This window comes from Methyloceanibacter superfactus (assembly GCF_001723305.1).
Classification (GTDB): Bacteria; Pseudomonadota; Alphaproteobacteria; order Rhizobiales; family Methyloligellaceae; genus Methyloceanibacter; species Methyloceanibacter superfactus.
Genome location: NZ_LPWF01000029.1, coordinates 1 through 57,036, shown reverse-complemented (window position 1 = coordinate 57,036; position 57,036 = coordinate 1). Strand labels below are relative to the sequence as shown.

Genomic DNA, 57,036 nt, shown 5'->3' with positions numbered 1-57,036 from the left:
ACCGCGCCCGAGGCTATGTCTCTCGCCATGGCTGAAAAGCGGCCCTATTACATCACCACCGCCATCTCTTATCCGAACGATGCGCCCCATATCGGCCATGCCTACGAGGCGGTCGCCACGGACGCGCTCGCCCGGTTCCGGCGGTTGCAGGGTCTGGATGTCTATTTCCTGACCGGCACCGACGAGCATGGCATCAAGATGCTCCAGACGGCGCGGGCCCAAGGGATTACCGCGGCGGAGCTCGCCGACCGCAACACGCCCAAATTCCGCGACATGGTGCGCGTGCTCAACTGCTCCAACGACGACTTCATCACCACGCGCGAGCCGCGGCACACGCGCTCGACGCAAGAGTTGTGGCGGCGCATGCAAGAGGCCGGCGACATCTATCTCGGCAAATATGCCGGCTGGTATTCGGTGCGCGACGAGGCCTATTACGACGAGAGCGAGCTGAAGGACGCCGCCGACGGAACCAAGCTGTCGCCGCAAGGCACGCCGGTCGAATGGGTCGAGGAGGAGAGCTATTTCTTCCGCCTATCGGCCTTCCAGGACCGGCTGCTCGCCCATTACGAGGCGCACCCGGAATTCATCGGCCCCGAGACCCGGGCGAACGAGGTGAAGAGCTTCGTGCGCGGCGGCTTGCAGGATCTGTCCGTGTCGCGCACCACATTCGATTGGGGCGTGCCGGTGCCGGGCGATCCCAAGCACATCATGTATGTGTGGGTAGATGCGCTGACCAACTACATCACCGGCGTGGGCTTTCCCGACGAGGAGGCCGAGAGCTTCAAGAAATACTGGCCGGCCGACGCCCATATCATCGGCAAGGACATCATCCGCTTTCACACCGTCTATTGGCCGGCCTTCCTGATGTCGGCGGGCGTGGCCCTGCCGCGCCAAGTGTTCGGCCACGGCTTCCTCTATAATCGCGGGGAGAAGATGTCGAAGTCGATCGGCAACGTGGTCGATCCTTTCGCGCTCGCCGACGCCTATGGCGTCGATCAGATCCGCTATTTCCTGCTGCGTGAGGTGCCGTTCGGCCAGGACGGCAATTACAGCCGCGAGGCCATCGTCAACCGCATCAACGCGGACCTCGCCAACGATCTCGGCAATCTCGCCCAGCGCTCCTTGTCGATGATTGCCAAGAATTGCGGCGGCCAGATTCCTACGCCGGGCGCGCTCGCCGATGCCGACGAGAGGATCCTGGCCGCGGCGGACGGTGTGCTGCCGCCCGTGGAGGAGGCTATCGATGCCTTCGCCATCCACCGGGCGCTGGAAGCCGTGTGGGCGTTGATCGCCGACACCAACCGCTATTTCGCCGGCGAGGAGCCTTGGGCGCACAAGAAGACGAACCCTGAGCGCATGGGCACCATTCTTTACGTCACGGCGGAAGTGACCCGCCAGATCGCCATTCTGGTGCAGGCGGTGATGCCGGAGAGCGGCGCCAAGCTGCTCGACTTGCTCGGCGTTGCCTCGGACTCGCGCGACTTCTCCCATCTTGGACCGAAAGGGCGGCTCACGCCCGGTACGGCGCTGCCGGCGCCGAGTGCAGTCTTTCCCCGTCACCTAGAGTCGGACAATGAGGTCGCGGCGTCGTAGTCAGCGGCAGAGTTGCTTGATCCGCTCTTCGTCGACGCCTTCGACCAGGACGCCGCCGACGAGCGTGCGTGGGACGGCCGCGTCCCCGAACTGCCTGATCATGGACGCGCGGACTTTCGGCGTGGTCGCATCCAGAGTGATATACCGAATATGGTTGCGCCAAAGAATGGCCCTGACCTCCTGGCAATAGGGGCACCAGGATGCGTTGTAGAGGACGACGCTCTTGTTGCACCCGGCATCGGCGGGCGCGGCGGCAAGACAGAGCAGCGCGGCCGCAATCGCGGCCATGAAGGTGAAGCGAGTCATTGGCCTACCGTTTGGTCACCACGTTCATCCGACTGGTGGCGGATATTGTCTCCCCGGCCTATATGCTGCACATACAGGGCTTGAGAGATCATGTGCCACCCCGCAGCATAGCAGCATGAACAAACTGGGTATTCCAACTTTCCGTGATGATCGTAGACAGCCATTGCCATCTTGATTTTCCCGAGCTGAACGCCGAGCTCGATGCCGTGCTGGCGCGGGCGCGCGAAGCCGGCGTCGGACTGATGGTGACCATCTCGACGCGGGTCGCGCGCTTCCACGAGCTGAAGGCCATCGTCGAGGCCCATGACAACGTCTATTGCTCGATCGGCACGCATCCCCATAACGCGGCGGAGGAGCCGGACATCACGGTCGATGAGTTGGTCGAGATCTCACGTCACCCAAAGGTCGTGGCCATCGGCGAGGCGGGTCTCGATTATCACTACGATCACAGCCCGCGCGACATCCAGAAGAAGAGCTTTCGCACCCATATCGCCGCCGCGAGGGAGACGGGCCTGCCGCTCGTCATCCATGCGCGCGAGGCGGACGCCGATGTGGCCCGGATCCTCGAGGAGGAGACGGCGGAGGGGGCCTTTCCGTTCGTGCTGCATTGCTTCACCAGCGGCGCGGACCTCGCCCATCGCGGTCTGGCGCTCGGCGGCTATGTCTCCTTCTCCGGCGTGGTCACCTTCAAGAAGGCGAATGAGCTGCGCGATATCGCGCTGGCGCTGCCTTACGACCGGCTGCTGGTGGAGACGGACGCGCCTTATCTGGCGCCGGAGCCCTATCGCGGCCAGACCAACGAGCCGTCTTTCGTGGTCCGCACCGCGGCGCGGCTGGCGGAGCTGCGCGGCGTCAACGAGACCGAGATGGGGCGCCTCACCACGGAGAATTTCTTCCGCTTATTCAAGAAGGTCCCGCGGCCGGCGGCGGAAGCGCCTTCAAGCGCCGCATGAGCCTGAAAGTCACCATCCTCGGCTGCGGAACCTCCGGCGGCGTGCCCCGTATCGGCAATGAGTGGGGCGCGTGCGACCCGGGCAATCCAAAGAACCGGCGGCGGCGTTGCGCACTTCTCGTCGAGCAGGAGGGCCCCGACGGCATCACGCGGGTGCTGGTGGACACGCCGCCCGACCTGCGTGAGCAGCTCATCGATGCCAACGTCGGCCTGCTCGATGGCGTGCTCTACACCCATGACCATGCCGATCATGCGCACGGCATCGATGACCTGCGCATGGTCGCCTATAACGGCAAGCGGCGCGTCGACGTCTATTTCGACGAGACGACCAGCCGCTATCTCCGCATGCGCTTCGACTATTGCTTCACGACCCCGCCGGGCAGCGAATATCCGGCGGTGCTGAGCGGCCATGAGATCCATCCGGGGCAGATGATCCCCATCGAGGGGCCGGGCGGGGTGATCAAGGTCCTGCCGTTTCGCCAGAGCCATGGAAGTGGGGAGACGCTCGGCTTCCGTTTTGGCGATCTCGCCTATTCGCCCGATGTGAGCGATCTGCCGGAGGAATCGCTACCGTATCTCGAGGCCCTCGATGTGTGGATCGTGGATGCGCTGCGCTACACCGTGCATCCGAGTCATTTCTCGGTGGAGCAGGCGCTTTCATGGATCGAGCGGCTCAAGCCGAAACATGCCGTGCTCACCCATATGCATGTGGATCTCGATTACGCGGCGCTGTCGGAGCAGTTGCCGCAAGGCGTCGAGCCCGCCTATGACGGCATGGTGCTGACGCAGCCCTGCCGTCCCTAGGCCTTGACGATCTGTCCCGTCTGCTTGGTGCTGGGAAGCGCCAGCCGGACGATCACCTCCGCCACCTCCTCGGATGTCTGCAATGTTGCCTGATCCTCGCCGGGATAGGCCTCGGCGCGCATGCCGGTGGCCGTGGCGCTGGGATCGACGATATTCACCTTGATGGGGCTGTCGGCGGTCTCGTGGGCGTAAGTCTTGGCGAGGGTCTCCAGCGCCGCCTTGGAGACCGAGTAGGGTGCCCAATAGGCGCGGCCGGAATAGGCCACGTTGGACGAGGTGACGAAGATCGCGCGGCCTGCCTCGGACCGGCGGAGCAAGGGATCGAGGGTGCGGATCAGGCGCCAATTGGCGGTGACGTTGATGGCCATTACGCGGTCCCAGGTCTCCGACGAGATATGCGTCAGCGGGCGCAAGCCGCCGAGGATGGCGGCGTTGCCAACCAGCACGTCGAGCCGGCCAAAGCGTTCATAGAGGGCAGGCCCGAGTGGATCGATCTTCTTGCCGTCGGCGAGGTCGAGCGGGATGAGGGAGGCCGTGCCGCCCGCCGCCTTGATCTCGTCGTCGACGGGCTCGAGGGACTTCTTCTTGCGCGCGAGCAGCAGCACATGGGCGCCCTCGCGAGCGAAATGAAGCGCGGTGGCGCGGCCGATGCCGCGCGAGGCCCCGGTGATCAGCGCGATGCGGTCTTTCAGGCGTTGGGCGCTCAACCGACCTCGGCGAGGAAGGAAAGCTGCTTCTGCTGGGGCGGGCCTTCGCGGTCGCGCAGGCGGGTCGGATATTCGCCGGTGAAGCAGTGGTCGGTGAATTGGGGATGGTCGTCGTCGCGGCTCTCATAGCCCATCGCCTTGTAGATGCCGTCGACGGAGATGAAGGCGAGGGAATCGGCGCCGATGAAGGCGCGCATTTCTTCGAGCGTGCGATGGGCGGCGAGCAGCTTGTCCTGGTCTGGCGTGTCGATGCCGTAGAAATCGGGATGGGTGATCGGCGGGCTCGAGATGCGCATATGCACCTCCTTGGCGCCGGCCTCGCGCATCATCTGCACGATCTTCACCGAGGTGGTGCCGCGCACGACGCTGTCGTCGATGAGCACGATGCTCTTGCCCTTGACCTGCAGCTCGTTGGCGCTGTGCTTCAGCTTCACGCCGAGCTGGCGAATGCGCTGCTCGGGCTCGATGAAGGTCCGGCCCACATAGTGGTTTCGAATGATGCCGAACTCGAAGGGCAGGCCGGATTCTTGTGCGTAGCCGATGGCCGCGGGCACGCCGCTATCGGGAATGGGAACGACCATGTCGCCATTGGCGGGCGCCTCGCGCGCCAATTGCCGGCCCATTTCCTTGCGCACGTCGTAGACGGAGCGGCCGCCGATGATGGAGTCGGGGCGAGCGAAGTAGATATATTCGAAGATGCAGAGCCGCGCGGGGTACTTGGGCACGAAGCGATGGCTCTCGAGACCGTCGCGGGTGGCGACCACTACCTCGCCGTTCTCCACCTCGCGCACGAATTCCGCGCCGATGATGTCGAGCGCACAGGTCTCCGACGCCAGCACCCAGGCCTCACCCAGCCGGCCGAGGACCAGCGGACGGATGCCATACGGATCGCGGGCCGACGAGTTTCTTGTTGGTGCCCACCAGGGCATAGCCGCTTCGACCTGAAGCAGCGCCTCGATGTATTTCTCGACGAAAAGGCGTTTCTCGCTGCGCGCCACGAGGTGAAGGATCACTTCGGTGTCGGTGGTGGACTGACAGATGGCGCCCTTCTTGATGAGGGATTCGCGCAAGGTGAGCGCGTTGGTGAGATTGCCGTTGTGGCAGAGGGAGAAACCGCCGGATTCGAGATCGACGAACAGGGGCTGAACGTTGCGCATCACCGCGTCGCCGCAGGTGGAATAGCGGACATGGCCCACGGCCATGTCGCCTCCGAGGCGGTCGATCACCGGGCGGGAGGTGAAATGGTCGCCAACGAGCCCGAGGCGGCGCTCCGTGTGAAAATGCTCGCCGTCGAAGCTGACGATCCCGGCGGCCTCCTGGCCACGGTGCTGAAGCGCGTGCAGGCCGAGCGCGGTCAGGGCGGCGGCGTCGGGATGGTTGAAGATCCCGAAGACGCCACACTCCTCGTGCAGCCGGTCTTCCTCGAGCCAGGTCAAGTCGGGTTCGTGTGCCTCAGCTTCGTCAGTCACGGGCATGGGCCTCCTCTCAATAAATAGGCGCCCTGGCAAGGGCTTCAATGCCACGCAACTCGTCCGGGACTCTTTAACGTTACGCGCGCGCTTACAACGGCTGGTCCGGCTGGGCCGGCGCGCTTTCCCCAGGGGCTTCCCCTTCGGGCTCGTTTTCGTCCTTCCCGGGGAGGTACTGCTCGGGATTCATCGGCAACAGGGACTCGATGGCCACCTGCGTCCGCTGAAGAAGGGGGTAGGAGCGCGCGTTGCGGACCCATTCCGGCTGGTCGCGGGCAAGCGCGGTGAACAGGATGAAGACGATGGCGACGAGAAGGAAATCCCCGCGCCAGGCCAAAAACGAAGCCAAGGGTCCGGTCGAGGGCGCGACCCGGCTATCCAGCACCTTGTCGGAGATGCGGAAGGTGATCAGGCTCACGATGATGAGGGTAACGATGAAGACGCCGGCGGCGAAGACGATCTGAGCGACGCTCGGATTATCGATGTAGGGCGCCAGGACATCGGAATAACGGGGGGTGAAATACAGCGCCGCGACAGCGGCCATGGCCCAGGAGAAGATCGAGAGGACTTCGCGGGTGAATCCGCGAACCATCGCCAAGAAGCCCGAGATGAGCATGATGACGATCAAAATGATGTCGAGCCAGGAAATTGGCATGTCGCGTCGTTCCCTCGGGGCAGGTCGTTAAACACTATCACGATTCCCCGGGATGAAGCACAAATGGCCCCGGCGGGCAATGATCGAAGCGGTTTGCCCGCGCAATGTCGCAGGAATGCCTCTAGTTGGGCGGCAATGCGAACCAGGCGACCAGCTCGTCCAGCTGGGCGACGGGGTTGAGGGCGATGCCCTCCGTCATGCCGTCTCCGGCGACGGTGGTGGGCACGATGGCGCGGGCAAAGCCGAGCTTGGCCGCCTCTTTCAGCCTCTGGTCGGTATGACCGACGGCGCGCACGGCCCCGGTCAGGCTCACCTCGCCGAAATAGACCGTGTCCTCGGGTGCCGGGCGTCCGGCGAAGGACGAGAGCAGGGCCGCGGCGGCGGCGAGGTCGGCGGCGGGCTCGGTCAGGCGCAAAGCCCCCGGCGACGTGAGATAAACGTCGTGGCTGCCGAGCCGCACCCCGCAACGCGCCTCGAGAACGGCGAGCAGCATCGACAAGCGGCTAGGGTCCCAACCGACCACGGCGCGGCGCGGCGTGCCGAGCGAGGACGGCGCCACCAGCGCCTGGATCTCCACGAGGATCGGCCGCGTGCCCTCCATGCCGGCGAGCACGGCGGTTCCTGGCGAGCCGCGGTCGGCGTCGTTGAGGAACAGGGCGGAGGGATTCTCCACCTCCTTCAGCCCCTCCAGACGCATCTCGAACACGCCGATCTCGTCGGTGGGCCCGAAGCGGTTCTTCACCGCGCGCAAGATGCGGAATTGATGGCCGCTCAGGCTCTCGAAATAGAGGACCGTATCGACCATGTGCTCGATGACCTTGGGACCGGCGATCTGGCCGTCCTTGGTGACGTGACCGACGAGCACCACCGTCGAACCGCTCGTCTTGGCGTAGCTGATGAGCGCCGAGGCGCAGCCGCGCAATTGCGAGATGGTGCCGGGCGCCGTGTCGATGCCCTCCGACCACAAGGTCTGCACCGAGTCGATGATCACCAAGGCCGGGGCCGGGGCGCTGCCGAGCGTGGCGATGATGCTGGCGATATTGGTCTCGGTGCCGAGCGCGACGGGGGCCCCGCTGAGGCCGAGACGCGCCGCGCGCATGCGTACCTGGGCAGTGGCCTCCTCGCCCGAGAGATAGACGACACGGGCGCCGTCCTGGGCGAGCTCGGCGGCGGCCTGGAGAAGGAGTGTCGACTTGCCGATGCCGGGGTCGCGCCGACCAGCACGGCGGAGCCGGGCACCAGCCCGCCCCCTAGCACGCGATCGAGCGCGATTGCCGGTCCGATGCCGTGGCGCGTCCACGGTCTCCGCGGCCAGGGTCTCGAAGGCGGCCAAGCGTCCCTTGCCGCCTTTGATGGACACGAGTGCGGGCGAGGCGGTGGCGGTGGCCGCCTCCTCGATCATCGAGTTCCATTCGCCGCAGGTGGGGCATTTGCCGGACCAGCGCGCGGTCGACGCGCCGCAGGACTGGCACACATACGCTTTGGAAATTTTGGCCATGGGGCGTTGCGTTCCTATCCGCCGATATAGCGCCGCACGGGCGCGCCGGCCGAGATTGGTGAGGATCTCGTAGTCGATGGTGCCGGCGTGCATGGCGACGGTGTGCGCGCTGACATTGGGTCCGATGAGTTCCACCCATGCGCCGCGCCGGGCGTGGCTTTCGGGCAAGCCGGTCACGTCCACGGTGATGAGGTCCATGGAGACGCGGCCGAGGATGGGGGCGGCGTGGGGGCCGAGATAGACGACGAGACCCTCCTCGCCGTCACTGGTGGAGAGGGTGCGGAAGATGCCGTCCGCATATCCGACGGAGACCACGGCGACCCGCGAGGGGCGTTGGAGCGTGCGCGTGGCGCCATAGCCCACGGTCTCGCCCGAGGGCACGTCGCGCACCTGGAGGATGCGGCCCTTGAGATGCACCACGCCCTGAAACGGGTTGTCGCCACGCCGCCGCGGGTGCCCGCCATAGAGCGCGATGCCGGGGCGGACCATGTCATAGGCATAGTCCGAACCAAGCAGCACGCCGGCGGAGGCGGCGAGGCTCGTCAGTGCTTTGGGCAGGCGGGCTCGCAAGCTATCGGAAGCGATGGCGTTGCGCGGCGTTCTTGCCGTGGGCGGGATCGTCGGCGCAGGCGAGGTGGCTCATCACCAGGGATAGGGATAGGGCCGACCACAGATCGGCCGCGCCGGCGACGGCGTCGACCTCCGCCTCCGACAGGCCGAGACGGTTCATGCCGCTATCGATGTGGATGGCGCAAGGAAGCGTCTCGCCGATGCCGGCGCAGTAGGCGGCCCATTCCCGGATCTCGTCGGCGCTGTTCAGCACGGGGATGACCCGTGCGGCGCGGAAGGCATCCGCCGTGTCGGGCATGAGCCCGGCGAACACATAGATGGCGGCCTCGGGGAGCAGCGCGCGCAAATCCTCGGCCTCGCCAAGGGTGGCCACGAAGAATGTCTTGCAGCCGGCCTGCCACAGGGCCGGGGCGGCTTGCGCCATGCCAAGCCCATAGGCGTCGGCCTTGACCACGGCAGCGCATTCGGCGGGCGCGGCCAGCTTGCGCAGATGCCGATAGTTGGCGGCGAGCGCACCGAGATCGATGGTGAGGACGGCGGTCTCTTCGGTGTCCGCGTGGTGCTCGTGCTGCGTGACGTCGCGCGGGCTTTCGCCCGTCACTCCATCCGCTCCGGCAGGCGTTGCGACGCCGCGAGATTGGAGAACCGGGTGAACTCCGGCGTGAACTGCAGCGTCACCGTGCCGGTCGGGCCGTGGCGCTGCTTGCCGATGATCACGTCGGCCTTGCCGGTGACCGCCTCCATGTCCATTTGCCACTGTCTGTGCTCTTCGGTGTTCTCGCGGGGCTGGCTACGCTCGAGATAATATTCCTCGCGAAACACGAACATTACCACATCGGCATCCTGCTCGATGGAGCCCGATTCACGCAAATCCGCCAGTTGCGGCCGCTTGTCCTCCCGGTTCTCGACTTGGCGGGAGAGCTGGGAGAGGGCCAGGATGGGCACTTGCAGCTCCTTGGCAAGGGCCTTGAGGCCGGTGGTGATCTCCGTGACCTCCTGGACGCGGCCCTCCTGGGCGCGCCGGGAGGAGCCCGACAGAAGCTGGAGATAGTCGACGATCACGAAGCCTAAGCCCCGCTGACGCTTCAGGCGCCGGGCCCGGGCGGCGAGCTGGGCGACGCTGATGCCGCCGGTCTGGTCGATGAACAACGGCAGGTTCTGGAGCTCCTGGGAGACCTCGACGATGCGGTCGAACTCGTCGGAATCGATGCGACCGCGGCGGATGCGCTCCGAGGGAATGTAGGACTGCTCGGCGATGATGCGGGTGGCGAGCTGCTCCGCCGACATTTCGAGCGAGAAGAAGCCCACCACGGCGCCGTCGAGCGGCTTGTCGCTATCGGGATCGGACTTATAGGCCTTGGCCACGTGATAAGCGATGTTCGTGGCGAGCGCCGTCTTCCCCATGGAGGGGCGGCCGGCGATGATGATGAGGTCGGAGGCCTGCAAGCCGCCCATGCGCTGGTCAAGATCGGAGAAGCCGGTGGCGAGCCCCGAGAGACCGCCGTCCCGGCGATAGGCATTAGCCGCCATGTCGATGGCGTCGGTGAGCGCCGAGGAAAACGGCTCGAAGCCGGTGCCGTATTTCCCGGTCTCCGCCAGCTCGTAAAGCTGCTGCTCGGCGCCTTCGATCTGGGTCGCGGGCGGCGCGTCGATGGGCGAATCGTAAGCCGTGTTGACCATCGCTTCGCCGATGTCGATGAGCTGGCGGCGCACGGCGAGGTCGTAGACGGTGCGGCCGTAGTCCTCGGCGTTGATGATGGTCGTGGCGTTGGCGGCCAGGCGCCCGAGATATTGCGGGACGGAAAGCTCGCCCACGGGCTCGTCGTTCTGGAAATAGGTCTTGAGCGTGATCGGCGTGGCGCGTTTGCCGCCCATGATCAGCTTGGCGGCTGTCTCGAAGATGCGCCCGTGGAGCGGATCGAAGAAATGCTGTGGCTTGAGGAAGCTCGAGACTCGGTCCACGGCCTCGTTGTTGACGAGGATGGCGCCGAGCAGGGCTTGCTCAGCTTCCAGGTTATGCGGAGCCTCGCGGAAGACGGGGGTTTCCGGGACGGGCCTCGGGAGAATCGCTGCATTGCTCATACCCCACAGTACCGAAAAGAGTCCGGCCTGGTAGATGTCAGGTCTGTGAACATCGGGGAGATCGTGGTCAAACCCACAAGGTAAGTCGTGTGGCGCGCCTAGCGGCCGGCGCGGCGCTTACGCCGGGCGGTGTGCTGGCTATCCCGGGCACGCAGCTCACGCTCATTATCGTGCAAGTAATCGCGGGTGAGGGGCACCGCCTCCTGGTTCTTCGTCAATTGAAGCTGGAAGACCATGAGGTTCTGATAGCGGAAACCCGCCTCAGCGCTTGCGAGATACATCTCCCACATCCGGCAGAAGCGTTCGCCGGATCGCTCCGCCGCGCTATGCCAGGCGCTGCGGAAGCGCTGGCGCCAGTGACGCAGCGTCATGGCGTAATGAAGCCTCAGCACCTCCACGTCGGTCGTGAGCAGGCCCTGGCGTTCGATGGCCGGCAGGACCTCGCTCAAGGCCGGGATATAGCCGCCTGGGAAAATATACTTGGCGATGAAGGGATTGGTCTCCGCCGGTCCGTCGAAGCGTCCGATGGAGTGAACGAGCGCCACGCCGTCATCGGCAAGGAGGCGGTGAATCCGCTGGAAGAAGTTGCGGTAATGCGCCGTGCCGACATGCTCGAACATGCCGACCGAGACGATGCGGTCGAACCGGCCGTCGAGCTCGCGGTAGTCGCACAGCTCGAAATTCACGGCCTTGGACAGCCCTTCGGCGCGGGCGCGGGCGCGGGCGATTTTGAGTTGCTCCTCGCTCAAGGTGATGCCGGTGACATCGACATGGGCCGTCTTGGCGAGATAGAGCGCGAGCCCGCCCCAGCCGCAGCCGATGTCCAGCACGCGCGTGCCGTCGCGGAGATCGAGCTTCGCCGCCAGATGCCGCTTCTTGGCCTCTTGGGCCGCTTCGAGCGACATGCCTTCATGCTCGAAATAGGCGCAGGAATATTGGTGATCGTCATCGAGGAAGAGATCGTAGAGCGCCCCGTCGATGTCGTAGTGATGGGCCACGTTGCGCTTGGCGCGGCCGATGGGATTGATGTGCTTCAGGCGCCTGGTGACGAAGGACAGGTGGTCGATGGCCGCCAGCCAACGCGGCCAACGTTCCCGGGCGATATTTGTCAGCAGGATTTCGAGAAGGTCGTAGATCGTGCCCTGCTCGAGAACGAGACGGCCGTCCATGTAGCTCTGCCGAAAGCCAGCGGCGGATTGAGGGCAAGCCGCCATTCGGTCCGCTTGTCAGCGATCCGGGCCGCCACTGGAGGGCCACTGTGATCGCCAAAGCCATGGGCGCACCCATCCGCATCGACCAGTCTCAGATGACCGGTCGTTACGGTCCGCTCGAGAAGATGCCGGAGCGGGCGAAACATAGTGTCACGCGCGCCGAGTCATGGCCTGCGGCTCCATCGATCGTTGAGCCTATAGACATAATAGGAAGCGCAAGGCGGCGAGACAACATCCCGTCCTGCCTTGCGTTTCCAAATGCTTATCCTAGGAGGCGGCGTCTTCGCCGGCGTCCGTCTCCGCGGCGGCCTCGCCGTCCTCTTCGACCTCTCCCTCCTCGGGGGTCGGCCCCTCCTCGAACAGCTTCTCAGCGGCGATCCGGGCTTCTTCGGCGTCCTCTTCCTCCTCGGTCAGGGTCTTGGTGACATCCTCACCGCGGGCTTGGCGCGTGGCCTCCTCGGCGGACCGGGCGACATTGACGACAACGACCGGCTCCACCTCACCGTGGAGCGAGATACGCACCTCGTGCAGGCCGAGAGCCTTGATCGGACGGTCGAGAAGCACCTGCCGGCGCTCGACGGAGAAGCCGCCCTCGGTCACGGCGGCGGCGATGTCCCGGGTCGAGACCGAACCGTAAAGCTGGCCGTTGTCGCCCGCCTGGCGGATGACGACGAAGCTCTCGCCATCGAGCTTGCCGGCGACGCCTTCGGCCTCGCTCTTGAGCTCGAGGTCGCGTGCCTCCAACTGGGCCCGCTCGCTCTCGAAGCGCTTGCGGTTGGCCTCCGTCGCGCGGAGGGCCTTGCCTTGCGGCAGCAGATAGTTGCGGGCGAAGCCGTCCTTGACGTTGACGAGGTCGCCCATTTGACCGAGCCGTCCAATGCGCTCGAGCAGAATGACTTGCATGATCAATACTCCTTCGTTGTCAGTCGGGTTTGTTGTCGTTTGGAGGCTGGCCGCCTTGGACGCTACGCGCGCGCAAGCCGAACAACGGCTCGCCCAGTCCGAGAATGGCGACGAGAACGGCGACCCAGCCCAGAAGCAGAATTCCGAGATAGACCACCGTGAGCAGAAGAATGCGGAAGGGGCTGCCGCGGCTGTAGACATGAATGACCGCCAGACCCTGCAGCACATAGGCAAACAGCATCGCGCCGGCGAGGCCGGTGGCGAGAAGACCGAGGATGCCGGGGATGAAGGACGCCAGGATGGCGACGGCGAAGACCGCGACGAACACGTTGGGCAGTTCGAGGTCTTGGAGGTTCGGCCAGGGACGCAAGCTGCGTCCGGACGCGGCGACAATGACGCCGCCGAGCCACAGGTTGAACAGCACGATGGTGAGCCAGACGATGGCGAAGGCCGCCGGCAGCGCCTTGGCGAGGACCACCGAGAGCCCTTCGACCGTCTCCTTGGTGAAGATGGTGCCGTCGCGGTCGAGCTCCTTGAGCGCGCTGTGGTCGAGGATCTCGCGGATCGACTGCTGGTAGCTCTCCTGGTCGTAGCCGAGGAGAAGCACGAGGAGGCCCGCGAGAAGCCCCGCGATCAGCGCGGCCCAGCCCACGAGCCGGCCAGGGGGGTACCATTCCATGGCGCCCGCGGGCGCGTCGGGGCCTGCCGGCCTGGACAGAAGCAGCAGATGCACGAGCACGGCGATGGGCGCGGCGATGGTCAGTACGAAGGCCGCCGCCGTGCCTGCGCCGAGGCTCGCGGCAATGACGACGGTTCCAGTCAGCCCTGCGAGCAGGACGGGGGAACGGCCCCAGCCGAGACCGGCGAGGCAGAGCGGAAGTGGCGAAAGATAGAAGAGGATGCCGGCGAGCGCGGCCGCGGTGGCGGCGGACGCGAAGAGCGCCGCTGCAACCAGGCCTGCGCCTGCGCCAATGATCAGATGTGTCGGCATCGGTTTCGCTGTCCCGGCTCTCTCGTCAGAGCGGTTAGGGGAGGGCCGGAGCCCACCCCAACTTTCTGTCACACGTCTATCCGCGAGCCGTCAGGCTCGGATCGTCCCTACTGGATGAGATAGGGCAGCAGGCCGAGGAAGCGCGCGCGCTTAATGGCGCGTGCGAGCTCGCGCTGCTTCTTGGCCGACACCGCGGTGATGCGGCTCGGCACCATCTTACCGCGCTCGGAAACATAGCGCAGAAGCAGCTTCACATCCTTGTAGTCGATCTTCGGAGCTTTATCTCCGGAGAACGGGCAGGTCTTGCGCCGGCGGTAGAATGGGCGGCGGGCCTGGCTTTGGGTCATGCTCATTATGATGTCTCCTCGCCGCTGGTCTCGTTGTCGGACGACTCGCCGCGCGACTCGCGGGGGCTATGGTCACGGTCGCGCCTGCCGCCACGGCGGCCGTCGCGATCGCCCCGGTCGCCGCGATCACCACGATCGCCGCGATCACCGCGGTCGTCACGGTCCGAGCGGCGCATCATCGCCGACGGCCCGGCCTCATGCTCTTTGACCTTGACGGTCATGAAACGGATGATGTCGGTCGACAGACCCATCTGGCGCTCCATCTCGGCGACGGCCTCGTGAGGCGCGTCGATGTCCATGAGCGTGTAGTGGGCTTTGCGGTTCTTCTTGATGCGATAGGTGAGGGACTTGAGCCCCCAATATTCGGTCTTGCCGACCTTACCGCCCTTCTCCTCAAGGAGTGTGCGGAAGGTCTGCAGCAGACCTTCGACCTGCTGCTGCGAAATGTCTTGGCGCGCCAAGAACACGTGCTCGTAGAGAGGCATGAAGTGCCTTTCCTTCTTCTTTGCTCCGGCGCGAAGCCTCACATGGGCGCTTTAGAAGGAAAGGCCCAAGAGAAAGCCCTTGAGAGCGGAGACACGGGAGGGCGGCGTTTCAAGCCTTACCGCTGGAATAGCGGTCCTCCGTTCAGCCTCCGACCGGAGCGATTGCTGGTGGGCGCTTTATAGAGTTTCGCGCTGGCTTTGCAAGGACTTCGCGCGGCCCTAGGGAGCCTGTTGCGAGCCAGGGTTCATGCTGCATTCCACCTCGGTCTTGTCCTTCAGAGAGAAGGCCTTGCAGTTGTCCTTCGCATAGACCTCGACGATGCCGACCGAGGCGAGCGGCGCATCCTGATAGGCGACATCGATGGTGACCGGCGTCTCGATCTGGGTGGTCAGGTCCTGCGGCGGGCGCCCCCTGACATCGAAGGCGAAGATCAGATCGTTCGGATCGCCGAGACGTGGGGTCAATTTTAGCTCGGTAAATCCGGGTGTTGGAGCCATCGCATCAACCGAAATACTCAGACTTGGCGGCGTCAGATCGGTGATCGCGGCCTTGAGAGAATCGACCTTTTGCAGAAGCGCCAGGGCCGGATCGACGGGTGCGGTGTCCTTCCATGGCCAGGACCGGGTCTCCGCCGCCAGAAGGGGCAAAGTCGTGAAAACGCTGGTGCAGGCGATCAAGGCGCCGATAGCGATCGGGCTTTTCATACGTATCTCCGCTTGAGGTTGTGGTGGGCTCGAAATCTAAACGCCGTTCCAGGGCTTAGAGTTGCGCCCGCATGTTATCCTGCCGCCGCGTGGGCCCGCGCGCCGGCCCGGCTTGACAGGCAAGATTGAAACAGTGTCTTTGGCCTCCTTCTGTCAACGCCGAAAACCTTCCACATGACCATTGCTTTCATCTTTCCGGGCCAAGGAAGCCAAGCCGTCGGCATGGGGGCCGAGCTGGCCAAGGCATTTCCTGCCGCCCAAGCCGTGTTTTCCGAGGTGAACGAGGCGCTTGGGCAGGACCTCTCCCAGCTGATGTGGGACGGCCCCGAGGCGGAGCTGACGCTGACGGAGAATGCCCAGCCCGCGCTGATGGCGGTGTCGCTGGCGGCCATGCGGGTCTTGAGAGAGACCAAGGGCGTACCGCTTGAAGGCCGCGTCGCCTATGTCGCAGGCCATTCGCTGGGCGAGTATTCGGCTCTTGCCGCCGCCGGGGCCTTGAGCTTGGCCGACACGGCCCGGCTCCTGAAGATCCGCGGGCGCGCCATGCAAGCGGCCGTGCCCGTGGGCGAGGGTGCCATGGCGGCACTGCTCGGCGTCGACCTCGCTCAGGCTCAGGAGCTCGCCAAAGCGGCGAGCGAGGGCGAGGTGTGCGAGGCGGCCAACGACAACGCGCCGGGCCAGGTGGTGATCTCCGGTGCCCGGACCGCGATCGAGCGCGCCGTGACGCTGGCGCCGAAATACGGTGCGCGGCGCGCGGTGCTCTTGCCGGTGAGCGCGCCGTTCCATTGCGCCTGCAGCCGGCCGCCGACGCCATGCGCGAGGCGCTGGCCGGCGTCGAGATCAAGGCGCGCCGTGCCGCTCATCGCCAATGTGCTGGCCGAGCCGATCTCCGATCCCGAGGCGATCAGAGCCCGCCTCGTCGAGCAGGTGACCGGCATGGTGAGATGGCGCGAGACCATGACCTATCTTGCCGGCAACGGCGTGAATACGGTCTACGAGGTCGGCGCCGGACGGGTGCTGACCGGAATTGCCAGGCGCTTCGACGGCATCGAGGCACGCAGTGTCGGAACGCCCGAAGAGCTCGAGGCCGCTGCGGCGGCGCTACAGAGCTAGCGCCTCAGGAAAGGAGAGCTTCACATGTTCGACCTTAAAGGGAAGGGCGCCCTCGTCACCGGCGCGACCGGTGGGCATCGGCGGCGCGATGGACCAAGGCGCTGCATGGGCAAGGCGCGACGGTGGCGATCTCCGGCACACGAGCGGAGAAGCTCGAGGCGCTCGCCACAGAGCTCGGCGACCGCGTCTTCGTGCTGCCTTGCGATCTGCGCGACCGCCCCGCGGTGGCGCAGCTTCCGGAGGCGGCGGAGAAGGTGCTCGGTCAAGTCGACATCCTCGTCAACAATGCCGGCATCACCCACGACAATCTCTTCATGCGCATGAAAGACGAGGAGTGGGACGACGTCATCAACGTCAACCTGACATCGGTATTCGTGCTCACCCGCGGCATCTTGCGCGGCATGATGCGGCGGCGCGCCGGGCGCATCGTCAACATCGCCTCCATCTCCGGCGTGCTCGGCAACCCGGGACAGGCCAACTATGCCGCATCCAAGGCCGGCCTCGTGGGCATGACCAAATCTCTCGCCCGGGAAGTGGCGAGCCGGGGGGTTACGGCCAACTGCATTGCGCCTGGGTTCATCTCGACCCCGATGACCGATGCCTTGACGCCGAAGCAAGTGGAGGCTATTGCCGCCGCCATTCCGACGCAGACCTTCGGCAAGCCCGAGGATATCGCTGCGGCGGTGGTTTTTTTCGCCAGCGACGAGGCGGCCTATGTCACGGGCGAGACGATGCACGTGAACGGCGGCATGGTGATGGTTTAAGTGCTTGTTGCACAAGGGGTTGGAGCAACACTTTCAGCAAAGCTGGCAGGTTGTTTTCCTAGGTGAGGGCGTCTGGCAAAGTCTCATATAGTATGCTACCCAAACGGCCGCTCAGTGGGGGCTTGACAAAGGCCAATCCCACCGCGATCAACCCTCCTAACTTACCGCTCGGGGGTGTGTTAGGCCAGGAGCCGCAGCTCGGGGGTACACACGAGGCCTAAGGACTTAAAAGTAAGGGACGGTGACGAGGACATGAGCGATATCTCGGAGCGCGTAAAGAAGATCGTGGTGGAGCATCTTGGTGTGGAGGCCGACAAGGTCACCGAGAATGCGAGCTTCATCGACGACCTTGGAGCTGACAGCCTCGACACTGTCGAGTTGGTGATGGCGTTCGAGGAGGAGTTCGGCTGCGAAATCCCCGACGATGCGGCAGAGACCATTCTCACCGTCGGCGATGCGGTCAAATTCCTGGAGAAGAATACAGCCGCTTGACGCGACTTCGCGCGGGCGCATCACGCCGTCCGCACGTCGTGACAAACGAAGCCCCTAACGGCTCGACAACTGATTCTCGTAAGGGTCACGGGAAGGCGCGATGCGACGTGTCGTCATCACAGGCTTGGGTCTTGTCTCGCCGCTCGGTTGCGGCCACGAGACCGTATGGCAGCGCCTGACCGCGGGCGAGAACGCGGCACGGCGCGTCGAGACTTCGACGTCTCAGATCTCTCCTGCCAGATCGCCTGCCAGGTTCCACGCGGGGACGGCAGCGGACGGCACGTTCAATCCCAACGATTGGATGGAGCATAAGGAGCAGCGGAAGGTCGACGACTTCATCATCTATGCCATGGGCGCCGCCACGCAGGCGTTGACCGATGCGGGATGGAAGCCGACGGCCTATGAGGACCAGATCCGCACGGGCGTGTTGATCGGCTCCGGCATCGGCGGCCTCCAAGGCATCGAGAAGACGTCTCTGCTGTTTGCCGAAAAGGGGCCGCGGCGTGTGAGTCCGTTTTTCATTCCCGGCCGTCTCATCAATCTCGCATCCGGCTATGTCTCCATCGAGCATGGGCTGAAAGGCCCAAATCACGCGGTGGTCACGGCCTGCTCCACGGGGGCGCATGCCATCGGCGATGCGTCGCGGCTCGTGGCCTTCGGCGATGCGGACGTGATGCTCGCTGGCGGCTCGGAATCGCCGGTCTGCCGATTGGCCATTGCCGGCTTTGCCGCATGCCGGGCGCTGTCCACAAATTTCAACGACGAGCCGCAGCGCGCGTCGCGGCCTTACGACCGGGACCGGGACGGCTTCGTCATGGGCGAGGGCGCGGGCGTGGTCGTGGTCGAGGAGCTCGAGCACGCCAAGGCCAGAGGCGCCAAGATCTATGCCGAGATCATCGGCTACGGTCTGTCGGGCGATGCCTTCCACATCACCGCACCGGCCGAGGACGGCGATGGCGCGTTCCGCTGCATGACCGCCGCGGTGAAGCGCGCCGGGATCGATCCGGCCGATATCGACTACATCAACGCGCACGGCACCTCGACGCCCATGGGCGACGAGATCGAGCTTGCGGCCGTGGAGCGGCTGTTCGGCAATGCCGCCGGCAAGGTCTCCATGTCCTCGACCAAGTCGGCGACGGGACATCTGCTTGGCGCGGCCGGCGCGATCGAAGCGATCTTCTCGGCGCTGGCGATTCGCGACAACTTGGCGCCGCCGACGCTCAATCTGGACAATCCGTCCGTGGCGACGGCCATCGATCTGGTGCCGCATCAGGCGCGCCGCCGGACCATCGATACGGTGCTGTCCAACTCATTCGGGTTCGGCGGCACCAACGCATCGCTGATCATGCGCCGATACGCCGCTTGATCGTGCGCCGTTTGGCTTGCCAAGCGAACCTCCCTTTGGCCATATTTCGACGCAAAGTGAATAACCGCTATTCGCACTGCGCGCGCGTATGAGCCATGACATCGGGGTTGACGTTTGACCAGGGACATTCCCCCCAAGGCAGGTAACCCCGGCGGCCCCATGGGCGGCCATGGCGCAGGCCGTCCGTTGGCGGGACGCCCGGCACCAGGGCATCCGGCTCCAGGCAATCAAGCTCCAGGTCATCAAGCCCCAGGTCATCAAGCTCCGGGCCACCCAGGCCATCCAGGTCCGCAAGTTGCCGGCCGCCCGGTTGGGGGCCACCCGGGCGCGGGCCGTCACGCCCCGAACGTGCTCCCACGAAGCCCGACCGAAGCCCTACAGCCGCAACGTCCGCCCGAGCCGCCGGAGCGGGAACTGCCGGAAGACGATTCCCATCCCTTCCTCGGCATGCTGGACGGTCTTCTCAACTTCGTTTTCATCATGGCCTGCATGGCCGCGGCGGTGTTCTATTTCGTGCGCGTGGAATTCGACCGGCCGGGGCCGCTACCGGTGTCCACGGTTCTGGTGGTGCCCAAGGGCGAGGGCGCGACGGCGATCGCCGAGCGGCTCGAGCGCGACGGCATCATCGCCGACCGGCGCATCTTCATGACCAGCATCCTCTATTTCATGTATTTGAAAGGGGAAGGCACCCTGAAGGCCGGCGAGTATCAGTTCGACAAGCACGCGACCATGCGCCAGGTGCTCGACACGCTGGTCGAAGGCAAGTCCATTCAGTACCGCGTGACCCTGCCGGAAGGCTGGACCAGTGCGCAAATCGTGAAACGTCTGGCCGCCCATCCCGAACTCAACGGCGAGGCGCCGGAGGTTCCCGCCGAGGGGTCGTTGTTGCCGGACACATACAGCTTCGGCAGCAAGGATACGCGCAAGGAGATCGTGCAGCGGATGCAGCACGCCCAGTCGAAGTTCGTTGCCAAGATGTGGGAGGAGCGCGACCCCGACATCATGGTAAGTACGCCGGAAGAAGCCGTCATTCTCGCGTCGATCGTGGAGAAGGAGACGGGCAAGGCCGAGGAGCGGCCCCATATCGCCAGCGTGTTCCATAACCGTCTCAGGAAGCGCATGCGGCTGCAGTCGGACCCGACCATCATCTACGGCCTGTTCGGCGGGATCCGCGACCATCCCATCACCCAGTCGGATCTCGAGCGGGAGAACCCGTACAACACCTATAAGATCGATGGCCTGCCGCCGACGCCCATCGCCAATCCGGGCCGCGCCGCCATCGAGGCCGTGCTGAAGCCGGCCAAGACCAAGGATCTCTATTTCGTGGCCGACGGCACCGGCGGGCATGTGTTTTCCGCGACCCTTGCCGAGCACAACAGGAATGTCGCCAAGTGGCGCAAGATCGAGCGCGAGATCAGGCGCGCGGCAGGCCGCCGAGGCCGCAGCCGCGGCTGAAGCCGCCGAGCTCAACGAGCTTGGGGGCCTCATTCCGGAGGGCGAGGTCGCCGCCGTCGTGCCTGCGGGTCCGGTGCCGCTGCCGAAGCGCAATCCCCAGCGCTAGGGCCCGGCGGGCCTGGTCCATACCCTGTTCATCTCAATCTTGGCTTTGGTCGGCTTAGGGCCTGATTTGGCTCGCGACTCGGCTATAAAGCCGCCCAGCAGGCTTCCAACGCAAGGCACAAGCCAATGACCCTCAAAAGCATGACCGGCTTCGCCCGCAGCGACGGGGTGCATGGCGATACGGCTTGGTTCTGGGAGGTGAAGAGCGTCAACGGGCGATCGCTCGATCTTCGCTTCAGGCTGCCGTCGGGTCTCGAGCGCCTCGAGGCCAGCGTGCGCGGCCTGTGCCAGGAGAAGCTGGCGCGTGGCAATTGCACCATCAATCTCACGGTCAAGCGCGAGAGCGGCCAGACGGAGATCAGGCTGAACGAGCCGGCGCTTGCGCAAGCCCACGCCGTGGCGGAGCGGGCGAAGAGTCTAACCAAGCTCAAGCCCGCGCGCCTCGACACGCTGCTCGCCATGCGCGGGGTGGTGGAGACGGTCGAGCCCGAGGAGACCGAGGAGCAACAGGCGGCGCTCGGCCATGCGCTGCTAGCGGGCCTCGCCGCGGCGCTCGATGGCTTGATCGTGGCGCGCGCGGGGGAGGGTGAACGTCTTCAGCGCGTCATCGAGCAGCAGCTCACCGACATCGATGGGCTCGTGGCGCGCGCCGTGGCGGTCGTGGCGCGCCAACCGGAGGCGCTGAGCGTGCGGTTGCGCGAGCAGATCGCGCGTCTCGGCGAGGCCGGCGCCACGCTCGAGCCCGAGCGCCTTCATCAAGAAGCCTTGCTGCTCGCGGCCAAGGCGGACATCCAAGAAGAGCTCGACCGCTTGCGGGCTCACGTGGCGGCCGCCAACGAACTCATCGCCAGCGGCCAGCCGGCTGGGCGCAAGCTCGAGTTCTTGGCGCAGGAATTCAATCGCGAGGCCAACACCATTTGCTCCAAGGCCGCCGATATCGAGATCAGCCGGATCGGGCTCGAGCTCAAGACGGTCATCGATCAATTGCGCGAGCAGGTTCAGAACATCGAATGAGGCCGGTCATGGATACGATCGCCCGCCGAGGCTGATGCTGGTGCTGTCGTCGCCGTCCGGCGCGGGCAAGACGACCATCGCCCGGCGCATTCTCGATGAGGACGAGGGCATCGCGCCGTCGATCTCCCACACCACGCGCGCCAAGCGAAAGGGTGAGACCAACGGCAAGGACTATCATTTCGTCGGCAAGGACACGTTCAGCCAGATGCGCGACGCGGGCGACTTCCTGGAATGGGCGGTGGTGTTCGACAATTATTACGGCACGACGCGGGCGCCGGTCGAGCAGGCCCTGGCGCAAGGCCGCGACGTGTTGTTCGATGTGGATTGGCAAGGCGCGGCGGCTTTGCGCGATGCCGCTGGCGAGGACGTGGTGTCGGTGTTCGTGTTGCCGCCGTCGGCCGGCGCGCTCGAAGACCGATTGAAAACAAGAGCGCAAGATTCCGAGGACGTGGTCGCTCGCCGCATGCGGGGCGCGAGCAACGAGATCCAGCACTGGGTCGAATATGATTATGTCCTGGTGAATTTCGACGTGGACAAGTCGGTCGAGGCGGTGCGCGCCATTCTCGCCGCCGAGCGCTTGCGCCGGGCGCGGTTCACCGGGCTGAAAGGCTTCGTGCAAAGCCTGTTGGCACAGCTCTAGCCGCGCTTCCGCGCACCCTCGAGCGCATTGGCGATACGGCAGAAATCGCCGACCTGCAATTCCTCGGCGCGTGCCTTCGGGTCGAGGCCAAGCCCTTCGAGCAGGGGTTCGGCGTCCGGCGTGATCTGACGCAGGCTGGCGCGCAGCATCTTGCGCCTTTGACCGAAGGCGGCGGCCGTCACCCTTTCCAGCTGCTTCGGATCGCACGGGGGCTCCGGCGCTTGCCGCGGCACGAGCTCGACCACCGCGGAATCGACTTTCGGCCGTGGCGTGAACGCCTCGGCCGGCACGTTGAACAGGATGCGGGGCATGGTCCGCCACTGGGACAGGACGGCAAGGCGGCCATAGTCCTTGTTGCCCGGGATGGCGACGATCCGCTCGGCGACCTCGCGCTGAAACATGAGAACGAGGCGGTCGAACCACGGCGGCCAGGGCTCGGTCTTGAGCCAACCGATGAAGAGCGGGCGTGCCGCGCTGTAGGGCAAGTTGGCGACGATGCGCGCGGGCGAGGGCAACGCGAGCGACCCGTAGTCGATCGTCCGGGCGTCGGCGGCGACGATGTCGAGACGGCCGGGATAGAGCGCTGCGATGTCGTGCAAGGCGGCGAGGCAGCGCTCGTCGCGCTCGATGACGACGACCCGGCTTGCGCCTTCGAGAAACAGTGCACGGGTGAGACCGCCGGGGCCGGGGCCGACCTCGACGACGGTGACGCCTTCCAAGGGACCGGCGGCCCGGGCGATGCGGCGGGTCAGATTGAAATCGAGCAGGAAGTTCTGACCGAGACTCTTCTTGGGCGTGAGGCCGCAGGCACGGATCACGTCGCGCAGGGGCGGCAGGCCGTCGTCGGTGGCCATCGCCTAGTCCTCGGCCGAGCGGCTCATGGCATCGGCCAGGCGGAGCGCCTCGACGAGGCTCTTGGGATTCGCCTTGCCGGTCCCGGCGATGCCGAAAGCGGTGCCGTGATCCGGCGAGGTGCGCACGAAGGGCAGCCCGAGGGTGACATTGACGCCCTCCTCGAAGGCGAGCGTCTTGAACGGTACGAGCGCTTGGTCGTGATACATGCACAGCGCCGTGTCGTAGGTCTCGCGCGCGGCCGTATGAAACATGGTGTCGGCCGGGTAGGGACCTTTGACGTCGATCCCTTCGGCCTTTGCGGCTTCAATGGCCGGCGCGATGATCTCGATCTCCTCGCGGCCCAGGCTGCCGTCTTCCCCGGCATGGGGGTTGAGGCCGCTCACGGCGAGACGCGGCTGGAGGAAGCCGAAATAGCGGCGAAGATCCTGGTCCGTCGTCCTGATGGTCGCCAGAAGAAGGTCCGCGGTGAGTTGGGCCGGGACCTCTTTAAGCGGAATATGGATCGTCACCGGCACCGCCTTGAAGGGGCCCGCCACCAGCATCATCACCGGAGCGGCGCCGGTCCCTCGGCGGCGAGAGCCGCCAGATATTCCGTGTGGCCGGGAAAGGTGAAGCCGGCCTGATAAAGCAGGGACTTGGCGATTGGGTTGGTGACGACGGCGCGCGCGCTCGCCCCGGCGCACCAGGTCCACGGCCATCTCGATGGACTGCTTCACCGCCGGCGCGGCAGCCACGTCGGGACGTCCGGCGACGACCGGACCGGGGACGGCGACCGGCAGCACCGGCAAGGCCTCGGCGAAGACATCGAGCGCCTCGCGCGGCGTGGCGACAGTGGCGATGGGAACGGAGAGCCCAAGCGCCTCGGCGCGGGCGGCAAGGACGCCCTCGTCGCCGAGGAGCACGAAAGGCGGAATAGGCTCAACGCTTCGCGCGGCAAAGGCGAGAAGCGTGATGTCGGGCCCGATCCCGGCGGGGTCGCCAAGGGTGAGGGCAAGGGGTGTATCGGCGGCCATGGGCCACAGGGCCTAGCATGAAGGGGGCTGGCGCGAAACGATGGCGTCAGCGGTATTCGATGAAGGCGTCCTGGCGGAGATCGCGCAACAGCCGCTCGGCGCGGATCATCATCTCGTCGTTCAGCAGCTTGCGCTGCGTGGCCTCGCGCACCTTGGTGTCGCCCTTGGTAGAGACCTTGCCGCACACCGCGTAAAGCTCGACGCCGGAGGGCGAGATGGATGGCGGCGTCATTTGTCCGACCTTGGCGTTCATGACGAGCAGCCGGGCCGGCTGGGTCAGGGTCGAGGTCTGCTGATCTTGGAGGGTCTTGACGGTCGCGCCGGCGGTCGCCTTGGCCAGCTCGGTGACATTGGCGCAATTGCTGAACCGGGCGCGCAGCGCTTCCGCCGCCGCGATCTTCGCGGCAATGGTTCTTTGATCGGCGTTGCTCGCCATCGAGAACTTGACCTGGCGGAGCTGCAGGGTGGTCTGGGATTCCCCGCCACCACCGGCTTCGTCGGAATCCGACAGCGCCCGATCCACGTCGACATCGCCGATCTGGATCTCGCGGCGGAATTTTTTCCGCACCACGTCCTGCCACACGAGTTGCGCGCGGATGCGATCCTTCAGCGTCCTGATGTTGACGCCGGCGCGTCCCAGCGCCGTGGTCAACCCGGCGACATCGAGATTGTTCTTCTGCGCCATGTTCTCGAGGATCTTGGTGACCTCATCCTCGTCGGGCGTGGAGCCCAGCTTCTGCCCCTCGAGAATCTGGAGACGCTCGTCGATGAGCATGTCCGTCGCCTTCTTCTTCAGCTCCGGACCGGGCTTCTCCTGGGTGGTGATGGAGAGGAAGCGCTGGCGCTGCTCGATATCGTAGTCGGAGATCGGGTTGTCGTTGACCAGAACCTTGATTGAGGTCTCCTGCGTGAGGGCGAGACCCGAGCCGAGCACGACGAGAAGCAGCGCGGCGAGCGCTCCAAAGCCGCGCACCAAGCGGAAGACTGTCCTAGTCATTGCTGTCCGACCCGTCGGCCCCGAACCCGCCAAAGGCGCTGGTCGACATGGTATAGGCGCCGAGATATTTCAGGGCGAAGTTCACGAGGAAGCGCTCATCCGGCTCGATGTCCTGATCGCGGATGAAGGACCGCTGATAGGTCACGTCCATCATGAAGCAGTCGTCCTGATAGCGCAGGCCCAGACCGTCGGTGATCGTTTGATCTTCCTGGATGTCGTAGCGCATGTTCGCGAGCAGGGACCAATCCTCGGTGATGGCGAGCGCGCCGGCCGCCAAGATCTCTTCGCTGTCGGCCTCGGGGACGATGCCGGCGGGCGCGGCGGTGGGAAGATTGCCGGGAACGTCGGCGTAGTTCACGCGCGCCTGCAGCGGTCCGTAGCGCATCCACGAGCCGAGATCCGTGCGCTGGACGGTGAGGTCGTCCTGATCGAAGCGCTGTTGCGCCGAGAATGAAATATTCCGCGTGGCCTGGAAGTACACGCCGGTGACGTAGTCCGACGCGTCGGTGGCGAGGCCGCTCGTCTGGTAGAACGCCGTGTCGAACTCGTTCTGTCCGCCGATCTGATAGCTCTGGCCGGCGACGGCGCGCAGATACGCGCCCGATGCGAACTGCGCCGTGTAGCCGAAGCCGTAGTTGGCGCGTGTGCCGGTCTCGATACGGTCATAGCCCGAGAACTTGTCGATATCGAACAGCAGCGTGTCGTCGAAAACGAGGCTCAACGCGTCTTCGTTGGGAATGTCCTGCTGATCGCCGAGCGTGTCAGGCCGGGCGATGATCTGACCGATGGGCTCCACGGTATGCGTCACGGAGCCGGTCGTGGTGATGAACGGATAGCGATAGTCGAGGCCGGCCACGGCGTTGCCGCGCCAGATGGCGCCGTCCTCGGGGTCCTCGCTCATGATGTCATCGCTGCCGGTCAAATCGAGTTCCGCCGGCTGGTCGATGCCGTAGACATCGCCGCGCAGACGGCCGAACGGCGTAAACACCTGACCGATCGGATCGATCAGCTTCCGCCGCCAATTGGCTTCCACGATGAGGCGATTGGAGTCCGTGCCGTCCTCGCTGGAGAACACCATGGCGTTGGAGTTGAAGCTCAGCTCGCCGCCGATGACCGGCGTCCCGACGATGTAGTCATAGTCGATGATCGGGTAGACGGTCGCCTCGGAGAAATCCTCGTCTTGGAACAGCAGGCTCTGCGTGTTGTAGAAGCGCGTCGAGATGTAATTCCGGTCATGCAGTCCCTCCAGGTAGACCTGGGAGACGCGGTCGGTCTTCAGGCGCGAGTCCAGATTATAGAACCGGCGGAAGGTCTCGTCGGTTTCGGCGAGAATGTCCCAGCCCCAGGAGTAATAGGGGTCGAGGGCGAACTTGCCTTGGGTCTTGATGCTGCCGCGGAAGTCCTGGTCGGCCGGGCTGAGCGGATCGTCGGGATTGTCGAACACGCCGGCCATCTCGATGCGATAGCCGCCGGATGCGGTGCGCTGCCGCCAGTCGCCGAGTAGCAACGTTCCCGCCTTCTCGGTCCACATGGGCGCGAAGGTGAAGTCGTAGTGATCGGACAGGGCGAAATAGTAGGGGACCTGAACCGTGCTGCCGAGCTCGTCGGAGTGGCTGTAGCTCGGCATGAGGAACCCTGACTTCCGCTTCACCGTCGGATCGGCGGTCTGGAAGTAGGGCACCCACAGCACCGGCACGCCGAAGAAGTCAAAGGCCGCATCCTTGTAGGTGATGGTGGCCTGGTCGCGCTTGTGCGTGATCTTGCCGGCGCGGATACGCCAGGTCGGCGGCTTGGTCGGGTCTTCCTCGCAGAGCTTACAAGGCGTGAACCAACCCTTGCGGAACACGGTGACGTTGCCGGCCTCGCGGGATGCAGACTGAGCGACGATGCGTGTTTCGTCCTTGGTGACGAGCTTCAGGGCGTCGACAAAGCCGTCGCGGAAGTCGTCGGTCAGGGTGAGCTGGTCGGCGGTGATGACGGCGCCGTCGGGGTCCTTCATGCGGACATTGCCCTCGGCGGCCAGCGTATTCGAATTGCGGTTATAGACCACGCTGTCGGCAAGCAGGGTGTAGTTGCCGTAATAGATCTCGACATTGCCCTTGGCGCGGATCGTGGCGTTGTCGTTCTCGTAGATCATCTCATCGGCCTGCAGCAGCATGGGCTCGGCGGAGCCCATTTGCGGCGGCTCGATGATCTGCTCAAGGCCCGTCTGTGCTTGGGCGAAGGCCTCGTGTGTGGGCGCCAAAAGCACGGCGAAGGCGGCGAGAACACCCGCCAGCACGACGCCGCGGTTGCGCGCAAACGCACGCCCATAAGACGCGGCGAAGCCGGGCAGCGCCCGGCACATCGAAAGCAGGATTGTTGCTGCCCGCGCCATCATCCGTCCTCTTTGTACAAGAGCACGGTGAGTGCGAGCGATGCCGCGACGATCACCGGAATCCAGGCCGCAGCCGCAGCGGACGTCAGGCCCGCCATGGCGAAGTTTCGCGAGATCTCCGAGAACACGAAAAAGCCGAAGCCGGCAGCGAGTCCGAAGATTGCGTTGATCTGAACGTTGCCGAACCGGAAGCCCTTGAGGGAACAGGTCGCGGCGATGAGAACCATGGTGACGAGCAGGAACGGCCGCGACAGCAGCAGATGATACTGCACGCGGTACTGGGTCGCGGGCAGGCCCGCGCGCTCGGCGATCTGGATGAAGTTCGGCAGATCCCAGAACGAGATCGAGAACACGGTGCCGAGCGTGTCGCGCACCTGGGTCGGGGTCAGATAGGTGCTGAGCATGTAGCGCGTGTAGAACGCGGGCTCTTGCCCGACGGCGCTCACCCAGGCGTCCTGAAGCTCCCAGCGTCCATCCTTGAGCACGGCGCGCTTGGCCTCGACCCGCTCGGTCAGGGAGTGCTTGGCGTCGTACTGGAACACGGTGACGCCGTTTAGCTCGAGACCTTGGTTCAGCACCTCGAGCGCATGCACTACCGACGGTCCGTCGGCCCCGTCCTCGCGCAGCCAAGCGCCGGCCTTCTTACTGGTCTTGAGCAGGGATTCGTCCTTGCCGAAAGCGGATGCGTACAAGCGCTCCGCCTCGCCACGCGCCACCGCGGCGATCGGATTGTAGGCGACCACGAAGATCACCCCGAGCACGAAGGCGACGATCATCGCCGGCAGCGTGAACTGCCACACCGATACGCCGGCCGCGCGCAACACGACGAGTTCCGACGAGCGGCTCAACATGAGGAAGATCGCGATCGTGCCGATGAGCACCGCGAAGGGCAGGGTGAGCTCCGAGAACGAGGGCAGCCGCAAGATCGTCATCCACGCGAGAAGGAAACCTGGAACCTCGCCGGAGAAATTACCCGCCCGGCGCAGCATCTCGATGAAATCGACGAAGAAGATCAGCACGCAGCAGATCGCGAACATCGCCACCATAGCGGCGAGGAATCGCGCTGAAAAATACCGCGCAAGAGTTCCCCCTGCACTGATGCCACGCATCTGCGCTCTCACTCCGTCTGCATCCCTCTAGCGGTCCAAAACTTTATGTTTTTTGGCTGAAACTTGAGCTCGAAGTTCAGCTTGGCCCGCAGTTCTGGCGACATTCTAACGTGCGCCGTCCATGCCGCAACGAGAATCGCCCCCACCGGAATAGCATACACCAGCAGCACGGCCCACGCACTCAAGGCGACCAGATTACCGGCCGCAAGCCCTGCCATTCTAAGGCCTAGCGCGATGCCGAAGGCGGCCAGAATCTGGCCCCAGCGGTTCTCTCTGGTGGTGCGCGCGTGAGCCATCAAGGCAATGGCGACAAACACGAAAACGATGGGGTAGAGCGGGGTGGTGAGGCGTTCGTGTAGTTCCGAGCGCAGTTGGCCATAATTCTGGTTGGCCCTCTTGTCTTCCGGGGCGGGGAACAGAAGTTCTCCAATAGAACGCTCCCGCGCTCTCAATTCTTTACTTCCGCTATCCTTTGAGCCAAACTCCGATAGGTCGAGCATGTTCTGATCGAAGGCCACGATTTGTACGGCTTTGTTCTTATCTTCCGTGTTGAAGCGGTGGACGTAGCCGTCGAACATGACGAGATAGGAGCCCTGGTCGTTGCTGAGGATGCGCCCCCGCTCGGCCAGAAAACTCATCACCTGCTTGGGGTCGCGCTCGTCATGGACGAGAAGTCCGAGCAACTCGCCGGACGGGCTGCGGTCGCGGATATGGAAGGTCAGACCCGTCTCGGCGCTGGAAAAACGGCCTGGCTGAAGGACTTGCGAGATCAGGTCGGCGCGGACCTCGGTGATCAGGCCGCGCAGGGCGCGCATGCAGGCCGGGTTCAGGACCACGTTGGCGAAGAGAATCGCGCCGCTGACGATGGACGCCAGCACCACCAGGGAGATGCCGATGCGCCAAACGGGCGCGCCTGCGGCGGTCATGACGATCAGCTCGCTGTCGCCGTTCATGCGGTCGAGGGTGTAGAGCACCGCCATGAGCACGGCATTGGGGGCGATCAGGGCGACGAGGCTCGGCAGGCTGAGGGCGGTCATCTGCATGAACAGCCACAGTCCCTGGCCTTGCGAGGTGATAAGATCCAGCTCTTTCAAGGCTGTAGCAAGCCAGACGACGGAGGTCAGGGTGAGCAGAATGACGAGGAAGGCGTTCGAAACCTGCCGAAACATGTAGCGGTTGAAGAGCGACATGACCGTTTCGACGTCCCCCGTGTGGCCCTTTTGCCGTTCCCCCCGCGAGCGCTCCCCGGAGGGGCCTCAAACGGCTGGTACCAAACATCATTCCCACCAGTCCAAGATGGCGGAATTTCGGCCATTTGGAATGGCTTGCCTTTCCCTCACGCAAGACTTACGTAGGTCGATCATATTCCCTGCCGCTGTTGCAAAACTGCACCAGGAGGCGCGCGGGCGGCTCCTTGTCCGGCGTGCTTTGGTCGGCCTTTCGAGGCCGGATGGCGCGCCTCATCGATGGAGCTTGCCGTGACCGATCAGACCGCTTTGTCCTTTGCCAGCAAGAGCGCAGCCGGCGACGGTGTCGCCGTGGTTTTCGCCGAGGAGGGACCCAAGCTCACGCCTCAGGCCCTGGCGCTCGACAAGACCACCAAGGGCCTGCTGACGAAGGTCGCGCGCATCTCCGACTTCAAAGGCAAGAAGGGGTCCTCGGTCGACGTGCTCGCGCCGCAAGGTCTCAAATTCTCGCGCGTTTGCGTGGTCGGTCTCGGCAAGCCGGCATCGTTCGGTCATGAGGATTGGCTCAATCTCGGCGGCACCGTGCGCGGGCTTCTGTCGGGCCGGGAAGGGGCCGCCGCCCATGTCTATCTCGAGACCGCGAAGGGCGATGTCTCGACGGCGGATCTCGCGGCCTTTGCGCTCGGGGCGCAACTGCGGGGCTACAAGTTCGACAAGTACAAATCCAAATCGGCGAAGAAGAACGGTAATGGCAACGGTAACGGCGACAGTGCCAAGTCGCTGAAGAAGATGGTTTTGCATTGCGCCGACCCGCGCGCGGCGGGACAGGTCTTCGCGCCGGACCGCGCCATCGTCGACGGCGCAACCCTGGCGCGCGACCTGGTGAACGAGCCGGCCAACGTGCTCGGCCCGGGCGAGTTCGCGACGCGGGCCAAGGCGCTCACCAAGGCCGGCGTGCAGGTCGAGGTGCTGAGCGAGGCGGCGATGAAGAAGCTCGGCATGGGCTCGCTGCTCGCCGTCGGCCAGGGCAGCGACAAGCCCAGCCACATCGTGGTGATGCAGTGGAAGGGCGCCGGGCCGAAGGGCGGGGCGCCCATCGCCATCGTCGGCAAGGGCGTGACCTTCGACACCGGCGGCATTTCCCTGAAGCCCGCCGGCGGCATGGAAGAGATGAAGGGCGACATGGCGGGTGCCGCGTGCGTCGTCGGACTCATGCAGGCGCTTGCCGAACGCAAGGCCAAGGTCAACGCCGTTGGCGTCATCGGCACGTCGAGAACATGCCGGGCGGCGGCGCCACACGTCCCGGCGACGTCGTCACCGCCATGTCGGGACGACGATCGAGGTGCTCACACCGACGCCGAGGGGCGCATGGTGCTCGCCGATTGTCTCTGGTACGCGCAGGACCGCTTCAAGCCGAAGGCCGTGATCAATCTCGCCACGCTCACCGGCGCCGTCATGGTGGCGCTTGGCAAGGAGCACGCGGGTCTGTTTAGCAACAACGACGAGTTGTCGGAGCGGCTGACGGCCGCGGGCAAGGAGACGGGGGAGCAGCTGTGGCGGCTGCCGCTCGGGCCGAAATACGACAAGATGATCGAGTCGAAGGTTGCCGACATCAAGAACACCGGCGGCAAGTGGGGCGGCTCGATCTCCGCCGCGCAGTTCCTCCAGCGTTTCATCAAGGAAGGCACGCCGTGGGCGCATCTCGACATCGCCGGCACGGCCATGTCGTCGGTCGACAGCGCATCAACCGGAGCTGGGGTTCGGGCTTCGGCGTGCGGTTGCTCGACCGGCTGATCAAGGATCACTACGAGCGCCGTTAAGGGTGGCGGCGCGCTCCGTCCATGCTCAGTCACCCCATCTCATATATTTTCCATAATATACCTTATGCGAATCGGGGATGTGGGGCCGGATCATGCTGAATTCGTGCTATCACGCTGATTTAGCTACAATTATTCGGTTTCTGCCGCAGCGTTTGTCCGCGCCTGATTTCGGAGCGGCTGATGGCTGACGAGACGCCCAAGACCCACGATATCGACGACCTGCTGGCCGTCATGGCGCGTCTGCGCGATCCCGATGGCGGCTGTCCGTGGGACGTGAAGCAGAGCTTCGGGACGATCGCGCCCTACACCATCGAAGAGGCTTACGAGGTCGCCGACGCGATCGCGCGAAACGATGTGGACGGCCTCAAGGACGAGCTCGGCGATCTCCTCCTCCAGGTCGTCTATCACGCGCAGATGGCGTCGGAGGACGGCACGTTCCGCTTTGCCGATGTGGTCGACGCCATCACGCGGAAGATGATCCGGCGGCATCCGCATGTGTTCGAGGACGCCTCGCGCCGCGACGAGTTCATGTCCACGGATCTGTGGGACCGCATCAAGGCGGAGGAGAAAGCCGAGCGCGGGCATGGTGGCGGTGGGACGCTCGACGACGTTCCGGTCGGGCTGCCCGGACTGACGCGCGCCGTCAAACTTCAAAAGCGCGCGGCCAAGGTCGGGTTCGATTGGCCACATCTGGCTCCCGTTCTCGAGAAGGCCGAGGAAGAGATCGCCGAGCTGAAAGACGCGATCGCCGAGGATGGCGATGGGCGGTCAAAGGCGCGTGTGGCGGAAGAGTTCGGCGACCTGCTGTTCGTCATGGCCAATTTGGCGCGACATCTCGGCGTCGATCCGGAAGCCGCACTGCGTAGCGCGAACGCGAAATTCGTGCGGCGGTTCGAAAGCATCGAGGCGGCGCTCGCAAGAGATGGCCGCACGCCCGAGGAGTCCACGCTCGACGAGATGGATCGGCTCTGGGACGCGGCCAAGGACGCCGAGCGGAAAGAGTAGGCGGCCCCCTGCTCTGTCGCGGCTTGCTACTCGGTCGAGGCTTGGAGCCTTGCCGCGCCGGCGAGCCGCGCGAGCTTGTCGCGTTTCTCCGGGGCCACGCGTACCCGTAGCGATGTCATGCCGTCACCGAGAGCGGTTCGCGTGACCACCTCGCAATTCTCGTGGATCCAATTCGACAACGCGCCCTCTTGCGGTTGCAGCGTGATCTCCACGGTTTGGCGGCGGCGATTGAGCCTGTGCTCGATCTCGGCGAGCAAGACGTCGAGTCCCTCGCCGGTGATGGCCGACACGAGAACCGCGTCGTGGCGATCCGCTTCGTTGGCGGTGCTGCCCTGTTCGGCGGCGTCGAGAAGATCGGCTTTGTTCCACACTTCCAGCGCCCGGTCGGGCTCGGCGTCCGCGTCGATGCCGAGATCGGCGAGCACGGCGTTCACGTCGGCCCGCTGGCTGGCGGTCGCCTCGTCGGCGATGTCGCGGACATGCAGGATCAAGTCGGCTTGCTGCACCTCCTCCAGCGTGGCGCGGAAGGCGGCGACGAGCGTGGTCGGCAGGTCGGAGATGAAGCCCACGGTATCGGACAGCACGGCTTTCGAGCCGCCGGGGAGCCGCAGCGCTCGGATGGTGGGGTCGAGGGTCGCGAACAGGATGTCCTCGGCGACCACGTCGGCCGCGGTCAGCGTATTGAACAGGGTCGACTTGCCGGCATTGGTGTAGCCCACGAGCGCCACGGCTGGGTAAGGCACGCGCTGGCGCGACTTGCGGTGCAGGGCGCGCGTGCGGCGGACCTGCTCGAGCTCTTTGCGGATGACGATGATGCGCTCGCTGAGCAGCCGGCGGTCGGTCTCGATCTGCGTCTCGCCGGGACCGCCGAGAAAGCCGAAGCCGCCGCGTTGCCGCTCGAGATGCGTCCACGAGCGCACGAGCCGGCTCTTCTGATAGACGAGATGGGCGAGCTCGACTTGCAAGCGCCCTTCCCGCGTGCGCGCCCGCTCGCCGAAGATCTCCAGGATGAGCCCCGTCCGGTCGAGCACCTTGGCGTCCCATGCGCGCTCGAGATTGCGCTGCTGCACGGGCGTCAACGGGTGGTCGACGATGACGAGCTCGGCGCCCTCGGCGCGGACCAGGCCCGCCAGCTCCTCGACCTTGCCGGTGCCGAACAGCGTGGCCGGCTTGGGGTGCGGGACCGGCACGAGTCCGCTCGCCACCACGTCGAGATGGATGGCGAAGGCAAGACCGACGGCCTCGTCGAGGCGGGCCTGCGGCGGGCGCGAGACGGGCTCGTGGCCGCGCGTCCGGGCGTCTCTGCTCGGTTTCTGGTCGAGAACGGGCACGAATACGATCGCGCTCACGCGTCCCTCGGGACGCACGTCTTCCCTCTCGCGCGCCACCCGCCCCTTTTTACGCTTCAGCTCTTTGGGGTCGGTTGGACGCAATTATTCAGCGGCACCTTCCGCGTCGGTGATGTCGGCAAGCTGGATCGGCTGGCCTGGCATGATGGTCGAAATCGCGTGCTTGTAGACGAGCTGCGAATGACCGTCCCGACGCAAGAGAACACAGAAATTGTCAAACCAGGTCACAACGCCTTGAAGTTTCACACCATTTACAAGAAAAATTGTTAGTGGCGTCTTGTTCTTGCGAACATGATTGAGAAACGTGTCTTGAAGGCTCTGCGTGCGTTCTGTCGCCATGGGCTTCCCCGTCCCTTTGGTCCACGCTTACGCTTGTTGGATGGCGCCGGACATTCGCTCCAACCGGCCACCTCAGTGCATTAGACGCGATTGCAAGGCAAGTCCGCAAGTACCCTGATGCGGATCGCTTTTGCCAGCGTGTCCCCCTCTAAGCGGAGCGAGTCGCCATCATGCTAGCGTAAGGCGGAGCTTCTTTCATGCGAATTGACGCCCAGCGCCCGAAGTTTCCGGTGGAGGGCCGAGCGCTCCATGCCGACGAATTCGGCCGTGCGCGAGATATTGCCGCCGAAGCGGTTGACCTGGGCGAGGAGATATTCCCGCTCGAAGATCTCGCGCGCGTCGCGTAAAGGCAGCGACATCAGATGCTCGCCGCCTGCCCCGTTGGTCGAAAGCGGCACGGGCGAAATGATCTCATCGGGCAGCATTTCGGCGGTCACCAGCGTGTCCGCGTCGCCGCCGACCAGGATCATCAGGCGTTCGACGTTGTTGCGGAGCTGGCGGACATTGCCAGGCCATTCGTGGGACTGGAGCACGGCCATGGCGTCCTCGCCGATGCGGCGGGGCGGCAGGCCGGAGGCGACGGAGATGGTCTGGACGAAATAGCGGACGAGCTCGGGCACGTCCTCGCGCCGCTCGACGAGACCGGGCACACGGATCGGCACCACGTTCAGGCGGTGATAGAGGTCCTCGCGCAAGCGGCCCGCGGCGATCTCTTTCTGGAGATCGTGGCTCGTGGACGAGACGACGCGCACGTCCACATGGACCTTGGGGCCGCCGCCGAGGCGCTGGAAGCGCTGCTCCACGAGCACGCGCAGGATCTTGGCCTGGGTCTCGAGCGGCATGTCGGCCATCTCGTCGATATAGAGGGTGCCGCCATGGGCTTCCTCAAGGGCGCCGACCTTGCGGGGGCCCGAGCCGGTCCCCTCCTCGGTGCCGAACAGCTCCAGCTCCATGCGGTCGGGCACCATGGCGGCGGCCGTGAGGACGACGAACGGTCCGTCGGCGCGCGCGGACTTGGCGTGCATGACCCGCGCGGCGAGCTCCTTGCCGCAGCCCGACGGGCCGGTGATCAGCACGCGGCTATTGGTCGGAGCGACCTTGTCGATATGCTGGCGCAGTTGATTGATGGCGGCGGACTTGCCGACCATCTCGAAGGAATAGGTGCTGCGCTCGCGCAGCTCGCGGTTCTCCCGCTTCAGCCGGGAGGCCTCAAGCGCGCGGGTGACGATGAGCACCAGGCGGTCCGCCTTGAAGGGCTTCTCGATATAGTCGTAGGCGCCGCGTTGAATGGCGGCCACCGCGGTCTCGATATTGCCGTGACCGCTGATGATGATGACCGGTAGATCCGGGTGCGCCTGCTTGATGCAGTCGAGCAGGTCGAGCCCGTCGAGCTTCGAGCCTTGCAGCCAGATGTCGAGGATGACGAGCGAGGGCCGCCGCTCCTCGATTCGCTTCAATGTCTCGTCGCTGTCCTTGGCAAGCCGGGTGCCATGGCCCTCGTCTTCGAGAATGCCCGAGATCAACTCCCGAATATCGGCCTCGTCATCGACGACTAGGATGTCAGACGCCATCGGTTACTCCCTCTTCCTCCTCGGCCGGCTCGGATCCGCTCGCATGGACGGCTGAGACTTGAGTGGGCTCGTCGCCCTCCTCCAGTTCCTCGCGTCCCAAAATCGGCAGGTCCATTCGCACTGACGCCCCTTCGATCTTGCCGTTGCGCTTGGGCGCATCGGTGAGTTGTAGTTTGCCGCCGTGCTGCTCGGTGATGCGCTGCACGATAGCCAGTCCAAGTCCGGTGCCTTTGACGCGCGTGGTCATGTACGGCTCGACAAGGCGCTCGCGGTTCTCCTCCGGGAGGCCGCAGCCATTGTCGATAATGGTGATGTGGACATGGTCGCCCTTGGTTGCCACCTTCGCGGTGATATGGCCCGGTGCCCGCGCGCGACGGGTCGGCCTCCACGGCGGTGTCGATACCTTCGCTGGCGTTCTTGACCAGATTGGCGGCTTGGGTGAGTAGGCGCTGGTCCGACATGGTCTTGACGGGTTTTCGGGAAGATCGAGCTCGAACTCGATGTCCGGGCGGCTGACCTGGAACAAGAAGACCGCCTCGCGCACGATCTCGCGGACGTCATGCATCTCCATGACCGGCTTCGGCATGCGCGCGAACGCCGAGAACTCGTCGACCATGCGGCCGATATCCGACACTTGGCGGATGATGGTGTCGGTGCATTGCTCGAAGATCTCGCGGTCCTTGGTGATGGAGTCGCCGTATTTGCGGCGGATACGCTCCGCCGAAAGCTGGATCGGGGTCAGCGGGTTTTTGATCTCGTGGGCGATGCGCCGGGCGATGTCCGCCCAAGCGGTCGAGCGCTGAGCGCTGACCAGTTCGGTGATGTCGTCGAAGGTCACCACATAGCCTTTGCCCGCGCCTTCGCTCGTGACGCGGACGGCGAAATTGCGCTCCGATCCGCCACGGCGCAGCGTGACCTGGTCCGTGGCCAGCCGCTTGCCCTGCTTCTTGGCGCGTTTCAGATGCGGCCCGAATTCCGGCACGGCGTCGGACAGCTTCTTGCCGGTGAGCTTCTCTTCCTTCACGCCGAGCAACGTCTTGGCCGAGCGATTGACCAGATTGACCGTGCCGTCGGCGTCGACACCGACGACGCCCGCGGTCACGCCGGACAGGACCGCCTCCATGAAGCGGTTGCGCTCGTCGAGCGTCGAGTTGGCGCCGACCAGTTCGTCGCGCTGGCTCTTTAGCTCCGAGGTCATGGTGTTGAACGTGGTTCCGAGTGTCGCCAGGTCGCCGTCGGCCGGGTCGACGTCGACCTCGACATCGAGATTGCCTTGGCTGATCTCCTCGGCGGCCCCCATGAGCTGGCCGATCGGCGCGACCAAACGATTGGCGAACCACATGCCGATCCAGATGGCCGACAACAGCAGCGTCAGCGCGATCGCCACATACATGAGGCCGAACGCCACCTGCACGCCGGCACGCCGCTGCTCGAGCAATTGATACTCGGCGACGTTGGCGCGGGTGGCGCGCAATTGTTGGAGCACGCGCGCGTTTACCGGGCGGATGACGTAGAGATAGGTGTCGTTGAAATTCTCCAGGCTCTTGATGGCGCCGACCATGCTGGTCTGGCCGGGAGCGATGACGATCACCTGCCCCTTCTTGGCCAGCCCCATGGCTTCCTTCGGCGGAGCGCGGAACGGGAAATCAGGCACGGAGGCGGCCGTCGCCAGCATCTTGCCGTTGCCGTCGATCAAATAGGCGATGGGCAGCGCGCGGATGGCGGCCTGGGCGGTGAGAAAATTGCCGAAGCCTTGCGGCCGCGACTGCACCAGCTTGACCGCCTCGTCGATGTCCTTGGCCATGCCCACGGTATCGGCGCGGATCACCTGCCCGTGCTCTTGGAGATAGGCGGTGGCCACGTCGATCGAATTCTGGATGATCGACTTGGTGCGGACCGAGAACCAGTGGTCGAGGCCACGGTCCAGCGACACGCTGGCGAAAACCGCGAGCAGGATCGCCGGGACCACGGCGATGACGCTGAACAGGCTGACGATGCGCACGTGAAGCTGTGCGCCGGCGACGTGGCGCCGCCGCGCGAGCCACAGCCCCGAGACCTGCCAAGCGATGACCAGGACCATCGCCAGGACGAGCACCAGGTTGATCAGCAGCACGCCCACCACCACGGTGTGGTTGGGGACGATCGGCGTCAGCCCGGTGAGAATGAGATAGGTGGCAAGGCCCGAGCAGAGCGCGAGCACCATGGTGATCAGGCCGAGCGTGAAAGGAAGCCGCCGGCGGGCCCGTGATGGCGGAAGCTGCTCCGCGCCCTCGCCGGACCCGATGGTCGCGGCGGTCGGACGCAAGATTCCCTTAGTGTTTCCTGGGTCTTGCGAGGTTTGGAAGACGCTGCGCAACCGCTTTCCCCTGGCTTCCCCCATGGATGGCCGGATTTCCGCCGGTTCCGTCCTTCTGGAGCGTCTGCCTCAGCTATGGTGCAATAAAATCACAATGTGGCGCTTTGGCGACATAGGGACGCGGGCCCGAGACGCGCGCACCCTCCGTCACCCGAAGATGGTGAACGGGATATGGGGGTTTGGCCGCCGATTGCCAATCAGGCGCTGGGCGTGCGGATCACCTTGATGCCGAGATCGCGGATCTTCTTCCGCAAGGTATTGCGGTTGAGACCGAGCAGGTCGGCGGCGCGGATCTGGTTGCCGCGGGTGGCGGCGAGCGCCGCGGTGATGAGCGGCATCTCCACTTTCCGCAGGGTGCGGGTGTAGAGCCCCGCCGGCGGCAGGTCTTGGCCGAAACCCATGAAATAGTCGGCCAAATGACGCTCCACGGATTCGGAGAGATCGCCGGTCGGCTCGGCCGCGTTGGGGAACGGCGCGCGTGAGGCGGTGGCGAGCTCGCTCTCCACCATCTCGACGGTGGCGATGTCTTGCGCGTAGATCGCCGATAGACGGCGCACCAGATTCTCGAGCTCACGCACGTTGCCCGGCCAGTGATAGCGCTTCAGCCGCTCGATGGCGGCGGGCTCGAAGCTCTTCGCCGGCAGCCCTTCCTTCTCGGCGATGGAGAGGAAATGGCGCACGAGATCGGGAATGTCCTCCAGCCGCTCGCGCAACGGCGGCAACCGGAGGGGCACCACGTTTAGCCGGTAGTACAGATCCTCGCGGAACATGCCTTGGTCGATCTGCTGCTGCAGCTCGCGATTGGTGGCGGCGATGATCCGCACATTGGTCCGGATCGGCGTGCGTCCGCCGACCGTCGTGTACTCGCCTTCCTGAAGCACGCGCAAAAGCCGCGTCTGCGCTTCCATCGGCATGTCGCCGATCTCGTCGAGGAACAGCGTGCCGCCCTCGGCCTGCTCGAAGCGGCCGACATGACGGTTCTGCGCGCCGGTGAAGGCGCCCTTCTCGTGGCCGAACAGTTCCGACTCGATCAGCTCGCGGGGAATGGCCGCCATGTTGATGGCGACGAACGGCCCGTTGCGGCGCTTGCCGTATTCGTGGAGCGCCCGGGCGACGAGCTCCTTGCCGGTGCCCGACTCGCCCGTGATCATGACGGTGAGATCGGTCTGGGTCAGCCGGGCGAGGACGCGATAAATATCCTGCATGGCCGGGCAGCGGCCGATGAGCGGCATGCCGTCGTGCGACTCCGCCGAAAGGCGCTGCGCCTTCTTGCGCGGCTCGGCAAGCGCGCGGCCGACCACGGCGACCAGCTCGTTGAGGTCGAAGGGCTTGGGCAGATATTCGTAAGCGCCGCGCTCGGTGGCGGTGACGGCGGTCATGAAAGTGTTCTGCGCGCTCATCACGATGATGGGCAGATCGGGCCGCAGCTTCTTCACGCGCGGGATCAGATCGAAGGCGCTCTCGTCGGGCATGACCACGTCGGTAATTACCAGATCGCCCTCGCCTTGGCTGATCCAGCGCCACAGGGTGGCGGCGTTGCCGGTGGCGCGCGGCGCGTAGCCCGCACGCGCGAGCGCCTGGTTGAGGACCGTTCGGATCGCCGCGTCGTCGTCGGCGATGAGGATATTGCCCTTGCCCATCCTGGTTACGCCTGCGCCTGCGCTATCGCTTGGGTCGCTTCGGTTTCGGCCATCGGCATCAGTGCGCGAAAGACCGTGAATCGGGGCCGTGAGTCGCATTCGATAATCCCGCCATGATCGCCAATGATCTTCGCCACCAATGCAAGCCCGAGTCCGGTGCCGGATGGCTTGGTGGTGACGAAGGGATCGAAGAGATGTTGCATGAGGTCCGCAGAGACGCCGCCGCCGTTATCCTCGACCGCGATCTCGAGCGGTAGGCTGACCCGGGCTTGGCTGCCCGGCACCGAAAGGCGCACGCCCGGCCGAAACGATGTGGTCAGCGTGATCTGGCCGTCGGCCCGGTCCTCGCCGATGGCTTCGGCGGCGTTCTTGATGAGGTTGAGGAAAACCTGGATGAGCTTGTCGCGGCTGCCGGGGACCGGCGGCAGAGACGGATCGTAGCTCTCGACGATCTTGATGTGGCGGGCGAAGCCGGTGCTGGCGATATGCTTCACATGATCGAGCACATCGTGGATGTTCACCGGCTCGCGCTGCAGCGGCCGCTCGTCGCCGAAGATCTCCATGCGGTCGACCAGCTTACAGATGCGGTCGGACTCGGTGCAGATGAGCTGGGTGAGCGTGCGATCGGACGGGTCGCGGTCCCCTTCCAACAATTGGGCGGCGCCTCTGATGCCCGACAGCGGATTCTTGATCTCATGGGCGAGCACGGCGGCGAGGCCGGAGACGGAGCGCGCCGCGCCGCGATGGGTCAGCTGACGCTCGATCATCTGCGCCATGCTGCGTTGCTGGAGCATCACCATCACGCGGCCGGGCGCCTCCGGCAACGGTCCGCCATAGAGATCGACGAGCTTCGGCGCCTCGAAGCGAAAGGAGCCGAGCTCGACGCCATATTCGTTGACGGTGGTGCCGTTGCGCTGCACCTGCTCGACAAGGGCGATCAGCGGGCAGCCGAAGGCGACCACGTCGGGAAGAGCATGGCGGCGGAGCACGCCGGCGCTCATCTGAAAGAAGTCCTCGGCGGCGGTGTTGGCGTATTCGAAGGCGAGGCCCTGACCGATGACGAGCAGTGGATGGGGCAAGGCCCCCAACAGCGCCTCGCAGGGAATCGCGGGAGGTTCGACCTTGCGGCGCGTGCCAGGCTTTTTTGTCGTCACGCTCAAAACGTCTATATCCTCGCGGGCACAGGTGGGTCCGGCTGACCTATGCCTGCACAAAGTTTAGGCATGTCCATCCTATGATCTATTATTGGGCACGATACGAGGGTTTTCGCGTGGGGGCAATACTCCTTTTGCCGCAGTGCAACATCAAATTGGTTCAGAGGCTTAACGGCGCCCGCTCGCAAAATGTCCACAGTTTTTGGGCGGGTTGGCGATGAGCGTCGCGGCCCTCATCGTGGCGGCCGGCCGTGGCGTCCGGGCGGCGACCGAATCCGGGCAGCCGAAGCAATATGGCCGTCTCGGCGGCGAGGCCATGCTCACCCGCACGATCAGGGCATTTGCCTCCCATGCGGGCATCGATGCTGTTCTTGTGGCCATCCACCCCGACGACGCCGACCTGTATGCCGCGGCGAGCAAGGCCTTCGCCGGCAGGCTTCTGGCCCCGGTCATGGGCGGGGCGCGGCGGCAGGATAGCGTGCGGGCCGGGCTCGAGGCGCTGGAGCTGCACGGCCCGGATGTGGTGCTGATCCACGACGCGGCGCGGCCCTTCGCCGATGACGCTCTGATCGCCCGGGTGATCGGCGGCGTGGGGGAAGCGCGGGCGCCCTGCCCTGTCTGCCGGCCGATACGCAGCGTGGCGGCGGGCGGCCGCGTGACCGGGACCGTCGGCCGCGAGGATTTGTGGCGGGCGCAGACGCCGCAAGGCTTCAAGTTCGACGCGATTCTGGCCGCGCACCGGGCGGCGGCGCAGGACCCCACGCTCGACTTCACGGACGACACGTCGGTCGCCGAATGGTTCGGTCTCGATGTGGCGCTGGTGGAAGGCTCCGAGCATAATCGCAAGCTGACGACGGCGGAGGATTTGGCAATCGCGGACGAGATGTTGCGAACGGAAGAGAAACGCGCCGCGACGTCGATCCGCGTCGGCACCGGCTATGACGTGCATGCGCTAGGGCCCGGCGATGCGGTCATCCTTTGCGGCGTCAGTATTCCGCATACGAAGAAGCTGGTCGGCCATAGCGACGCCGACGTGGGCCTGCACGCGCTCACCGATGCGCTGCTCGGCACCATCGCCGATGGCGATATCGGCGTGCATTTCCCGCCGTCCGACGAACGCTGGCGAGGTGCGGCCTCGGACCTCTTCCTCAAAGTGGCCGGCGACAAGATCCGCGCGCGGGGCGGCGAGATCATGCATGTGGACGTGACGCTGCTCTGCGAGGCGCCCCGGATCGGTCCGTATCGCGACGCCATGCGGGCCTGCATGGCCGAGACACTCGGCATTGACGTCGGCCGGGTCAGCATCAAGGCGACCACCAATGAAGGGCTCGGTTTCGTCGGGCGCGGCGAAGGCATCGCCGCCATGGCCACGGCGACCGTGAAGCTGCCATGACCGACGCTGTCGCGCTCGACGAACGACTGATCGCACTCGCCGCCGATGTGCTCGCGGCTGCCGGGACAAGGGCGAACGCATCGTCACGGCGGAGTCCTGCACCGGCGGGCTGGTCGCGGGCGCGCTGACCGCGATCCCCGGATCGTCGGACGTGTTCGAGCGCGGCTTCGTCACCTATTCCAATGCGTCCAAGAGCGAGATGCTCGGCGTGCCGTTCTGGCTGATCGAGAAGCATGGCGCGGTGAGCGAGGACGTGGCCCGGGCCATGGCCGGCGGTGCGCTGACCCATTCGCAGGCGAGCCTCGCGGTGGCCGTGACCGGCATCGCCGGGCCTGACGGCGGGACACCGGAAAAGCCGGTGGGGCTCGTGCATTTCGCCGCCGGCCGTCCGGACGGTCCGATGCATCACGAGCGCGTGGTGTTCGGCGATCTCGGCCGGGCCGAGGTTAGGCGGCGGAGCGTCGAGCGGGCGCTGTCCCTGCTGCGCTCACTCCTGTGAGGCGACCGTCATCGTCTTTTGCCCATAGACTTCATCGGCGCGGGCTTCGAAGGCGTCGGTATATTTGCGCACGGCCTTGTCGAACAGCCCGCCGACCAGCCGCTCGAACATCCACGAGCTGAAGCTGTAGGCGATGTAGAAGTCGATGTCCGATCCGCCGTCGTCGCGCGGGATGAATCGCCAGCGGTTCTCCAGATGCGAGAACGGACCGTCGAGATATTCGACGAAGATCGTGCGCGCGGGCTGGTCGAGCGTGACCTTAGTGGTGAAGCTCTCGCGGATCAGCTTGTAACCGACCTGCATGGTGGCGATGAGGATTTCCTTATCCTCGGTGCGGTCGCGGCGCTTGACGTGCAACGCTTCGATGAGCGGCAGGAATTGCGGGTAGTCGTCGACATTGGCAACGAGCGCATACATGTCGGCGGCGGAGTGCGCGACGGGATGCTTGATCTCGTAGACATGCATGGGCGCTACGGCCGGCGCTCAGCGCCGAGGGATGCGTGCGCGCGGCCTTGAGCACCGCGAAGTCCTCGGCGGCGTGATAGGAGGACCGGGTCAACGGACTGGCGGCGACGAGGAGGAAGCCTTTCTCTTCGCCCAGGCGCTTATAGTCGCGGAACTCGTCCGGGGTGACGAAGCGGTCGACGGCCGCATGCTTGCGGGTCGGCTGGAGATATTGGCCGATGGTGAGGAAATCGACGCCGGCGGCTCTGAGATCGTCCATCAGCGCCGAGACCTCGTCCGCCGTCTCGCCCAAACCCACCATGATGCCGGACTTGGTGAAGACGCACGGATCGCGCCGCTTGGCGTCCTTCAGCAGCGCCAGCGAATGGGAATAGTCGGCTCCCGGCCGGATGCGCCGGTAAAGCGACGGCACCGTCTCCATATTGTGATTGAACACGTCGGGCTGCGCCGCGATGACGATTTCCAGTGCGCCGGGTTTTCGCAGGAAGTCGGGGGTGAGCACCTCGATCGTCGTGCCGGGGGTCCCTGCCCTGACGGCTGCGATCGTCTCGGCGAAATGCGCGGCGCCGCCGTCCTTGAGATCGTCGCGGTCGACCGAGGTGATGACAACATGATTGAGGGCGAGCGCGGCGATGGCCGCACCGACGCGGGCCGGCTCGCCGCGTCCAGCGCCGCGGGCTTTCCCGTCGCCACGTTGCAGAAGGCGCAGGCGCGCGTGCAGGTGTCGCCCATGATCATCACGGTGGCGTGGCGCTTCTCCCAGCACTCGCCGATATTGGGACAGGCCGCCTCCTCGCACACCGTATGCAGGCGGTGCTCGCGCATGATGGCGCGCGTCGCGTCGAACGCATGAGCGCGCGGCGCCCGGACGCGGATCCAGGACGGCTTCGGCAAAACGGGGGTGTCGGGCAGCCGCGCCTTCTCGGGGTGGCGCGGCCGCGCCTTCACCTCACGCAACGTGTCGATTACCGTGACCATCGACAGTTCAACTCGTTTCGGATCCCGAAAACTTCCGCCAGATCCAGATCAGCAGAACGGCGCCGACCGAGGCGACGATCAGATTGCCCAGCCAGCCGTAGAACTCGATGTTCAACAGATTGGCAAGCGTGCCGCCGACAAACGAGCCGGCGATGCCGACGAGCAGATTGGTCAACAGTCCGTGGTCGCTGGCGGTGACCTTCTCGGCGATGTAACCGGCCAGCAGGCCGATGATCAGCATGCCGAAGAAGCCGACACCCGGCATCGAGAGCAGTCCGTGGCCTTCCATCGAGACACCTCCTTCAGGTGTTGAGCGGCGGTCTTTCTACCGCATGCGGCGCCAGACCCATAGGCACAGGATCGCGCCGAGGGTGGCGATGATGATCTGGCCGATGAGGCCATAGGCGGCGATGCCGAGCAGGCCGGCGAGCAGACCGCCGACCACGGCGCCGATAATGCCGATCAAGAGATTGATCAGCAGATCTTGTTGCCGCCCCATAATGTAAGAGGCCAGCGCACCGGCGATCAGGCCGATAACGAGAAAAATAAGCAGGCTCATTGTCATCCTCCCATCGTTGGTCGGGCTCCCTAGCGCTCCATTACGATGGACCTAGATGTGGAGGGCGCGCCCGAAGGCGTCGAGCACCGATTCGTGCATCATCTCCGACAAAGTGGGATGGGGGAAGATGGTAGCGATCAATTCGGCCTCGGTGGTTTCGAGGGTCTTGCCGATGGCGAAAGCCTGAATGAGCTCCGTCACCTCCGCGCCGATCATATGCGCGCCGAGCAACGCCCCTGTTCTGGCATCGAAAATAGTCTTCACCAGCCCTTCGGTCTCGCCCATGGCGATGGCCTTGCCGTTGGCGGAATAGGGATAGCGGCCGACTTTGAGAGTATGGCCCGCGTCGCGCGCGGCGGCTTCGGTGAGCCCCAGGCTCGCCACCTGCGGGAAGCTATAGGTGCAAGCCGGGATGTTGGTCTTGTCCATGGGATGGACGCCCTCGACGCCGGCGATCTTCTCCACGCACAGCACGCCCTCGTGCATCGCCTTGTGGGCGAGCCAGGGCGGGCCCACCACGTCGCCGATGGCATAAAGGCCGCCGACGCCGGTGCGGCACCATTCGTCGACGACGATATGGCCCTTGTCGACCGTGACGCCGAGCGCCTCCAGGCCGAGCCCTTCCACATTGCCGGTGATGCCCACCGCCAAAATCACCCGGTCCGACCGTGCCGTCGATCGTGTCGCCGTCGGGCCGCGCAAGGTGGCGGTGACGCTGTCCTCGTTCGCGACGAGACGCTCCACGGTGGTGGCGGTGCGGATGGCGATGTCCTGCTTGGCGAAGGCCTTTTGCGCGAGGCGCGAGATCTCCTCGTCCTCGGCCGGCAGGATGCGGTCGAGGAGCTCGACCACGGTCACGTGCGCGCCGAGGGTGCGGTAGAAGCTCGCGAACTCGATGCCGATGGCGCCCGAGCCGACGATCAGTAAGGAGCGCGGGAAGCGCTCCGGCACCATCGCCTCCTTATAGGTCCAGATCAGTTTGCCGTCGGGTTCCAGGCCGGGAAGCGTCTTCGCCCGCGCGCCGGTGGCGATGATGATGTTCTTGGCTGTCAGCGCGGGAAGCGCCTCGCCGTCCTTGCCGGTCAGCGTGACGCGTCCCTCCCCTTCGAGCGTGGCCGTGCCGTCGATCACCGCGATGTCGTTCTTCTTCATGAGGAAGGCGACGCCGTTCGACAATTTCTCGGCGACTTTGCGGCTGCGTTCCACAAGCTTGGCAAGATCCGAAGCGAGATTTTCGGCGCGGAGCCCGAACTCGCCCGCGCTCTGTATCAGGCGATAGATCTCCGACGTGCGCAGCAGCGCCTTGGTGGGGATGCAGCCCCAGTTAAGGCAGATGCCGCCGAGATGCTCGCGTTCGACGATCGCGCATCTCATGCCGAGCTGAGCGGCGCGGATCGCGGCGACATAACCGCCCCGGGCCGGCGCCGATGACGACGAGATCGAATTGCGTGTCACTCATGCGAGCGGCTTGGTCATGAGGATCCAATCGCCGTCATGGGGGAAATCAGGCGGCAGCACCGCGTCTCGCAGGCGACGTCCGCATAGCCGGCACGGGCATAGAGCCGCGCGGCGCGGTCGTTCCAGCTTCCGACGATGACGCTCATGGCAGTTACCCCCGCCTCTCGCCCTTGGCTGTCGGCACTGTCGAGAAGCCGGCCGCCGATCCCTTGCCCGCGGAACTCCGGAAAGGTGGCGAGCACGTTCACATACCAGGAGCCCGGCGCTTGCCCTTCGAGCCGCACCAGGGGCTGCACATATGCCGGCAGCGCGTCGACGCCGGTGAGGTCGTAAGGATCGTCGAGCGGGTAGCCGATCAAGCTGGCGGCGATGTCGTCGCCCAGTTCGGCGATGGTGGCATGGCGATAGGAGAAGCCGCCTTCGTCGCGGCGGGCGCGGTCGCGGCCCACGGCCAGCGCCGAGGCGCCGGGGCCGGCCAGCGTGCGCCACAGCCAATTGGGCATGCCTTCGCCGGCGATATCCACGAGGACGGCGAGCGCGGAAGCGTCGGCGAGCGTTGCGGGACGGATATTCGGAATCATTTGGGTGGGTTCCAGGGGCTCGGTCGATTTCCATTTGATACCATGTGGGTTCGACCGGCAAATCCCTGACCGGTGGTTTAAGCTCGAGACGGCATGAGTCGCTCTGAGACAGATTGGCCGCGGATCGGCGCCCACGCCGACATGGATTCCTTCTATGCGGCGGTCGAGCAGCTCGACAACCCGGCCTTGCGGGGGAAGCCGCTGCTGGTCGGCGGGTCGAGCAACCGGGGGGTCGTGCTCACGGCGAGCTACGAGGCGCGCCCCTTCGGCGTCGGCAGTGCCATGCCCATGGCCAAGGCGCGGCGTCTGTGCCCGGACGCGCGCATCGTGCCGCCGCGCTTCGAGCGGTACCAACAGGTGTCCGCATCGATCATGCGGGTGTTCGGCGAATTCTCCCCCGAGGTCGAACCGTTGAGTCTCGACGAGGCGTTCATCGACATGACGGGCGCAGAGCGGCTGTTCGGCGATCCGCAAGAGATGGGGCGCCGCCTCAAAGCCGCGGTGCGCGAGGCCACCGGCGGCTTGACCGTATCGGTTGGGGTGTCCGCCACCAAATATGTGGCCAAGGTCGCAAGCGCGCACCAGAAGCCCGACGGGCTCACGGTCGTCCCGCCCGAGACGGCCAAGGCCTGGCTCGCGCCACTGCCCGTGTCGCGGCTGTGGGGCGCCGGGGAAAAGACCGAGCCGCGTCTGCTCGCGCTCGGCTTGCGGACCATCGGCGACGTCGCCGCCGCCGACCCCAAACGCCTGGTCCAGGAACTGGGCCGGCTCGGACTCCATTTCTACACGCTCGCCCAAGCGCAGGATCCCCGCCGCGTCGACGGGCATCGCAAGTCGAAGAGCATCGGCTCGGAGAACACGCTCGAGCGTGACGTGCGCGAGCACGGCGAGATCAAGCTGCATTTGCGCCGCTCGGCCGACAAGATCGCACGGCGCCTGCGCTCCAAGGGTCTCGTCGCCTATGGCGCCGGCGTGAAACTCAAGACGGCGGGCTTCAAGAGCCTGACGCGGCAGCAGCGTCTCGCCGAGCCGACCGATGTGGCGGAGCAGCTTTACCGGGTCGGCGTGGAGTTGCTCGACGCCTTCAACCATTCCGGCCCGTTCCGGCTCGTCGGCATGGTCGCTTACGATCTCGCGCCCGCCGGCGGCGTCGCGCAAGCCGGGCTATTCGATACGTTCGGCCGCCGGCGGCAGCTCGAGGTGGCCCTCGACGCATTGGCCGAGCGCTTCGGCGGCAATGCGGTCCGGCGGGCCGACGATCTGGGCAAGCCGCAGGGCATGACGCTGGCGCCCAATCTCGATTTCATGGACGACGGCGCCGACGACGAGCGCTTTCCCGACTGAGCTAGACCAGCATCGTCACGGGGTCTTCGATGAAGGCCTTGAACGCGGCGAGCAGCTCCGCGCCGAGCGCGCCGTCGATGACCCGGTGATCGACCGACAGGGTGACGCTCATCATGGTGGCGATTTTGAGCGCGTCGTCCTTGACCACCGGGCGCTTCTCGGCGCGGCCCACGGCCATGATCGAGGCTTGCGGCGGATTGATCACCGCATCGAAGCGGTCGATGCCGTACATGCCGAGATTGGAGATGGTGGTCGAGCCGCCTTGATATTCGTGCGGCGCCAGGCGCTTGGTGCGCGCGCGCGCGGCGAGGTCGCGCATCTCGTTGGAGATCTCCGACAGGCTCTTCACCTCGGCGCTGCGGATCACCGGCGTATGCAGTCCGCCCCCCTCCAGCGCCACGGCGACGGCGATGTCGGAGGCGCGGTGACGCAAGATGCCCTCCTCCGTCCAGGTGGCGTTGGCGCCGGGCACGCTCTGCAACGCCATGGCCATGGCTTTGACGATGAAGTCGTTGAGGGACAGCTTGAAGCTGCGCGGGCCGTCATGGGGCGCCATGCCGTTCAGCCGCGCGCGGGCGGCGAGCAGCGCCTCGAGATCGCAATCGATGGCCAGATAGAAATGCGGGATGGTCTGCTTCGACAGGGTCAGCCGCTCGGCGATATACCGGCGCATGGTGTCGTGGGGCACCAGCTCGTAGGTGCCGGGCTCGTACAGCGCGAGCACCTGCCGGTCCGATAGGCCCGCTTCCGGCTTCGCGGGCGCGTGCATGAGTTCGCCGCGGTGCGGCGGCGCTTCTTCCGCGATCTCTGCAAACTCGGGCTCGGTGGGCGCTGCCGGCGCTTCGGCAGCGGCATGCTCCACGTCCGCCTTGACGATGCGGCCGTGGGGACCGGAGCCGGCGAGCGCGGCAAGGTCGACGCCGTGCTCGCGCGCGAGGCGCCGCGCCAAGGGCGACGCGGCCACACGCGTCCGTGACGCTCACCGTGTCCATTCGCATGGCCATTGCCATGTCCATTCGCGCGGATCTGCTCGGCGATGCGGTTCATCACATGCTCGGGTGAGGTGTCATGAACGGCGTCTGCCGCCGTGTCCGGCACGGGCGGCGCTTTGGGCCGCTCCGCGGGCGGTGCCGCGCTGTCCGCCGTCCCCTCGCCCTCCTCCAGCAGCACGGCGATGGGCTGGTTCACCGGCACGTTCTCGGCGCCTTCGGCCACCAGGATCTTGCCGATGGTGCCGTCGTCGATGGCCTCCACCTCCATGGTCGCCTTGTCGGTCTCGATCTCGGCGATGACGTCGCCGGCATGCACCTCATCGCCCTCGCGCACATGCCATTTGGCGAGCTTGCCCACGTCCATGGTGGGCGACAGTGCAGGCATGAGGATCTGCGTGCTCATCGCGCGCCGATCTCCGCCCGGAGCTCGTCGATGGCGTCTTCCCAATGGGCGCCGTCGAACGGCTTGGTGTCGGTGACGCGAACCGCGCCTGGCTCGAGGCAGCGCACATTGATGCTGAAGCCGTCGGGCTTGGAGCGCGGCACGTAGAAGCTCTTGATGCCGCAGACGGAGCAGAAATGATGCTTCGCCGTGCCGGTGTTGAAGCTGTAGGTGGTGATCTTGTCGTGGCCGGTGAGCAGGCGGAAGCGATCTCCACCGACGTGATAATGGAGATAGCCGGCCTTCGTGCAGATCGAGCAATTGCACACCCGCGCCGCGATCTCGTCGGGGAGCAGCACTTCATAGGTCACGGCGCCGCAATGGCAGCCGCCCTTCTTCCAGCTCATGGCGGTTTCGGTCACGCGGGCTACTCCCGGTAGCAGACGGCTTTCGCCGCCGCGACGATCTTCTCCACCGAGGGCAGCGCCAGCGTCTCGAGATTGGCCGCATAGGGCATGGGGACGTCGGCGCCGGTGATCCTGGTAGGCGGGGCGTCGAGATCGTCGAAGGCAAGGGCCGTCACCTGCGCGCAGATCTCCGAGCCGATGGAGCAGACCGGCCAACCCTCCTCGATGGTGACGATGCGGTTCGTCTTCTTCACCGAGGCGACGACCGTGGCGATGTCGAGCGGCCGCAAGGTCCTGAGATCGATAACCTCCGCCTCGATGCCCTCTCCCGCAAGTTGCTCGGCCGCGTCGAGCGCATAGGCCACGCCGCGCGAATAGGAGACGAGCGTCACGTCGGCGCCTTCGCGGGCGATGCGCGCCTTGCCGATGGGCAGCACGAAATCCTCGGCTTTCGGCACTTCGAAGCTCTGGCCGTAGAGGATCTCGTTCTCGAGGAAGATCACCGGGCTGTTGGCGCGGATGGCGGCCTTCAGCAGGCCCTTGGCGTCGGCGGCGGTGTACGGCGCGATGACGGTCAGCCCCGGCACATGGGCATACCAGGACGAGAAATCCTGACTGTGCTGGGCGGCGACGCGGGCCGCCGCGCCGTTTCGTCCGCGGAACACGATGGGGCAATGCATCTGCCCGCCGGACATATAGAGAGTCTTGGCGGCGGAATTGACGATATGGTCGATGGCCTGCATGGCGAAGTTCCAAGTCATGAACTCGACGATGGGCCGCAAGCCCGCGAAGGCCGCGCCGACGCCGACGCCGGCAAAGCCGTATTCGGTGATCGGCGTATCGATCACCCGGCGTTCGCCGAACTCTTCCAGCAAGCCCTGGGTCACCTTGTAGGCGCCCTCATATTGGGCGACCTCCTCGCCCATGACAAAGACGTCGCCATCGCGCCGCATCTCCTCGGCCATGGCGTCGCGCAAGGCCTCGCGCACGGTCATGGTGACCATCTCGGTGCCCGATGGCAGTTCGGGCTCGGCCGCGGGCTCGTCGGGCGCGGCTTGCGGACCAGCCGGTGCCTCCTCGACCGCGGGCGGCGTTTCGCCCAGATCCGGCGGCGGCTCCTCGTCTTGCTGCGGCTCCTCGTCTTGCTGCGGCTTGGCCTGGAACGGGTCGGACGCCGCGGGCGCGCTGTCTCTCGGCTGCGGAATAGGCGCGGCATTCGACGTATCCGGCGGCGCGTTGTCCGGTGCCCCCTCGCCGTTCATCAGCAGGAGCGCGATGGGCCGGTTGACGGGAATATGCTCGGTGCCTTCCGCCACCAGGATCTTGCCGAGCGTGCCGTCGTCGATGGCCTCGACCTCCATGGTCGCCTTGTCGGTCTCGATCTCGGCGATGACGTCGCCAGCATGCACCTCGTCGCCTTCGCGCACATGCCACTTGGCGAGGGTCCCCTCCTCCATAGTGGGAGACAAAGCGGGCATCAGGATTTCGGTGGGCATCGGTCGTAAGCCTGCTTTACGCCACCACGTCGGTGGTGAGCTCGGCCGGATCGGGCTCGGCATCGTCTTGCGCGAACTCGGCGGCCTCGGCGACGCGCGCACGGATATCGCGGTCGACGCCCCGCAGCTCGTCCTCGTCGTGGCCGGCTTCCAACAGCCGCTGGCGCACCAGCTCGATGGGATCGTGGTGCTCGCGCATGTCCTTCACTTCCTCGCGGGTCCGGTATTTGGCGGGGTCCGACATGGAGTGGCCGCGATAGCGATAGGTGAGCATCTCCAGGATGATCGGTCCCTTGCCGCTTCGCGCGTATGCCAACGCGCGCTCGCCGGCGGCCTTCACCGCCGCGACGTCCATGCCGTCGATCTCCTCGCCGGGAATGCCGAATGCGAGTCCGCGATGATGGAGCTCCTTCCACTCGGCGCTGGCGCGTTCGACGGACGTGCCGAGCGCATAATGGTTGTTCTCGATGACGTAGACGATGGGCAGCTTCCACAGCGAGGCCATGTTGAAGCTCTCATAGACCTGGCCCTGATTGGCCGCGCCCTCGCCGAAGAAGCTGACGCAGACATGGTCGTTGCCGCGATATTTGTTGGCGAAGGCGATGCCCGTGCCGAGCGGGGCCGGCGTGCCGACGATGCCGTGGCCGCCATAGAAGTTCTTCTCCACCGAGAACATGTGCATGGAGCCGCCCTTGCCCTTGGAGTAGCCGCTGCGGCGTCCGGTGAGCTCGGCCATCACGCCTTTGGGGTCCATGCCGGTGGCGAGCATGTGGCCGTGGTCGCGATAGGCGGTGATGATCTGGTCGCCGTCGCGCAGCGCCATCATCATGCCGGTGACCACGGCCTCCTGGCCGATATAGAGATGACAGAATCCGGCGATATGGCCCATGCCGTAAAGCTGCCCCGCCTTCTCCTCGAAGCGGCGGATCAGCAGCATGTTGCGATAGGCGGTGAGCTCCTCCTCGGCGGTGAGGCGCGGCGAGTTGGCGGCGGCGTGCTGCCTCTCGCGCGCCTGATCCAACCAGAAGTTGCGGCTCCCGGTGTCAGGCTTGGGCTGGTCAATCCTGGCCTCCTTCGACTCAAAACTCCGCGCCACGGAAAAGCTAGCACGAGTTCAAAGGCGGCTGGAAGGCGGCGGCCTGCCGTGGGTCAGGAAGGGGACGCCTCTAGCGGCGCGTGAGCGGCCCGGTGGGGTCAGGCTCGCGCCGCTTCATCATCACGAGATCGTCCGGATGGGCGAGGTTGAGGATGGCGCGGGCCCGCTCGTCGAGCATATCGGGATCGAGGCTTTCAGGCCTGAGCAGCGCCACGTCGCGCTCGATGCGCTGCTTGACCTCGCGCAAGCCCGCAAGCTCGCCCTCGAGCACCTCTTTACGGGCCTCGAGATCGGCGCGCGCCTTCAGGCCGTGATCGCCGTTTTGCAGGTGGTAGCCGAAATAGCCGCCAGCGCCCAAGGCCAGCAGTGGAAAGATGACGCCCCGACCCGCATGTCCCCTCCCCGTACGCAGCGAATCACGAAGATGGGTTGAGAGCGGTTAAGCGGCGGTTACCTCGCGGGCGATTACGCGCGTTTCAGCACCGAGGCGCCGGCATAGCGGGCGCGCGGCCCCAGATCCTCCTCGATGCGGATGAGCTGGTTGTATTTGGCGACCCGGTCGGAGCGGGCGAGCGAGCCCGTCTTTGATCTGCCCGCAATTGGTCGCACCGCGAGATCGGCGATGGTCGTGTCCTCGGTCTCGCCGGAGCGGTGCGACATGACCGCCGTGTAGCCCGCGTCATGGGCCATGCCCACGGCATCCAGCGTCTCCGACAGGGTGCCGATCTGGTTCACCTTGACCAGGATGGCATTGGCGATGTGCTTCTCGATGCCTTCCTTCAAGCGGCTGACATTGGTCACGAAGAGGTCGTCGCCGACGAGTTGCACCCGGTCGCCGAGCGCGTCGGTGAGGAGGCGCCAGCCCTCCCAATCGTCCTCCGACATGCCGTCCTCGATGGAGAAGATCGGATAGTTGGAGACGAGCTCGTCGTAATAGGCGGCCATCTGTTCGGCGGTCAGGCTCCGCTTCTCGCCTTTGAGGAAATAGCGGTCCTCGCCGTAGAATTCCGTCGCCGCCACGTCGAGGGCGAGATAGATGTCCTTGCCCGGGTGGTAGCCGGCCGTCTTGATCGCGGCCATGACGAAATCGAGCGCCTCGCGGGTCGAGGCGATATTGGGGGCGAAGCCGCCCTCGTCGCCGACCGCGGTGCCGAGCCCTGCGCCGTGGAGCGCATGCTTCAGCGCATGAAACACCTCGGCGCCCATGCGCACGGCCTCGGCGATGGATGGCGCGCCGACGGGCACGATCATGAATTCCTGGAAGTCGATGGGATTGTCCGCATGCATGCCGCCATTGACGATGTTCATCATCGGCACCGGCAGCAGCGTCGCCTCCTCGCCGCCGAGATAGCGGTAGAGCGGCTGCTCGTGGGAATCGGCGGCCGCCCTGGCATTGGCCAGCGACACGCCGAGAATGGCGTTGGCGCCGAGCCGCTTCTTGTTCTCGGTGCCATCGAGATCGCACAAGAGCTTGTCGAGGCCACGCTGATCGTCGGCGTCCGAGCCGTCGAGGGCTTTGCGGATCTCGGTGTTGACCGCCTCCACTGCCTTCTGCACGCCCTTGCCGCCATAGCGGGTGCCGCCGTCGCGCAGCTCGTGGGCCTCATGGGCGCCGGTCGAGGCGCCGGACGGCACCGCGGCGCGGCCATGATGGCCGTTCTCGAGAACCACATCGACCTCGACGGTCGGATTGCCGCGGCTATCGAGGATCTCCCGGCCGATGATGGTGGCGATGGCAGTCATGATTTAAGCCCCCTTGACGCGTTTGGGGCCGTCTTAGCCTAGGCGGCCCGGAAGCGGAAGGTGTATATCGGTCGTTTCAGCGGCTCCAAGGATCGCCCCATGACCGACAAACATACCGGCGGCTGCCATTGCGGCCGCGTCCGCTACGAGGTCGAGGCGGACATCAAGGAAGTGAACGCGTGCAATTGCTCGCTCTGCCAGAAGCGCGGCTATCTGCTCGTCTTCGTGCCGCGGTCGCAATTCACCCTGCTCTCGGGCGAGAACGACCAGACCGACTACCAGTTCTACAGGAAGGTGATTCATCACCTGTTCTGCAGCACCTGCGGGGTCAGCTCCTTCGCCACTGGCGAGGGGAAGTCCGGACAGATGGTCGCCATCAATGCGCGCTGCCTGGACGACATCGACCTCGGCGCGCTGACGATCAAGCCGGTCGACGGCAAGAGCTTCTAGGCGCATGACCGATGCTGGCGCGCTTGTCCTGTTCTCCGGCGGCCAGGATTCCACCGTTTGCCTCGCTTCTGCGCTCGACCGCTACCCGCGCGTGGAGACGGTGGCTTCGATTACGGTCAGCGCCACGGCATCGAGCTCGCATGCCGTAAGACGGTGCGGGAGCGCTTGGCCCAAGACTTCCCGCATTGGGCGGAGCGGCTCGGGCCCGACCACATGCTCGACCTCAAGAGCTTCGGGGCCATCGGCGACACGGCGCTGACGTCGGACGCCGAGATCGTCATGCTGGACTCCGGTCTCCCCTCCACCTTTGTGCCGGGGCGCAATCTCGCCTTTTTCGTCTATGCGGCGGCGCTTGGCGCCAGGCGCGGCCTGCATGCGCTGGTCGGCGGCATGTGCGAGACGGACTATTCCGGTTATCCGGATTGCCGCGACGCCACCTTGCACGCGCTAGCACAGGCGATCCGGCTCGGCACCGAGATCCCCTTCACCATCGACACGCCGTTGATGTGGCTGTCGAAGGCGGACACGTGGGTCTTGGCGGATGAGCTTGGCGGCGATGCGCTCGTGGACCTGATCATCGAGGGTACGCACACCTGCTACAAAGGCGAGCGCGGCACGCGTCACGATTGGGGCTATGGCTGCGGCGCGTGTCCCGCCTGCGAGTCCGCGCCAAAGGCTACGCGGAATGGGTGGCAAAGACCGGTTAGGCGGCAGCCTGTGCCGCATCGTTCCAGCTCTTCCCGGTTCCTGAACCTCAGACAACCGTGAGTTCAATATCCATTCAGCCTGGTTGTGGGATGATCCATTCATCAACCGAGAAACAACGGACTGATCCGGGCTCGGGGATGCGAAAAACAGATGGAGAGACCCATGATGAAGCAGAACCGAGTTGTCCTGATCGTTATCGCCGCCGCGCTGGGACTGGCGATGGCCCCAAGCGCGATGGCCGCGCCGAAGGATTTCTGCAAAAACTACGCGCGGAAAGCCGTCGGCCAGTCGAACGCCATGCAGGCGCAAGGCCGTGGCTGCACCGGCTTTCGCTGGCACAATTGGTACGATGGGCATTATCAGTGGTGCCGCGACGTGTCCAAGGATTCGGCCTGGTCCGAGTATCGGGTTCGGCGGAATGCCATCTTCAACAATGGCCCCTGCTAACGGATTTGCCGGAATTGACCTTGCAGGATCGCCCGGCCGCGCGCCGGGCGATCGCCGTTTCGGAGGCTACGCCGCATGAGGCAAAGCGCCACGCATGGCGCTACAAACGGTCGCGAGCCTGTCGTGCTAACGTGGCGGCGCTAAATCGAATTCCGGTCTGGAGAAACGCCGGTCAAGGGAGACCATTAGGATGAAGCAAGCTTACAAGCATACGTCGTGGATTATCGCGGGGGTCCTCGCGGCTGGAGTATTCGCCGCCCTCCCATGGGCTTCCCATGCGGCCAACGAGCCGGCGGGCGAGCCTGCCACGGCGGCCGAGGGCGGTGACGCCGTGTGCTGCAAGGCCGGCGATCAAACGCCGCCTCTCGAGTTGATCAAGCAGGTGCCTCCGGGCGGCCTGCACAATCCCTACGATTGGAAGAAGCTGGTGGCGGAGTCGCCCGAGGATTATCTCGTCAAGCAGTTCCGGCTTCCGGGCTGCAACGAGTGTCACGGCGGCGGCGGCGGCGGCGGCTTCTGCCCGGCCTTGAGCCAGGGCGTCTGGTTCTGGGGCAATACCGACGACGTGCTGTTCAGGCTCATCGCTCTGGGCTCGGCGGATCTGCAGAAGCAGGGCTTCGAGCGCATCCAATGGGGTACCGTCAAAGCCGGCATGCCGATGATGGGTCACGTCATCAAGACGTCCGACCATCTTTGGAAGATCGTCTCCTTCATCCGCTCGATCAATCCGCCCGGCACCAATCCGCCCGAGAAGGTCATCCCCGGGCGCTGGACCGCGCCGGCGGACGCGCCGCCCGCGGAGTAGCCGTCCAAACCTAAAGACTTGAATGCATCGCCCGGCCTCAGCGCCGGGCGATTTGCTTTCTGAGCACCCACACTTATCCCCGCCCCCAAAACCTGCCGTAGAATGCGATCACCTCGTCCAATGAAGGGGCGCTTTCGCGAGGCGTCGTGACGGTGGGACGGGGTACGGCGCCCGAGGACGGCGCGGGACAGATGGGCTCATCGCGGACGGCCATACCCGCCCGGCCCGGACCCC

Annotated in this window: 49 protein-coding genes and 7 pseudogenes; 19 read left to right on the top strand and 37 right to left on the bottom strand. The window is 65.3% G+C overall.

Features of this window, described 5'->3' with window-relative positions; translation table 11 throughout:
- The first annotated feature begins 27 nt into the window (after positions 1 to 27).
- Positions 28 to 1,593, top strand: a complete 1,566-nt coding sequence (metG, locus tag AUC69_RS11795) for a methionine--tRNA ligase (protein WP_069442401.1) — start codon at positions 28 to 30, stop codon at positions 1,591 to 1,593.
- Here the strand turns inward: metG and AUC69_RS11790 are convergent, their stop codons facing one another.
- Entirely contained in the window at positions 1,594 to 1,899 is a 306-nt protein-coding gene (locus tag AUC69_RS11790; RefSeq protein WP_069442327.1) for a glutaredoxin family protein, read from the bottom strand. It abuts the gene before it with no gap.
- 146 nt (positions 1,900 to 2,045) lie between these two features.
- Between AUC69_RS11790 and AUC69_RS11785 the strand changes: the two genes are divergently transcribed.
- The gene (locus AUC69_RS11785) at positions 2,046 to 2,852 is read left to right on the top strand and encodes a TatD family hydrolase (protein ID WP_069442326.1); all 807 of its coding nucleotides are present in this window, start codon (positions 2,046 to 2,048) and stop codon (positions 2,850 to 2,852) included.
- Positions 2,849 to 3,655, top strand: coding sequence for an MBL fold metallo-hydrolase (locus tag AUC69_RS11780; protein ID WP_069442325.1), 807 nt, complete (start codon positions 2,849 to 2,851; stop codon positions 3,653 to 3,655). The genes AUC69_RS11785 and AUC69_RS11780 overlap by 4 nt, the downstream gene beginning before the upstream one ends.
- On the opposite strand, the gene AUC69_RS11775 is transcribed toward AUC69_RS11780, so the two are convergent.
- The 12 genes and pseudogenes from AUC69_RS11775 to AUC69_RS11720 all read right to left on the bottom strand — a co-directional run bounded on the left by AUC69_RS11775 (position 3,652) and on the right by AUC69_RS11720 (position 15,278).
- The gene (locus AUC69_RS11775) at positions 3,652 to 4,362 is read right to left on the bottom strand and encodes an SDR family NAD(P)-dependent oxidoreductase (protein ID WP_069442324.1); all 711 of its coding nucleotides are present in this window, start codon (positions 4,360 to 4,362) and stop codon (positions 3,652 to 3,654) included. The two genes, AUC69_RS11780 and AUC69_RS11775, sit on opposite strands and share 4 nt — an antisense overlap.
- Positions 4,359 to 5,831: an amidophosphoribosyltransferase gene (purF, locus tag AUC69_RS11770; protein WP_244500234.1), complete on the bottom strand. Its 1,473-nt coding sequence runs from the start codon at positions 5,829 to 5,831 to the stop codon at positions 4,359 to 4,361. The genes AUC69_RS11775 and purF overlap by 4 nt, the downstream gene beginning before the upstream one ends.
- A 91-nt stretch (positions 5,832 to 5,922) precedes the next feature.
- A complete protein-coding gene (locus AUC69_RS11765) occupies positions 5,923 to 6,486 on the bottom strand; it encodes a CvpA family protein (RefSeq protein WP_069442322.1) in 564 nt (187 codons plus the stop codon).
- 121 nt (positions 6,487 to 6,607) lie between these two features.
- Positions 6,608 to 8,077, bottom strand: coding sequence for a DNA repair protein RadA (radA, locus tag AUC69_RS11760; protein ID WP_342018586.1), 1,470 nt, complete (start codon positions 8,075 to 8,077; stop codon positions 6,608 to 6,610).
- Between the two features lie 3 nt (positions 8,078 to 8,080).
- Positions 8,081 to 9,155: pseudogene (alr, locus tag AUC69_RS19405) on the bottom strand (alanine racemase); the annotation flags it as partial.
- Complete coding sequence (locus AUC69_RS11750) at positions 9,152 to 10,636, bottom strand: replicative DNA helicase (protein WP_069442320.1); 1,485 nt, start codon at positions 10,634 to 10,636, stop codon at positions 9,152 to 9,154. The gene AUC69_RS11750 and the pseudogene alr, both read right to left, overlap by 4 nt.
- Positions 10,637 to 10,734: 98 nt before the next feature.
- Complete coding sequence (locus tag AUC69_RS11745; protein WP_244500233.1) at positions 10,735 to 11,805, bottom strand: SAM-dependent methyltransferase; 1,071 nt, start codon at positions 11,803 to 11,805, stop codon at positions 10,735 to 10,737.
- A gap of 309 nt (positions 11,806 to 12,114) precedes the next feature.
- Complete coding sequence (gene rplI / locus AUC69_RS11740; protein WP_069442319.1) at positions 12,115 to 12,750, bottom strand: 50S ribosomal protein L9; 636 nt, start codon at positions 12,748 to 12,750, stop codon at positions 12,115 to 12,117.
- A gap of 19 nt (positions 12,751 to 12,769) precedes the next feature.
- Positions 12,770 to 13,741: a DUF2232 domain-containing protein gene (locus AUC69_RS11735; RefSeq protein WP_069442318.1), complete on the bottom strand. Its 972-nt coding sequence runs from the start codon at positions 13,739 to 13,741 to the stop codon at positions 12,770 to 12,772.
- A 107-nt stretch (positions 13,742 to 13,848) separates the two neighbouring features.
- Complete coding sequence (rpsR, locus tag AUC69_RS11730; protein WP_069442400.1) at positions 13,849 to 14,088, bottom strand: 30S ribosomal protein S18; 240 nt, start codon at positions 14,086 to 14,088, stop codon at positions 13,849 to 13,851.
- 5 nt (positions 14,089 to 14,093) lie between these two features.
- Positions 14,094 to 14,573 (bottom strand): 30S ribosomal protein S6, encoded by a 480-nt coding sequence (gene rpsF, locus AUC69_RS11725; protein WP_069442317.1) that lies wholly within the window; start codon positions 14,571 to 14,573, stop codon positions 14,094 to 14,096.
- Positions 14,574 to 14,792: 219 nt separating this feature from the next.
- Complete coding sequence (locus AUC69_RS11720; RefSeq protein WP_069442316.1) at positions 14,793 to 15,278, bottom strand: hypothetical protein; 486 nt, start codon at positions 15,276 to 15,278, stop codon at positions 14,793 to 14,795.
- Between the two features lie 174 nt (positions 15,279 to 15,452).
- On the opposite strand from AUC69_RS11720, the gene fabD reads away from it, so the two are divergent.
- The 7 genes and pseudogenes from fabD (at position 15,453) to gmk (ending at position 22,227) form a co-directional block, all read left to right on the top strand.
- Positions 15,453 to 16,391, top strand: a complete 939-nt coding sequence (gene fabD / locus AUC69_RS11715) for an ACP S-malonyltransferase (protein ID WP_244500232.1) — start codon at positions 15,453 to 15,455, stop codon at positions 16,389 to 16,391.
- Positions 16,392 to 16,415: 24 nt separating this feature from the next.
- Positions 16,416 to 17,155 (top strand): annotated as a pseudogene (gene fabG, locus AUC69_RS11710) (3-oxoacyl-[acyl-carrier-protein] reductase).
- Positions 17,156 to 17,407: 252 nt separating this feature from the next.
- A complete protein-coding gene (locus AUC69_RS11705) occupies positions 17,408 to 17,647 on the top strand; it encodes an acyl carrier protein (RefSeq protein WP_069442315.1) in 240 nt (79 codons plus the stop codon).
- Between the two features lie 100 nt (positions 17,648 to 17,747).
- Complete coding sequence (gene fabF / locus AUC69_RS11700; RefSeq protein ID WP_069442314.1) at positions 17,748 to 19,013, top strand: beta-ketoacyl-ACP synthase II; 1,266 nt, start codon at positions 17,748 to 17,750, stop codon at positions 19,011 to 19,013.
- 348 nt (positions 19,014 to 19,361) lie between these two features.
- On the top strand, positions 19,362 to 20,468 hold the full coding sequence (gene mltG / locus AUC69_RS11695; RefSeq protein WP_069442313.1) for an endolytic transglycosylase MltG: 1,107 nt from the start codon (positions 19,362 to 19,364) through the stop codon (positions 20,466 to 20,468).
- A 231-nt stretch (positions 20,469 to 20,699) separates the two neighbouring features.
- On the top strand, positions 20,700 to 21,587 hold the full coding sequence (locus AUC69_RS11690; protein ID WP_069442312.1) for a YicC/YloC family endoribonuclease: 888 nt from the start codon (positions 20,700 to 20,702) through the stop codon (positions 21,585 to 21,587).
- Positions 21,588 to 21,621: 34 nt separating this feature from the next.
- Positions 21,622 to 22,227: a guanylate kinase gene (gene gmk, locus AUC69_RS11685; protein WP_069442311.1), complete on the top strand. Its 606-nt coding sequence runs from the start codon at positions 21,622 to 21,624 to the stop codon at positions 22,225 to 22,227.
- On the opposite strand, the gene rsmA is transcribed toward gmk, so the two are convergent.
- Genes rsmA through lptF form a run of 6 tightly spaced genes read right to left on the bottom strand, consistent with a single transcriptional unit; the run spans position 22,224 to position 29,768 of the window.
- Positions 22,224 to 23,081, bottom strand: a complete 858-nt coding sequence (rsmA, locus tag AUC69_RS11680; RefSeq protein WP_069442310.1) for a 16S rRNA (adenine(1518)-N(6)/adenine(1519)-N(6))-dimethyltransferase RsmA — start codon at positions 23,079 to 23,081, stop codon at positions 22,224 to 22,226. The genes gmk and rsmA overlap by 4 nt on opposite strands.
- A 3-nt stretch (positions 23,082 to 23,084) precedes the next feature.
- Complete coding sequence (pdxA, locus tag AUC69_RS11675) at positions 23,085 to 24,095, bottom strand: 4-hydroxythreonine-4-phosphate dehydrogenase PdxA (protein WP_244500231.1); 1,011 nt, start codon at positions 24,093 to 24,095, stop codon at positions 23,085 to 23,087.
- A 46-nt stretch (positions 24,096 to 24,141) separates the two neighbouring features.
- Positions 24,142 to 25,092, bottom strand: a complete 951-nt coding sequence (locus AUC69_RS11670) for a peptidylprolyl isomerase (RefSeq protein ID WP_083239382.1) — start codon at positions 25,090 to 25,092, stop codon at positions 24,142 to 24,144.
- Positions 25,085 to 27,472 carry an LPS-assembly protein LptD gene (locus AUC69_RS11665; RefSeq protein ID WP_083239381.1) on the bottom strand — a complete coding sequence of 796 codons (2,388 nt, stop codon included), beginning with the start codon at positions 27,470 to 27,472 and terminating at the stop codon, positions 25,085 to 25,087. The genes AUC69_RS11670 and AUC69_RS11665 overlap by 8 nt, the downstream gene beginning before the upstream one ends.
- Positions 27,469 to 28,578: an LPS export ABC transporter permease LptG gene (gene lptG / locus AUC69_RS11660; protein WP_069442308.1), complete on the bottom strand. Its 1,110-nt coding sequence runs from the start codon at positions 28,576 to 28,578 to the stop codon at positions 27,469 to 27,471. The genes AUC69_RS11665 and lptG overlap by 4 nt, the downstream gene beginning before the upstream one ends.
- Before the next feature lie 8 nt (positions 28,579 to 28,586).
- Positions 28,587 to 29,768, bottom strand: a complete 1,182-nt coding sequence (lptF, locus tag AUC69_RS11655; RefSeq protein ID WP_069442307.1) for an LPS export ABC transporter permease LptF — start codon at positions 29,766 to 29,768, stop codon at positions 28,587 to 28,589.
- 288 nt (positions 29,769 to 30,056) lie between these two features.
- Here lptF and AUC69_RS11650 point away from each other — a divergent pair, with 288 nt between their 5' ends.
- Positions 30,057 to 31,559, top strand: coding sequence for a leucyl aminopeptidase (locus AUC69_RS11650; protein WP_244500229.1), 1,503 nt, complete (start codon positions 30,057 to 30,059; stop codon positions 31,557 to 31,559).
- Positions 31,560 to 31,765: 206 nt separating this feature from the next.
- A complete protein-coding gene (mazG, locus tag AUC69_RS11645; protein WP_069442306.1) occupies positions 31,766 to 32,590 on the top strand; it encodes a nucleoside triphosphate pyrophosphohydrolase in 825 nt (274 codons plus the stop codon).
- A gap of 26 nt (positions 32,591 to 32,616) precedes the next feature.
- Here the strand turns inward: mazG and hflX are convergent, their stop codons facing one another.
- The 6 genes from hflX to AUC69_RS11615 all read right to left on the bottom strand — a co-directional run bounded on the left by hflX (position 32,617) and on the right by AUC69_RS11615 (position 40,999).
- The gene (hflX, locus tag AUC69_RS11640; RefSeq protein ID WP_425283533.1) at positions 32,617 to 33,939 is read right to left on the bottom strand and encodes a GTPase HflX; all 1,323 of its coding nucleotides are present in this window, start codon (positions 33,937 to 33,939) and stop codon (positions 32,617 to 32,619) included.
- A gap of 84 nt (positions 33,940 to 34,023) precedes the next feature.
- Positions 34,024 to 34,278, bottom strand: a complete 255-nt coding sequence (gene hfq / locus AUC69_RS11635) for an RNA chaperone Hfq (protein ID WP_069442305.1) — start codon at positions 34,276 to 34,278, stop codon at positions 34,024 to 34,026.
- Positions 34,279 to 34,451: 173 nt separating this feature from the next.
- On the bottom strand, positions 34,452 to 35,849 hold the full coding sequence (ntrX, locus tag AUC69_RS11630) for a nitrogen assimilation response regulator NtrX (RefSeq protein WP_069442304.1): 1,398 nt from the start codon (positions 35,847 to 35,849) through the stop codon (positions 34,452 to 34,454).
- A complete protein-coding gene (locus tag AUC69_RS11625; RefSeq protein WP_069442303.1) occupies positions 35,839 to 38,154 on the bottom strand; it encodes a sensor histidine kinase NtrY-like in 2,316 nt (771 codons plus the stop codon). Before AUC69_RS11625 ends, ntrX begins: the two co-directional genes overlap by 11 nt.
- Positions 38,155 to 38,402: 248 nt before the next feature.
- Positions 38,403 to 39,845: a nitrogen regulation protein NR(I) gene (gene ntrC / locus AUC69_RS11620; protein ID WP_069442302.1), complete on the bottom strand. Its 1,443-nt coding sequence runs from the start codon at positions 39,843 to 39,845 to the stop codon at positions 38,403 to 38,405.
- A 5-nt stretch (positions 39,846 to 39,850) separates the two neighbouring features.
- A complete protein-coding gene (locus AUC69_RS11615) occupies positions 39,851 to 40,999 on the bottom strand; it encodes a two-component system sensor histidine kinase NtrB (protein ID WP_069442301.1) in 1,149 nt (382 codons plus the stop codon).
- Between the two features lie 217 nt (positions 41,000 to 41,216).
- Here AUC69_RS11615 and AUC69_RS11610 point away from each other — a divergent pair, with 217 nt between their 5' ends.
- The gene (locus AUC69_RS11610; RefSeq protein ID WP_069442300.1) at positions 41,217 to 42,392 is read left to right on the top strand and encodes a bifunctional 2-C-methyl-D-erythritol 4-phosphate cytidylyltransferase/2-C-methyl-D-erythritol 2,4-cyclodiphosphate synthase; all 1,176 of its coding nucleotides are present in this window, start codon (positions 41,217 to 41,219) and stop codon (positions 42,390 to 42,392) included.
- Positions 42,389 to 42,891: pseudogene (locus AUC69_RS11605) on the top strand (CinA family protein). Before AUC69_RS11610 ends, AUC69_RS11605 begins: the two are co-directional and overlap by 4 nt.
- Here the strand turns inward: AUC69_RS11605 and AUC69_RS11600 are convergent.
- From AUC69_RS11600 to AUC69_RS11575, 6 genes and pseudogenes are all read right to left on the bottom strand, one after another.
- Positions 42,880 to 43,356: a type II toxin-antitoxin system RatA family toxin gene (locus tag AUC69_RS11600; protein ID WP_069442299.1), complete on the bottom strand. Its 477-nt coding sequence runs from the start codon at positions 43,354 to 43,356 to the stop codon at positions 42,880 to 42,882. The pseudogene AUC69_RS11605 and the gene AUC69_RS11600 sit on opposite strands and share 12 nt — an antisense overlap.
- 13 nt (positions 43,357 to 43,369) lie before the next feature.
- Positions 43,370 to 44,334 (bottom strand): annotated as a pseudogene (gene lipA / locus AUC69_RS16475) (lipoyl synthase); the annotation flags it as partial.
- 7 nt (positions 44,335 to 44,341) lie between these two features.
- A complete protein-coding gene (locus tag AUC69_RS11590; RefSeq protein ID WP_069442297.1) occupies positions 44,342 to 44,623 on the bottom strand; it encodes a GlsB/YeaQ/YmgE family stress response membrane protein in 282 nt (93 codons plus the stop codon).
- A gap of 36 nt (positions 44,624 to 44,659) precedes the next feature.
- Positions 44,660 to 44,893: a GlsB/YeaQ/YmgE family stress response membrane protein gene (locus AUC69_RS11585; RefSeq protein ID WP_244500228.1), complete on the bottom strand. Its 234-nt coding sequence runs from the start codon at positions 44,891 to 44,893 to the stop codon at positions 44,660 to 44,662.
- 51 nt (positions 44,894 to 44,944) lie between these two features.
- Positions 44,945 to 46,352 (bottom strand): annotated as a pseudogene (gene lpdA / locus AUC69_RS11580) (dihydrolipoyl dehydrogenase).
- 13 nt (positions 46,353 to 46,365) lie between these two features.
- Positions 46,366 to 46,932, bottom strand: a complete 567-nt coding sequence (locus AUC69_RS11575; protein ID WP_083239379.1) for a GNAT family N-acetyltransferase — start codon at positions 46,930 to 46,932, stop codon at positions 46,366 to 46,368.
- 141 nt (positions 46,933 to 47,073) lie between these two features.
- Here AUC69_RS11575 and dinB point away from each other — a divergent pair, with 141 nt between their 5' ends.
- Positions 47,074 to 48,276, top strand: coding sequence for a DNA polymerase IV (gene dinB, locus AUC69_RS11570; protein WP_158008101.1), 1,203 nt, complete (start codon positions 47,074 to 47,076; stop codon positions 48,274 to 48,276).
- 1 nt (position 48,277) lies between these two features.
- Here dinB and AUC69_RS18630 read toward each other — a convergent pair.
- The 6 genes and pseudogenes from AUC69_RS18630 to eno form a co-directional block, all read right to left on the bottom strand.
- Positions 48,278 to 49,671 (bottom strand): annotated as a pseudogene (locus AUC69_RS18630) (pyruvate dehydrogenase complex dihydrolipoamide acetyltransferase).
- A complete protein-coding gene (locus AUC69_RS11560) occupies positions 49,668 to 50,072 on the bottom strand; it encodes a GFA family protein (RefSeq protein ID WP_204377319.1) in 405 nt (134 codons plus the stop codon). The pseudogene AUC69_RS18630 and the gene AUC69_RS11560 overlap by 4 nt, the downstream one beginning before the upstream one ends.
- 5 nt (positions 50,073 to 50,077) lie before the next feature.
- On the bottom strand, positions 50,078 to 51,553 hold the full coding sequence (locus AUC69_RS11555) for a pyruvate dehydrogenase complex E1 component subunit beta (protein WP_069442295.1): 1,476 nt from the start codon (positions 51,551 to 51,553) through the stop codon (positions 50,078 to 50,080).
- Between the two features lie 16 nt (positions 51,554 to 51,569).
- Complete coding sequence (gene pdhA / locus AUC69_RS11550; RefSeq protein WP_069442395.1) at positions 51,570 to 52,574, bottom strand: pyruvate dehydrogenase (acetyl-transferring) E1 component subunit alpha; 1,005 nt, start codon at positions 52,572 to 52,574, stop codon at positions 51,570 to 51,572.
- A gap of 145 nt (positions 52,575 to 52,719) precedes the next feature.
- Positions 52,720 to 53,007: an FtsB family cell division protein gene (locus tag AUC69_RS11545; protein ID WP_244500227.1), complete on the bottom strand. Its 288-nt coding sequence runs from the start codon at positions 53,005 to 53,007 to the stop codon at positions 52,720 to 52,722.
- Between the two features lie 107 nt (positions 53,008 to 53,114).
- On the bottom strand, positions 53,115 to 54,392 hold the full coding sequence (eno, locus tag AUC69_RS11540) for a phosphopyruvate hydratase (RefSeq protein ID WP_069442293.1): 1,278 nt from the start codon (positions 54,390 to 54,392) through the stop codon (positions 53,115 to 53,117).
- Between the two features lie 99 nt (positions 54,393 to 54,491).
- Here eno and AUC69_RS11535 point away from each other — a divergent pair, with 99 nt between their 5' ends.
- The 4 genes and pseudogenes from AUC69_RS11535 to AUC69_RS11520 all read left to right on the top strand — a co-directional run bounded on the left by AUC69_RS11535 (position 54,492) and on the right by AUC69_RS11520 (position 56,802).
- Entirely contained in the window at positions 54,492 to 54,842 is a 351-nt protein-coding gene (locus AUC69_RS11535) for a GFA family protein (RefSeq protein ID WP_069442394.1), read from the top strand.
- 4 nt (positions 54,843 to 54,846) lie between these two features.
- A pseudogene (gene queC, locus AUC69_RS11530) lies at positions 54,847 to 55,549 on the top strand (7-cyano-7-deazaguanine synthase QueC).
- A 163-nt stretch (positions 55,550 to 55,712) separates the two neighbouring features.
- Positions 55,713 to 55,997: a hypothetical protein gene (locus AUC69_RS11525; RefSeq protein ID WP_069442292.1), complete on the top strand. Its 285-nt coding sequence runs from the start codon at positions 55,713 to 55,715 to the stop codon at positions 55,995 to 55,997.
- A gap of 190 nt (positions 55,998 to 56,187) precedes the next feature.
- Positions 56,188 to 56,802: a hypothetical protein gene (locus tag AUC69_RS11520; RefSeq protein WP_069442291.1), complete on the top strand. Its 615-nt coding sequence runs from the start codon at positions 56,188 to 56,190 to the stop codon at positions 56,800 to 56,802.
- Positions 56,803 to 57,036 lie beyond the last annotated feature (234 nt).

Coding starts and splice junctions, on each gene's coding strand:
- metG (WP_069442401.1), top strand. CDS start 28: ATGGCTGAAAAGCGGCCCTATTACATCACCACCGCCATCTCTTATCCG.
- AUC69_RS11790 (WP_069442327.1), bottom strand. CDS start 1,899: ATGACTCGCTTCACCTTCATGGCCGCGATTGCGGCCGCGCTGCTCTGT.
- AUC69_RS11785 (WP_069442326.1), top strand. CDS start 2,046: ATGATCGTAGACAGCCATTGCCATCTTGATTTTCCCGAGCTGAACGCC.
- AUC69_RS11780 (WP_069442325.1), top strand. CDS start 2,849: ATGAGCCTGAAAGTCACCATCCTCGGCTGCGGAACCTCCGGCGGCGTG.
- AUC69_RS11765 (WP_069442322.1), bottom strand. CDS start 6,486: ATGCCAATTTCCTGGCTCGACATCATTTTGATCGTCATCATGCTCATC.
- radA (WP_342018586.1), bottom strand. CDS start 8,077: ATGCACGCCGGCACCATCGACTACGAGATCCTCACCAATCTCGGCCGG.
- AUC69_RS11750 (WP_069442320.1), bottom strand. CDS start 10,636: ATGAGCAATGCAGCGATTCTCCCGAGGCCCGTCCCGGAAACCCCCGTC.
- AUC69_RS11745 (WP_244500233.1), bottom strand. CDS start 11,805: ATGGACGGCCGTCTCGTTCTCGAGCAGGGCACGATCTACGACCTTCTC.
- rplI (WP_069442319.1), bottom strand. CDS start 12,750: ATGCAAGTCATTCTGCTCGAGCGCATTGGACGGCTCGGTCAAATGGGC.
- AUC69_RS11735 (WP_069442318.1), bottom strand. CDS start 13,741: ATGCCGACACATCTGATCATTGGCGCAGGCGCAGGCCTGGTTGCAGCG.
- rpsR (WP_069442400.1), bottom strand. CDS start 14,088: ATGACCCAAAGCCAGGCCCGCCGCCCATTCTACCGCCGGCGCAAGACC.
- rpsF (WP_069442317.1), bottom strand. CDS start 14,573: ATGCCTCTCTACGAGCACGTGTTCTTGGCGCGCCAAGACATTTCGCAG.
- AUC69_RS11720 (WP_069442316.1), bottom strand. CDS start 15,278: ATGAAAAGCCCGATCGCTATCGGCGCCTTGATCGCCTGCACCAGCGTT.
- fabD (WP_244500232.1), top strand. CDS start 15,453: ATGACCATTGCTTTCATCTTTCCGGGCCAAGGAAGCCAAGCCGTCGGC.
- AUC69_RS11705 (WP_069442315.1), top strand. CDS start 17,408: ATGAGCGATATCTCGGAGCGCGTAAAGAAGATCGTGGTGGAGCATCTT.
- fabF (WP_069442314.1), top strand. CDS start 17,748: ATGCGACGTGTCGTCATCACAGGCTTGGGTCTTGTCTCGCCGCTCGGT.
- AUC69_RS11690 (WP_069442312.1), top strand. CDS start 20,700: ATGACCCTCAAAAGCATGACCGGCTTCGCCCGCAGCGACGGGGTGCAT.
- gmk (WP_069442311.1), top strand. CDS start 21,622: ATGCTGGTGCTGTCGTCGCCGTCCGGCGCGGGCAAGACGACCATCGCC.
- rsmA (WP_069442310.1), bottom strand. CDS start 23,081: ATGGCCACCGACGACGGCCTGCCGCCCCTGCGCGACGTGATCCGTGCC.
- pdxA (WP_244500231.1), bottom strand. CDS start 24,095: ATGGCCGCCGATACACCCCTTGCCCTCACCCTTGGCGACCCCGCCGGG.
- AUC69_RS11670 (WP_083239382.1), bottom strand. CDS start 25,092: ATGACTAGGACAGTCTTCCGCTTGGTGCGCGGCTTTGGAGCGCTCGCC.
- AUC69_RS11665 (WP_083239381.1), bottom strand. CDS start 27,472: ATGATGGCGCGGGCAGCAACAATCCTGCTTTCGATGTGCCGGGCGCTG.
- lptG (WP_069442308.1), bottom strand. CDS start 28,578: ATGCGTGGCATCAGTGCAGGGGGAACTCTTGCGCGGTATTTTTCAGCG.
- lptF (WP_069442307.1), bottom strand. CDS start 29,768: ATGTCGCTCTTCAACCGCTACATGTTTCGGCAGGTTTCGAACGCCTTC.
- mazG (WP_069442306.1), top strand. CDS start 31,766: ATGGCTGACGAGACGCCCAAGACCCACGATATCGACGACCTGCTGGCC.
- hfq (WP_069442305.1), bottom strand. CDS start 34,278: ATGGCGACAGAACGCACGCAGAGCCTTCAAGACACGTTTCTCAATCAT.
- ntrX (WP_069442304.1), bottom strand. CDS start 35,849: ATGGCGTCTGACATCCTAGTCGTCGATGACGAGGCCGATATTCGGGAG.
- ntrC (WP_069442302.1), bottom strand. CDS start 39,845: ATGGGCAAGGGCAATATCCTCATCGCCGACGACGACGCGGCGATCCGA.
- AUC69_RS11610 (WP_069442300.1), top strand. CDS start 41,217: ATGAGCGTCGCGGCCCTCATCGTGGCGGCCGGCCGTGGCGTCCGGGCG.
- AUC69_RS11600 (WP_069442299.1), bottom strand. CDS start 43,356: ATGCATGTCTACGAGATCAAGCATCCCGTCGCGCACTCCGCCGCCGAC.
- AUC69_RS11590 (WP_069442297.1), bottom strand. CDS start 44,623: ATGGAAGGCCACGGACTGCTCTCGATGCCGGGTGTCGGCTTCTTCGGC.
- AUC69_RS11585 (WP_244500228.1), bottom strand. CDS start 44,893: ATGAGCCTGCTTATTTTTCTCGTTATCGGCCTGATCGCCGGTGCGCTG.
- AUC69_RS11575 (WP_083239379.1), bottom strand. CDS start 46,932: ATGATTCCGAATATCCGTCCCGCAACGCTCGCCGACGCTTCCGCGCTC.
- dinB (WP_158008101.1), top strand. CDS start 47,074: ATGGATTCCTTCTATGCGGCGGTCGAGCAGCTCGACAACCCGGCCTTG.
- AUC69_RS11555 (WP_069442295.1), bottom strand. CDS start 51,553: ATGCCCACCGAAATCCTGATGCCCGCTTTGTCTCCCACTATGGAGGAG.
- eno (WP_069442293.1), bottom strand. CDS start 54,392: ATGACTGCCATCGCCACCATCATCGGCCGGGAGATCCTCGATAGCCGC.
- AUC69_RS11535 (WP_069442394.1), top strand. CDS start 54,492: ATGACCGACAAACATACCGGCGGCTGCCATTGCGGCCGCGTCCGCTAC.
- AUC69_RS11525 (WP_069442292.1), top strand. CDS start 55,713: ATGATGAAGCAGAACCGAGTTGTCCTGATCGTTATCGCCGCCGCGCTG.
- AUC69_RS11520 (WP_069442291.1), top strand. CDS start 56,188: ATGAAGCAAGCTTACAAGCATACGTCGTGGATTATCGCGGGGGTCCTC.